General features: G+C 61.0%; 50 protein-coding genes and 1 pseudogene (2 of these 51 cut by a window edge). 34 read left to right on the forward strand and 17 right to left on the reverse strand.

Annotation, left to right across the window (positions count from 1 at the left end; translation table 11 throughout):
• Positions 1-460, forward strand: the 3' portion of a protein-coding gene (locus D9M09_RS26850) for a DUF2938 domain-containing protein (RefSeq protein ID WP_070223321.1). It extends 29 nt beyond the left edge of the window; 460 of the gene's 489 nt are visible here — the last part of the coding sequence; its start codon lies beyond the left edge, outside the window; it ends in the stop codon at positions 458-460.
• 9 nt (positions 461-469) lie between these two features.
• Here the strand turns inward: D9M09_RS26850 and D9M09_RS26855 are convergent, their stop codons facing one another.
• Complete coding sequence (locus tag D9M09_RS26855) at positions 470-2,929, reverse strand: DUF3772 domain-containing protein (protein WP_240453492.1); 2,460 nt, start codon at positions 2,927-2,929, stop codon at positions 470-472.
• 371 nt (positions 2,930-3,300) lie between these two features.
• Between D9M09_RS26855 and D9M09_RS26860 the strand changes: the two genes are divergently transcribed.
• The 4 genes from D9M09_RS26860 to D9M09_RS26875 are packed head-to-tail and all read left to right on the forward strand — an operon-like array spanning position 3,301 to position 9,344.
• The gene (locus D9M09_RS26860) at positions 3,301-4,422 is read left to right on the forward strand and encodes an AAA family ATPase (protein ID WP_121670781.1); all 1,122 of its coding nucleotides are present in this window, start codon (positions 3,301-3,303) and stop codon (positions 4,420-4,422) included.
• Positions 4,422-4,838, forward strand: coding sequence for a hypothetical protein (locus tag D9M09_RS26865; protein ID WP_070288922.1), 417 nt, complete (start codon positions 4,422-4,424; stop codon positions 4,836-4,838). The genes D9M09_RS26860 and D9M09_RS26865 overlap by 1 nt, the downstream gene beginning before the upstream one ends.
• On the forward strand, positions 4,835-6,646 hold the full coding sequence (locus D9M09_RS26870) for a hypothetical protein (RefSeq protein WP_121670782.1): 1,812 nt from the start codon (positions 4,835-4,837) through the stop codon (positions 6,644-6,646). The genes D9M09_RS26865 and D9M09_RS26870 overlap by 4 nt, the downstream gene beginning before the upstream one ends.
• Positions 6,636-9,344 carry a bpX6 domain-containing protein gene (locus D9M09_RS26875; protein ID WP_162995801.1) on the forward strand — a complete coding sequence of 903 codons (2,709 nt, stop codon included), beginning with the start codon at positions 6,636-6,638 and terminating at the stop codon, positions 9,342-9,344. The genes D9M09_RS26870 and D9M09_RS26875 overlap by 11 nt, the downstream gene beginning before the upstream one ends.
• Positions 9,345-9,430: 86 nt before the next feature.
• On the opposite strand, the gene D9M09_RS26880 is transcribed toward D9M09_RS26875, so the two are convergent.
• The 3 genes from D9M09_RS26880 to msuE form a co-directional block, all read right to left on the reverse strand.
• Positions 9,431-10,456: a methionine synthase gene (locus D9M09_RS26880; RefSeq protein ID WP_121670784.1), complete on the reverse strand. Its 1,026-nt coding sequence runs from the start codon at positions 10,454-10,456 to the stop codon at positions 9,431-9,433.
• A gap of 24 nt (positions 10,457-10,480) precedes the next feature.
• The gene (locus D9M09_RS26885; protein WP_070288918.1) at positions 10,481-11,461 is read right to left on the reverse strand and encodes a DUF1852 domain-containing protein; all 981 of its coding nucleotides are present in this window, start codon (positions 11,459-11,461) and stop codon (positions 10,481-10,483) included.
• Between the two features lie 70 nt (positions 11,462-11,531).
• On the reverse strand, positions 11,532-12,113 hold the full coding sequence (gene msuE, locus D9M09_RS26890) for an FMN reductase (protein ID WP_070312704.1): 582 nt from the start codon (positions 12,111-12,113) through the stop codon (positions 11,532-11,534).
• 127 nt (positions 12,114-12,240) lie between these two features.
• On the opposite strand from msuE, the gene D9M09_RS26895 reads away from it, so the two are divergent.
• On the forward strand, positions 12,241-13,140 hold the full coding sequence (locus tag D9M09_RS26895; protein ID WP_070288916.1) for a LysR family transcriptional regulator: 900 nt from the start codon (positions 12,241-12,243) through the stop codon (positions 13,138-13,140).
• 27 nt (positions 13,141-13,167) lie between these two features.
• Here the strand turns inward: D9M09_RS26895 and D9M09_RS26900 are convergent, their stop codons facing one another.
• Positions 13,168-14,286, reverse strand: coding sequence for a serine hydrolase domain-containing protein (locus D9M09_RS26900; RefSeq protein WP_205602310.1), 1,119 nt, complete (start codon positions 14,284-14,286; stop codon positions 13,168-13,170).
• A 179-nt stretch (positions 14,287-14,465) separates the two neighbouring features.
• Positions 14,466-16,295 carry a glutamine--fructose-6-phosphate transaminase (isomerizing) gene (glmS, locus tag D9M09_RS26905; protein WP_070288915.1) on the reverse strand — a complete coding sequence of 610 codons (1,830 nt, stop codon included), beginning with the start codon at positions 16,293-16,295 and terminating at the stop codon, positions 14,466-14,468.
• A gap of 161 nt (positions 16,296-16,456) precedes the next feature.
• Here glmS and D9M09_RS26910 point away from each other — a divergent pair, with 161 nt between their 5' ends.
• Positions 16,457-16,930 carry an Lrp/AsnC family transcriptional regulator gene (locus tag D9M09_RS26910; RefSeq protein WP_070217697.1) on the forward strand — a complete coding sequence of 158 codons (474 nt, stop codon included), beginning with the start codon at positions 16,457-16,459 and terminating at the stop codon, positions 16,928-16,930.
• A gap of 652 nt (positions 16,931-17,582) precedes the next feature.
• Here D9M09_RS26910 and glmU read toward each other — a convergent pair.
• Positions 17,583-18,959 (reverse strand): bifunctional UDP-N-acetylglucosamine diphosphorylase/glucosamine-1-phosphate N-acetyltransferase GlmU, encoded by a 1,377-nt coding sequence (gene glmU / locus D9M09_RS26915; protein ID WP_070288914.1) that lies wholly within the window; start codon positions 18,957-18,959, stop codon positions 17,583-17,585.
• Positions 18,960-18,985: 26 nt separating this feature from the next.
• On the opposite strand from glmU, the gene D9M09_RS26920 reads away from it, so the two are divergent.
• From D9M09_RS26920 to D9M09_RS26940, 5 genes are all read left to right on the forward strand, one after another.
• The gene (locus D9M09_RS26920) at positions 18,986-19,891 is read left to right on the forward strand and encodes a DUF6279 family lipoprotein (protein WP_205602311.1); all 906 of its coding nucleotides are present in this window, start codon (positions 18,986-18,988) and stop codon (positions 19,889-19,891) included.
• 69 nt (positions 19,892-19,960) lie between these two features.
• Entirely contained in the window at positions 19,961-20,620 is a 660-nt protein-coding gene (rsmD, locus tag D9M09_RS26925) for a 16S rRNA (guanine(966)-N(2))-methyltransferase RsmD (RefSeq protein ID WP_121670785.1), read from the forward strand.
• A gap of 112 nt (positions 20,621-20,732) precedes the next feature.
• Complete coding sequence (coaD, locus tag D9M09_RS26930; RefSeq protein WP_034752633.1) at positions 20,733-21,230, forward strand: pantetheine-phosphate adenylyltransferase; 498 nt, start codon at positions 20,733-20,735, stop codon at positions 21,228-21,230.
• Between the two features lie 14 nt (positions 21,231-21,244).
• A complete protein-coding gene (locus tag D9M09_RS26935) occupies positions 21,245-21,511 on the forward strand; it encodes a YfhL family 4Fe-4S dicluster ferredoxin (protein WP_070218911.1) in 267 nt (88 codons plus the stop codon).
• A 108-nt stretch (positions 21,512-21,619) separates the two neighbouring features.
• Complete coding sequence (locus tag D9M09_RS26940; RefSeq protein ID WP_121670786.1) at positions 21,620-22,216, forward strand: chalcone isomerase family protein; 597 nt, start codon at positions 21,620-21,622, stop codon at positions 22,214-22,216.
• 65 nt (positions 22,217-22,281) lie between these two features.
• On the opposite strand, the gene D9M09_RS26945 is transcribed toward D9M09_RS26940, so the two are convergent.
• Entirely contained in the window at positions 22,282-22,587 is a 306-nt protein-coding gene (locus D9M09_RS26945) for a hypothetical protein (protein WP_070218913.1), read from the reverse strand.
• A 206-nt stretch (positions 22,588-22,793) separates the two neighbouring features.
• On the opposite strand from D9M09_RS26945, the gene D9M09_RS26950 reads away from it, so the two are divergent.
• Positions 22,794-23,774, forward strand: coding sequence for a LysR family transcriptional regulator (locus tag D9M09_RS26950; RefSeq protein WP_034783859.1), 981 nt, complete (start codon positions 22,794-22,796; stop codon positions 23,772-23,774).
• 47 nt (positions 23,775-23,821) lie between these two features.
• On the opposite strand, the gene D9M09_RS26955 is transcribed toward D9M09_RS26950, so the two are convergent.
• Positions 23,822-25,381 carry a methyl-accepting chemotaxis protein gene (locus D9M09_RS26955; protein WP_121670787.1) on the reverse strand — a complete coding sequence of 520 codons (1,560 nt, stop codon included), beginning with the start codon at positions 25,379-25,381 and terminating at the stop codon, positions 23,822-23,824.
• 204 nt (positions 25,382-25,585) lie between these two features.
• Positions 25,586-26,041 (reverse strand): Lrp/AsnC ligand binding domain-containing protein, encoded by a 456-nt coding sequence (locus tag D9M09_RS26960; protein ID WP_010393827.1) that lies wholly within the window; start codon positions 26,039-26,041, stop codon positions 25,586-25,588.
• A gap of 207 nt (positions 26,042-26,248) precedes the next feature.
• Here D9M09_RS26960 and putA point away from each other — a divergent pair, with 207 nt between their 5' ends.
• Positions 26,249-29,902 (forward strand): trifunctional transcriptional regulator/proline dehydrogenase/L-glutamate gamma-semialdehyde dehydrogenase, encoded by a 3,654-nt coding sequence (gene putA / locus D9M09_RS26965; protein ID WP_121670788.1) that lies wholly within the window; start codon positions 26,249-26,251, stop codon positions 29,900-29,902.
• Positions 29,903-29,977: 75 nt separating this feature from the next.
• Here the strand turns inward: putA and D9M09_RS26970 are convergent, their stop codons facing one another.
• A complete protein-coding gene (locus D9M09_RS26970; protein ID WP_070312710.1) occupies positions 29,978-30,754 on the reverse strand; it encodes a 5'-methylthioadenosine/adenosylhomocysteine nucleosidase in 777 nt (258 codons plus the stop codon).
• A 1,458-nt stretch (positions 30,755-32,212) separates the two neighbouring features.
• On the opposite strand from D9M09_RS26970, the gene D9M09_RS26975 reads away from it, so the two are divergent.
• The 7 genes from D9M09_RS26975 to D9M09_RS27005 all read left to right on the forward strand — a co-directional run bounded on the left by D9M09_RS26975 (position 32,213) and on the right by D9M09_RS27005 (position 40,953).
• On the forward strand, positions 32,213-33,838 hold the full coding sequence (locus tag D9M09_RS26975; RefSeq protein ID WP_121670789.1) for a GMC family oxidoreductase: 1,626 nt from the start codon (positions 32,213-32,215) through the stop codon (positions 33,836-33,838).
• A gap of 133 nt (positions 33,839-33,971) precedes the next feature.
• Positions 33,972-34,742, forward strand: coding sequence for an ABC transporter ATP-binding protein (locus tag D9M09_RS26980; protein WP_121670790.1), 771 nt, complete (start codon positions 33,972-33,974; stop codon positions 34,740-34,742).
• Complete coding sequence (locus D9M09_RS26985; protein ID WP_121670791.1) at positions 34,742-35,470, forward strand: ABC transporter ATP-binding protein; 729 nt, start codon at positions 34,742-34,744, stop codon at positions 35,468-35,470. Before D9M09_RS26980 ends, D9M09_RS26985 begins: the two co-directional genes overlap by 1 nt.
• Before the next feature lie 70 nt (positions 35,471-35,540).
• On the forward strand, positions 35,541-36,749 hold the full coding sequence (locus tag D9M09_RS26990) for an ABC transporter substrate-binding protein (RefSeq protein ID WP_070218918.1): 1,209 nt from the start codon (positions 35,541-35,543) through the stop codon (positions 36,747-36,749).
• 161 nt (positions 36,750-36,910) lie between these two features.
• Positions 36,911-37,795: a branched-chain amino acid ABC transporter permease gene (locus tag D9M09_RS26995; protein WP_070288905.1), complete on the forward strand. Its 885-nt coding sequence runs from the start codon at positions 36,911-36,913 to the stop codon at positions 37,793-37,795.
• A 31-nt stretch (positions 37,796-37,826) separates the two neighbouring features.
• Complete coding sequence (locus tag D9M09_RS27000) at positions 37,827-38,807, forward strand: branched-chain amino acid ABC transporter permease (RefSeq protein ID WP_121670792.1); 981 nt, start codon at positions 37,827-37,829, stop codon at positions 38,805-38,807.
• Between the two features lie 82 nt (positions 38,808-38,889).
• Positions 38,890-40,953 carry a 3-hydroxybutyrate oligomer hydrolase family protein gene (locus D9M09_RS27005; protein ID WP_430886704.1) on the forward strand — a complete coding sequence of 688 codons (2,064 nt, stop codon included), beginning with the start codon at positions 38,890-38,892 and terminating at the stop codon, positions 40,951-40,953.
• 46 nt (positions 40,954-40,999) lie between these two features.
• Here D9M09_RS27005 and D9M09_RS27010 read toward each other — a convergent pair whose 3' ends face one another.
• The 4 genes and pseudogenes from D9M09_RS27010 to sugE all read right to left on the reverse strand — a co-directional run bounded on the left by D9M09_RS27010 (position 41,000) and on the right by sugE (position 43,770).
• Positions 41,000-41,791, reverse strand: a complete 792-nt coding sequence (locus D9M09_RS27010; protein ID WP_121671258.1) for an EAL domain-containing protein — start codon at positions 41,789-41,791, stop codon at positions 41,000-41,002.
• A 44-nt stretch (positions 41,792-41,835) separates the two neighbouring features.
• Positions 41,836-42,993, reverse strand: a complete 1,158-nt coding sequence (locus D9M09_RS27015) for an iron-containing alcohol dehydrogenase (protein WP_121670794.1) — start codon at positions 42,991-42,993, stop codon at positions 41,836-41,838.
• Between the two features lie 85 nt (positions 42,994-43,078).
• Positions 43,079-43,438, reverse strand: a pseudogene (locus tag D9M09_RS27020) (NADH-quinone oxidoreductase subunit A).
• Between the two features lie 11 nt (positions 43,439-43,449).
• Positions 43,450-43,770: a quaternary ammonium compound efflux SMR transporter SugE gene (gene sugE, locus D9M09_RS27025; RefSeq protein ID WP_070288901.1), complete on the reverse strand. Its 321-nt coding sequence runs from the start codon at positions 43,768-43,770 to the stop codon at positions 43,450-43,452.
• 324 nt (positions 43,771-44,094) lie between these two features.
• Between sugE and mnmG the strand changes: the two genes are divergently transcribed.
• From mnmG to D9M09_RS27090, 13 genes are all read left to right on the forward strand, one after another.
• Entirely contained in the window at positions 44,095-46,044 is a 1,950-nt protein-coding gene (gene mnmG, locus D9M09_RS27030; protein WP_121670795.1) for a tRNA uridine-5-carboxymethylaminomethyl(34) synthesis enzyme MnmG, read from the forward strand.
• Positions 46,041-46,685 carry a 16S rRNA (guanine(527)-N(7))-methyltransferase RsmG gene (gene rsmG, locus D9M09_RS27035; RefSeq protein ID WP_121670796.1) on the forward strand — a complete coding sequence of 215 codons (645 nt, stop codon included), beginning with the start codon at positions 46,041-46,043 and terminating at the stop codon, positions 46,683-46,685. Before mnmG ends, rsmG begins: the two co-directional genes overlap by 4 nt.
• Before the next feature lie 156 nt (positions 46,686-46,841).
• Positions 46,842-47,612, forward strand: a complete 771-nt coding sequence (locus D9M09_RS27040) for a ParA family protein (RefSeq protein WP_046681849.1) — start codon at positions 46,842-46,844, stop codon at positions 47,610-47,612.
• A gap of 64 nt (positions 47,613-47,676) precedes the next feature.
• Positions 47,677-48,561 carry a ParB/RepB/Spo0J family partition protein gene (locus D9M09_RS27045; RefSeq protein ID WP_099408164.1) on the forward strand — a complete coding sequence of 295 codons (885 nt, stop codon included), beginning with the start codon at positions 47,677-47,679 and terminating at the stop codon, positions 48,559-48,561.
• A 270-nt stretch (positions 48,562-48,831) separates the two neighbouring features.
• Positions 48,832-49,200, forward strand: a complete 369-nt coding sequence (locus D9M09_RS27050; RefSeq protein ID WP_034752692.1) for an ATP synthase subunit I — start codon at positions 48,832-48,834, stop codon at positions 49,198-49,200.
• A 51-nt stretch (positions 49,201-49,251) separates the two neighbouring features.
• Positions 49,252-50,061, forward strand: a complete 810-nt coding sequence (atpB, locus tag D9M09_RS27055; RefSeq protein ID WP_046681851.1) for a F0F1 ATP synthase subunit A — start codon at positions 49,252-49,254, stop codon at positions 50,059-50,061.
• Between the two features lie 59 nt (positions 50,062-50,120).
• Positions 50,121-50,399, forward strand: coding sequence for a F0F1 ATP synthase subunit C (gene atpE / locus D9M09_RS27060; RefSeq protein ID WP_034752695.1), 279 nt, complete (start codon positions 50,121-50,123; stop codon positions 50,397-50,399).
• A 43-nt stretch (positions 50,400-50,442) separates the two neighbouring features.
• Entirely contained in the window at positions 50,443-50,913 is a 471-nt protein-coding gene (locus tag D9M09_RS27065) for a F0F1 ATP synthase subunit B (protein WP_034752697.1), read from the forward strand.
• A gap of 2 nt (positions 50,914-50,915) precedes the next feature.
• Positions 50,916-51,461 carry a F0F1 ATP synthase subunit delta gene (locus D9M09_RS27070; RefSeq protein ID WP_034752699.1) on the forward strand — a complete coding sequence of 182 codons (546 nt, stop codon included), beginning with the start codon at positions 50,916-50,918 and terminating at the stop codon, positions 51,459-51,461.
• Between the two features lie 78 nt (positions 51,462-51,539).
• Positions 51,540-53,081, forward strand: a complete 1,542-nt coding sequence (gene atpA, locus D9M09_RS27075; protein WP_034752701.1) for a F0F1 ATP synthase subunit alpha — start codon at positions 51,540-51,542, stop codon at positions 53,079-53,081.
• Positions 53,082-53,143: 62 nt separating this feature from the next.
• On the forward strand, positions 53,144-54,019 hold the full coding sequence (atpG, locus tag D9M09_RS27080) for a F0F1 ATP synthase subunit gamma (RefSeq protein WP_070218929.1): 876 nt from the start codon (positions 53,144-53,146) through the stop codon (positions 54,017-54,019).
• A 29-nt stretch (positions 54,020-54,048) separates the two neighbouring features.
• Positions 54,049-55,449 (forward strand): F0F1 ATP synthase subunit beta, encoded by a 1,401-nt coding sequence (gene atpD, locus D9M09_RS27085; protein WP_034752705.1) that lies wholly within the window; start codon positions 54,049-54,051, stop codon positions 55,447-55,449.
• Positions 55,450-55,511: 62 nt separating this feature from the next.
• The gene (locus D9M09_RS27090) at positions 55,512-55,931 is read left to right on the forward strand and encodes a F0F1 ATP synthase subunit epsilon (RefSeq protein ID WP_065307860.1); all 420 of its coding nucleotides are present in this window, start codon (positions 55,512-55,514) and stop codon (positions 55,929-55,931) included.
• Between the two features lie 61 nt (positions 55,932-55,992).
• Here the strand turns inward: D9M09_RS27090 and rsgA are convergent, their stop codons facing one another.
• Both rsgA and D9M09_RS27100 read right to left on the reverse strand, forming a co-directional pair.
• Positions 55,993-57,057: a ribosome small subunit-dependent GTPase A gene (rsgA, locus tag D9M09_RS27095; protein ID WP_121670797.1), complete on the reverse strand. Its 1,065-nt coding sequence runs from the start codon at positions 57,055-57,057 to the stop codon at positions 55,993-55,995.
• 276 nt (positions 57,058-57,333) lie between these two features.
• Positions 57,334-57,671, reverse strand: partial view of a hypothetical protein gene (locus D9M09_RS27100; protein WP_070218932.1) — the 3' portion only. Its footprint extends 217 nt past the window's final position; the window shows 338 of its 555 coding nt (coding positions 218-555); the start codon falls outside the window, past its right edge; the stop codon is at positions 57,334-57,336.

Raw genomic sequence — 57,671 nt, forward strand, 5'->3', positions numbered from 1 at the left:
GATCGGCGTGGGCGCGACGGCAGTGATGGATGTGTGGGCGGTGGCATTAAAGCGCTTCTGGTGCATACCCTCGCTGAACTTGGCGATGGTGGGACGCTGGCTCGGCCATCTTCCGCGCGGTACCTTCACCCACGTCAACATCGCCCAGGCGGCGCCCGTGCGCGATGAAGCCATCCTGGGCTGGACGGCCCATTACGCCATCGGCGTGCTGTTTGCGGCCGTGCTGCTGGCGCTGGTGGGACGGGAGTGGGTGCAAGGGCCGACGTTCGCGCCGGCCTTGCTGGCGGGCCTGGTGAGCGTGGCCGCGCCGTTTTGCATCTTGCAGCCGGGCATGGGCGCCGGCCTGGCCGCCAGCAAGACGCCGCATCCGGCGGCCGCCCGCCTGCGCAGCCTGATGGCCCACACGGCGTTCGGCATCGGCCTGTACCTGGCGGCCCTGCTGTGGTCGACCGTGCGCTGACTTGTCCGGCTAGCTCGTCAGCGGCGGCACGGGCGCCGGTGCCGGTGCGGCGGCCACCGCTGACATGGCCGGCGCCTCGGGCTGCGCCGGCAAGGTGCTCAGCACCATCGTGCTGGGCTTGGCGATCGCGATGTGCGCATCGTCCAGGCGCTTGAGCAGTTCGAACAGCAGCGCGCTGCGGATGCCCGACGTCAGGCGCGGCGACGAGGCAAAGCCGGTGGCGTTGAACAACAACAGGCCATTGTCGATGCCATCGAGCTGCACGCTGGGCGCCGGCGTATCGAGCACGTCGGGATTGTCGACAAAGACGGACAGGATCAGCGCGCGCGCCTCCTGCGCATCCGTGCCCAGCGGCAGCGGCAGCTTGACTTGCACCAGACCCAGCGGATTGGCCAGCGTGACATTGCGCACCGTCTTGGTAATGAATTCCGAGTTCGGCACGATCACTGTCGAACGGTCGCTCAGCTGAATTTCCGTGGCACGCACATTGATGCGGCGGATATCGCCCTCCACGCCGCCGAGCGAGACCCAGTCGCCCACTTTCACAGGGCGCTCAGCCAGCAGGATCAAGCCGGAAACGAAGTTCTGCACCACCGCCTGCAAGCCGAAACCGATACCCACCGACAAGGCCGACGCCACCCAGGCGATGCGTTCCAGGCCGATGCCGGCGGCCGACAGGGCCAGCGCCACGGCCAGCACGCCGCCGATGTAGCCGAACAGGGTGATGAACGACACTTGCATGCCCGTATCGAGATTGGTGGTCGGCAAATAACTGTTTTGCAGCCAGCGCTTGAACAGGCCCAGCGCGATAAAGCCGACGACCAGCACCAGCAGCGCCTGGATCATGGCGGCCGGGCGGATCGCCACCTCGCCGATGGCCAGGCCATCCTGCAGCTTGCCCACGCGCTGGAACAGCTCGCCCGGACCTTCGCCAAACGGCGCCAGCAGCAGCATCAGCGCCAGCAGCACGACGATGGCGCGGCCGATGCCCGACAGCAGCACGGCCGCCTGGTCGCGCGCCTTGGGCGTGGCCAGCACAGGATGGGCGGCGTCCGGCGGCGGCGGGGTCGAGGCCAGCAGCATGCAGATATCGTCAACCAGTACCGTCAGCAGATAGGTGCTGCACAGCACCACGATGACCCAGGCGATTTGCTTGGCAATAAAACTGCCGAACGCCACATAGCCGACCAGCAAGCTGATGACGCTCGATGCCAGCGCCAGCCACAGCAGCACCGTGACGCAGCGCAGCCACAGCGGCGTGACCAGGGTGGCGGGATCGGCCTCGCGCAACTGTCGCCAGCAGCGCTCGGCGCGCATCAGGCCGTAGGCGATGGTCGTGCTCATCACCAGGGCGACGATGCAGTTGACGGCCACGGCCGTCGACAAACCCGCATTGATGACGATGGTGACCCGTTCCGTGGCCCACACGAGCACGACGATGAAGGAAAACATCGATGGAAAATTGCGCATGCGGTGCGCCAGCGCATCGGGCAGGGGCAGCAAGCGCCACGATACACGGCGTGGCGACAGCAGCGCGTGGCCGAGCCCTGCCGTAAAGCCGGCAAAACAGATGATGCCGATCAAGCTGCTGAGGAAAGTCGAGGTTTTTTCGGACAGACCGCCATCCCAGCGCAGCCCCATGGCCAGCAATTCGGCCACCAGGCCCGGCGTGGCCGCCGCCAGCACCAGCACGGCCAGCGCATGCAGCGAACGGCGCAAACGGCCATGCGGCACGCGCGTGGCCGTGATCACCAACAGATAGCGCGAAGCCCAGACGCTGGCGCCGAACACGGCCACGATGCCGGCCAGCAAGCCACCCCAGGCCGACCACGGCGTGGCGCTTGCCGCGTTCGTCAATTCCCCCTCCAGCGCCCGCAGGCGCTGCAGATTCTGCGGCAATTCCGCATGCAGTTGCTTCCAGAACGAACCGGCCAGTATCGACGCCGTGCGTTCACCCAGGCGCGCCTGCAACTGCGCGCGGCGCACCGTCGACACTTGCTCCGACGCCTGCGTCGCTTCCACGGCCAGCAAGCGCGCCAATTTCACCTGCGCATCGAGCGCGCTGCTGGTGCGATCCAGCTGGCTGCGCTGGGCCGCCACGTCGGGGGCGTCTTTCGTGCCCGCCGCCGGCTTGCCCAGCTCGGCCAGCCGCGCCTGCACGCTCGACAGAGTGGGCACGAGCGCATCGGCCACCTTGTCGGCCTCGGCGCTGGCCGCCAGCGCATCGGCGCGCATCTGCGACAGGGTCGCGTCATCGAGTTCCGCCTCGCCATCGAGCGCCTTCTGGATGGTTGTAATCTGCTTGCGCAAGCCGTCGAGGCGCTGGTCGGCCGTGGCGGCGTCATCGACGGGTTGCGCCCAGGCGGCAGGTGTTGATAAGGAACAAGCCAGCAGCAGGCTCAATAGCAGCGGCAGCAGCCAGCCGCGCCGGCGCGCGGACAAACAGTGGGGGGTACGGAATGAAATCATGTGGTCCTATGGGCCAGGTGAGACAAGTGGTATCAAGACGGCATCGCACCGGCGTGCGCGGCTGTGAAATGCCTCTGCAGGGGGCCGGAAACGACGGGTAGCACGGGAGTTGCTGAACTGTACGGCAAACATCGACAGACTAGCGCACTCCTGCGATCGCTGACGGATATTTTCGTGCGGCAAGAGCAAGCCCGTGCCAGCCAGCGGCCGCAGGGCGCCATTTCCATCCCGTATCATGCCCGTCCGGCGGCCCGCAAAAGCGGCGGCCAAGGACCGCAATGGTCTTGATGTTTACAAAAAAATTTCCACAAGACAATATATCAGCTTCTTGTTAAAATATTAAATTATTCTCTATATCAACGCGAGCACCCATGACATTGCCTGTGAATCAAGCCGCGCAGCATTTACGAGCCGCCATTCGCGAGGCCACCGCAGGCCTGGTCGATCGCGAACAACTGGCCGAACTGATGATCCTGGCGGCCGTGGCAAGGGAACATTTGCTGGTGATTGGTCCCCCCGGCACGGCGAAGAGCGCTGTGGTACGGCGCGTGGCGCAGAGCCTTGGCGGACAGTATTTCGAATATCTGCTGGGCCGTTTCACGGAGCCATCCGAGCTGTTCGGCCCCGTCAACCTGAGCAAACTGCGCGTGGGCCAGGTGGAAACCGATATCGCCGGCATGCTGCCTGAAGCGGAAATCGCCTTCCTCGACGAAGTTTTCCTTGGCTCGACCGCCATCCTCAATACCTTGCTGGGACTGCTGAACGAACGCCAGTTCCGGCGCGGCCATACGCGCATTGAGTGCCCGCTGCGGGTCTGTGTCGGCGCCGCCAACGCGCTACCCGAGGATGAGGGCCTGGCAGCGTTCGCCGACCGCTTCCTGCTACACGTGTTTGTCGAGCCGGTGCCCGACAACCGTCTGGAGGATCTGCTGGCAGGCGGTTGGGCTGCCGGCCAGCACCAGGTGACGGCCATGCTCGACCTGTCCAGCCTCGACGTGCTGAACCAGGCCGTGCCGCAGGTCGACATGGAGGGCGTGCGGCTGGCGCTGGCACAGGCGATCCGCCTGCTGCGCCAGGCCCAGGTACAACTGTCGGACCGCCGCATCGTCAAGGCCCAGCAGCTGATCGCGGCGGCGGCCGTGCTGGCCGGCCGCAAGGCGGCCACCCGCGCCGACCTGTGGCCGCTGCTGTACGTGATACCGACGGCGGCAGGCCAGCTCAGCGCGCGCGAAATCCTGCGCGAACTGCTGGCGGAAGCCAGCCATCCACTGCTGCACGCGGTGGTCGAGCAGGCCGCCCAGCAGCCGATGGCGCGGCTGGCGCGCCTGGCCGAAAGCGCCGACCTGCTATTGGCGAACAGCGGCGCTGGTGATACCCGCCCGCGCATCGAAGCGCTGCTGCGCGAAATCGACGCCAACTTTGATGCCGTGCAACTACCCGAGCAACTGGCGCAGCGCCGCCAGCAGTTGATCGCCGCGGCGAGCACAGTCTGATGCCGGTGATGGCATGGCAAACGCGCGTCACCGCGCTGGCGCCGGCCGGCATGGTGGCGCCAGCGACGCTGGCCCCCGTGCTGCTGGCGCGCCTGCGCACCTGCACTGCCAGCCAGTTGCTGGCCTTGTCGGTGGTGGCGACGCGTGACCTGATGGTGCTGCTGGGCGCGAACGATGCATTGCCATGGGTGGACGGCGCGCGCTACTGCGCCCCGCATCCGCAAGCCCCGAATCTGTGGACGCCCACGCATCTGGAGCCGGCGCTGCCGGCAGACCTGGTGCAAACCAATCTGATCGAACGGGCCGGCAGCAGCCCGGTACTGCTGTGGCCCGCGCCGGAGCTGCTGCTCCCGCTGGCTGCGGCCCAGACACTGACACCATCCTTGCTGGACTGGCTGGCCCAGGAGTTGGCATGACCTCGCTGCCAACCGCACTCGAGCCGTGGGCACCATGGCTCACGCTGTTTCCGCCCGACCTGGCGCCCGCCGTCGGCGCACTGCTGCTGCGCCTGCATCCGCTGGTCGGCAAACTCAGTACCGCCACCCTGGAGCGCGGTGCCGATCCGGCCGGTATCGGCAACATCGTGCGGCGCGGCCAGTACGAGCGCCTGCTGATGACGCAATGGGTGTATGCCGATGCCGAGGCGGATGAATTCCTGCGCCGCGCCGCCAGTGGCGAGCTGCTGTTCAACGGCCCCGAGCCGGCGGTACACCAGCGCTCGCTGCACAGCGTGGTGCTGTTCGACGCGGGGCCATCCCAGCTGGGCGAGCCGCGTCTCGCACATTTGGCGCTGTTCATCCTGCTGGCGCGCCGCGCGCAGCAGGCTGGCGCCCGGTTCAGCTGGGGCATCTGGCAGCTGCCCGGTATCCTGTCCGAAGACACGGAAAAAGAAGGCTTGCGCAAGCTGATCCAGTCGCGCACCCTGCACGCAGCGCCCGCCAACGCGCGCGAGCAGTGGCAAACCAGGCTTGGCGGCGACCTGGCCGACTGCTGGCTGATCGGCGTTGCCGGCGAGGCGCCCAGGCAGGCGCGTGAGCGGGTGGCGATTCGCCGCGCCCTCTGCGGCAACCATCTGAATGTCAGCCTGCGGCAGCGGCATGACTACCGCACGGTGCAACTGGAATTGCCCGACGCGCCGACAGGCGTGCGCCTGCTGCGAAAACCGTTTGCGCCGCGCGCGCCAGCGGGCGTGATCCATCACCACGGCCACCAGCCGTCACGCGCACAGGCGCCGCGCTTCGCCAGCGGCGGCAATCTCGTGTGCGCGCCGCAACTCAATGGCGGCGCCATCGTCTATCACGTGCCCCAGTCGGCGTCCGTCAAACCCGGCAAGCCGCGCATCATCTCCGCGCCGAAGCATGGCGCCATCCTGGCAGCCGGCGTGTTCAAGCCGGCGCTGTCCTGTATTACCTCGGCCGGCGGCACGCTGGGTTTTCACAACTTTCCCGGTCCCCTGTTTTCCAGCAAACCGATCATGTGCGACCGGCCGCCGCTGGAACAATTCCATGCGCCGCCCGGCATGGGACGATGGTTGCAGACGTTCTATCTGCTGGCCAACCACAACGTCAATTGCTACGAACATGTCGTTGTACTCGATACCAAAAGACGGCTGGTTTGCTGGCAGGCGGCTCCGGCGGCATCGCACAAGGTGGCGTCCACGGTTTCCTTCCGGGCTGTGCTCGACAATGTGATCGGCGCTGACCAGCTGGGCGACTCGCTGTATATCGGCTGCGCCGATGGCGACGGCGTGCAGCTGTATCACTGGCATCGCCAGAATGCGACCCCGTACAAGATGCAACGGATCGCGCAACAAGGCAGCAGGCTGCTGCATGGCGCCTTGAAAGGCGAGCACGCCGGGCACAGCGGCAACCTGCTGGCGCTCAAAACCGGCCCGAGCCGCTGGTGGGTCGGCAGCCACGCCATGGGCGAAGCGATGGACATCGACGACAACGCCGCCGTGCTGGGCGTGGCCATCAGCGAAAAACACCCCAAGCCCGGCCTGGTGGTGCTGCATCCGGGCCGCTACCGCATCGAATTGCGGGTCGGCCATCTGCGCTACACGCTGGCCACGTCACCCGAAGCGATACAGCAAGCCAGCATGGATCCTGCCAGCGCGCGCATCGCCTGGATCACGGCCAAGAGCAGCACCCTCGTCGTGCGCCATATCGATGACGAGCAGCCGCTGTTGCAAATTTCCTGCGATCGAGACATTGATGAGTCATAAGATACGCCGCCCCCTGCATGACGGCATGCAGCTGGTGCATGCGCTGTGGTTCGACCTGGCCCTGCTGGGCGAGGCCGAGGTGCGCCGCCGCGTGCTGCGGCACTGGGCGCCGGGCGCGCGACTGCACCGGGTGCACGATGGTTTCCTGCTGTTGCTGGCGACGCCGCGCTACGGCCAGTGCGCCGCGCTGGACGGCTTGCCGCTGTGCGAACAGGCGGGCATCCTCAGCAGCGCGCCACTGGCGGCGGACGAACGGGCGGTCACGCCTCCGTCCGGCATCTGGCTGGTGCGCGCGGCGCAGGCGCAGCTGATCAGCCTTGCGGCGGCGCCGCGTATCGACCCGGCCGCCTGGCTCGATCTGCGCGCAATTCCCCTGCATGCGCCATTGCGCCCGCCGCTAGCCGCTGCGGCTGCGGCCACTGCGGCCTTGCTGGAAACGCTGCCCGTGCGCGACATCTTCGCGGGCGCGCTGGCACCGCCCAGCGACAAACGCGAAGCGTTTCTACGCCAGATGGACGAGGCGCAGCACGGCGCCAAGGCCATGCGGCGCGGCGCCGGCATCGCGCTGGCGGTGACGGGCGTGGCGGCCGTCCTGCTGGGCGCCATACCGCTGGGCTTGATCAAGCTGTTCGGCGGCGGCAAGCAGGCCGCATCCGCGCAGGCGGACAGCGGCCGGCAACAGCGACCGCCATCGGCGCTGCAGCAGCGCCTGGCCGCGCTGGCGACCCGGCTGGCGATCATGACGCGCGCCTCCACGGTGATCGGCTGGCGCCAGGCCGCTTATCTGCGCAAGATGATGCAGCTGCTGGAACAGGGCGACGTGAAAGAAGCCCTGCGCCATGCGATCCCGCTCGACACCCTGTCGCCAGCGCGCCGTCCCGCCTTCGGCACGCCGCGCCCGCGCACCAGCCTGGAAATTTCCGGCCCCGGCCAGGCGAGCAGCTCGATCAGCCTCGGCGGCGAGCTGGAGCAATACTTGCGCGCGACCTACCGCGCCACCTTCGAGCGGCTCGATCGTGAAGGCAAGATCGACGAAGCCACCTACGTGCTGGCGGAACTGCTCAAGTGCGGTAGCGAGGCAGTCGACTATCTGGAGAAAAAGGGCCGCATCAAGCAAGCCGCGCAGCTGGCGGAAACCATGGAGCTGGCGCCGGAAGTCGCCGTGCGCCTGTGGTGCATGGCAGGCGACGTCGAACGGGCGGTGAAGCTGGCCCGGCTCGGCCAGGCGTTTGCCGCGGCGGTCCAGTTGCTGGAACGGCGCAAGAGTCCGCAGGCACCGGAGATGCGCTTGCTATGGGCCGAGGATCTGGCCATGCGCGGCCAGCTGAGCGAAGCGGCGGAAGCCATCTGGCCATTGCCGGAGCAGCAGGACAAGGCGCTGGCATGGCTGCTGGAAGGCGAGCGCACGGGGGGCGTGCTGGGCATGCGTGCCCTCCTCAAAAAGCTGGCCTTGCTGCCAGCCAGCCTGGCCGACAGCGAAGCGGCCGTGCTGCAGCTGCTCGACGACGACAGCGACGAAGGCGCGCAGCAGCGCATGCGCCTGGGCACGGAATTGCTGGCGCTGTCGCTGCATTCGCCCGCCACCCGACGCGTGGCGGCGGAACTCATGCGCCCCTTGCTGGCCGACCGCATGGGCGAACGTATCGCATTCGACAAGAAGGCAATGGCCAAGCTGCTGTCACTGTCCGACGGCGCCGTCCTGCGGGCCGATCTGTCGGCATTGACCCTGCCTGCCATGGTGCCGCCCCAGGAGCTGCGCAAGCGCCGCAAGCCGCTGCGGGTGCATCTGGCCGAACGCGGCCTGTTGACAATCCATGATGCCCGGCGCCTGCCGGACGGCCATTACCTGCTGGCGCTGGGCGAGGGCGGCGTGGTGCGCATCGACCGGCATGGCCGGCAACTGGCGCAGTTCCCAGTGCCGGCGACGCAGCTGGTGATGGCGGCCGGCGGCCAGCGTGCGCTGGCGCTGGTGCAGCGCGACAGCATGTGGCGCGTCAGCCGCATCGACTTGATCGCGCGCAAAGTGTCGGACTGGATCATCCAGCCACTGCGCTTCTGGGCCGACAACTATGACGGCCTGATCTGGAACGCGGTGATCGACAACCGCCTCGTCGCCATCGACAGCAGCAAGGATCAGTTGTCGGTGAGCTGGCAAGTGGCCGACTTGCCAGGGCGGGTGGTCGCCTTCCAGGAAGAGCCTGGCGTACAGACCTTGCTGCTGGCGACGGCAGAAGGCATCCAGCAATGGCGCTATCAATTGCCCGCGCGCCGCCTGCTGCAGCGCGACAGCTTCCCGCATCCACGCGATCCAGTGCTGGCGCTGCTGCCGCATAGCGCGCGCGATGCGCCCACCCTGGTCTGCATCATGGGGGATGACGGGCCTCGCTACCTGCAAGTGCATCACGGCGGCGCCACTGCGCCCTTGACGCTGCCGTTGCAGGCGATTGCCTCGGTTCCCGAGGTGACCCAGGCGGCAGGCTTGCTGATGGTGCGCAGCCACCTCGACGACGACAGCCCCATGGAATGCCTGGTGGCCGATGGCGGAACGGGAACCGTCCTGGCCCAATTGCGGCTGGACGAATGCGATGCGGCACGCGTGCATGTCAATGACGGCCACATCCTGCTGTGCGACGACGCGGGCCGGCTGATCGATATCGACTGCGAAAACAGCCAGGTCCACACCTTGACGCTGGCGTAGACGCGTGCCGGGTCAATCGGATGCCCGAACATATTGGGGAGGCGCGTCGCCCCGGGCGACGCACCGGAACCGTACTTCACCTCCTGCTAGGCGAGTTCTCCGCGGATGATTGCCGCACCGGCGCTGAGCGCATTGAGTTTGCCTCTTGCCACGCCACGCGCCAAGGGCGCCATGCCGCAGTTGGTGCTCGGGTAGAGCTTGTCGGCATCGACAAAGCGCAGCGCCTTGCGCAGGGTGTTGGCCACTTCCTCCGGCGTTTCAATGGTATTGCTGGCCACGTCGATGGCGCCGACCATCACTTTTTTGCCGCGTATGAGTTCAATCAGGTCGATCGGCACGCGCGAGTTATGGCATTCCAGCGAGATGATGTCGATACTCGACTGCTGCAGCTTGGGGAACGATTCCTCATATTGACGCCACTCGGACCCCAGCGTATTTTTCCAGTCCGTATTGGCCTTGATGCCGTAGCCATAGCAAATATGCACGGCCGTTTCGCATTTGAGGCCTTCGATCGCCCGCTCCAGGGTGGCGATGCCCCAATCGTTCACTTCATCGAAGAACACATTGAAAGCGGGTTCGTCAAACTGGATGATGTCGACGCCGGCCGCCTCCAGTTCCCGCGCTTCCTGATTGAGGATCTTGGCGAATTCCCAGGCCAGTTTTTCGCGGCTTTTATAGTGGCTGTCATACAGCGTATCGATCATCGTCATCGGACCTGGCAGCGCCCATTTGATCGGCTGCGTGGTCTGCTGACGTAAAAACCTGGCGTCGTCCACAAACACCGGCTTGGTGCGGCTCACGGCGCCCACGACGGTCGGCACGCTCGCATCGTAGCGGTCACGGATTCGGACGGTCTCGCGTTTGTCAAAATCGACGCCGCTCAGATGCTCGATAAACGTGGTGACAAAATGCTGGCGGGTTTGCTCGCCATCGCTGACGATATCGATGCCTGCCTGCTGCTGTTCCTGCAGCGACAAGCGCAAGGCATCCTGTTTGCCCTCAATCAATTCCTCGTCCTGTAATTTCCACGGAGACCAGAGTTTTTCAGGCTGCGCCAGCCAGGAAGGTTTGGGCAAGCTGCCGGCGGTTGATGTAGGCAATAATTTTTTCATGATCAGCGATTTCGTGTATTTGGATTAATCAGCGAGCGTGGCGGCAGCCCATTGTTCAAGAACATGCTTGTACGGCTTGATGAAGTGCTCTTCCGTATATTTGCCCTGCTTGACAGCCAGCTGGCTGCGCTCTTCCCGGTCATAGACAATTTGCGTCAACGAATAATCCTGATTCTTCAGGCTGGGCTGATAGCATTTCCCCGCCGCGGCATTGGCGTTGTAAATTTCGGGCCGGTAAATCTTTTGAAAGGTTTCCATCGTGCTGATGGTGGCGATCAGTTCAAGATTGCTGTAGTCGGCCAGCAGGTCGCCGATAAAATAGAAAGCCAGTGGCGCGGCGCTGTTTGGCGGCATGAAATAGCGCACCTGCATGCCCATTTTTTCGAAATAGGCATCCGTCGAGGAGAACTCGTTTTGCTGATACTCGACGCCCAGGATGGGGTGCTGGTTTTCCGTGCGCTGATAGGTCTTGCTGCTCGAAGCGCTGAGGCAAATGACCGGCGGCTTGCTGAAACGCTCTTGATAAGCATCGGATCTGACAAAGTGCTTGAACAGCTTGCCATGAAAATCGCCGAAATCATCGGGTGCACTGAATGCGGATTGATTATTGTTGTGCTCTGGCAGCACCACGCTGAAGTCGTAATCGCGCACGTAAGAGGAGAAGTTATTCCCCGCAATGCCGTCGATGCGTTGTCCGGTTTTTTTATCCAGGATATTCGGCTTCAATATCTCGATCAACGGGATATTGCCGCCTTTGACATCGATATTCAGCTCGACGGAAATGATTTCGAGCTCGACCGAGTAGCGGTCAGCGTTCGGGTTGTCCCAGTGCGCCAGGCTGTTGAAGCGGCTGTCGATCATTTTCAGGGTGTTGCGCAAGTTCTCCTGGCGGCTCTTTCCCCTGGCCAGATTGGCAAAGTTGGTCGTCAGGCGCGTAGTGTCCGATGGGTGATAGTTTTCATCGAAAACAATGCTTTTAATGCTGAATACAAAGTCGTTGCTCATGGTGATCTGCTGTCCTGAATTCTGCGAAAAGATGAATGTGTTGCTTGCTTGGTACCCGCGGTGATGCGTCTCAGGCTGCGGCCAGCTCTTGCGTCGTGGCAGGTCTCGCATGGCGCGTCAATGCGATCACGGGCAAGGCCCGTTGCACCGCCAGTGCGGCCCGCTGGAGCAGCGCCTCGTCCTGCAGACGGTAGTCGAGGAAATCCTTGTCGGTCGCATAGATGCCCAGCGGCAAGGTGCGTGCCTGGAAAAAACTGAACAGCGGCCGCAACTGGTGGTCGATCATCAGGGCATGGCGCTCGCTGCCGCCGGTGGCCGCCAGCAAAACGGGCTTGTCGATCAAGGCATCCTGGTGAATGAAGTCGAAGAAGTGCTTGAACAGTCCCGTGTAGGCGCCGCGATAGACCGGGGTTGCCACCACCACGATGTCCGCTTGCTCGACCGCCGCAAGTTCCCGCTCCACCGTCTCGGGCAGCTGCGAGCGCCAGACGGCGCCGGCCAGCTGCGGTGCCAGCTGGCCCAGTTCGACCAGGTGTTGTTCGCACAGCACTTCGTCGGCGATCAGGTCCATCAGGTGCTCGGCCAGGGCTGCCGCCTTGGAAGGGCGTTGCAGCCCGCCGGAAACGGCGACTATACGCAATGGACGTGTCATGGTTGCTTTCATAGGGATGGATGCGCGAAGGCGAAGAACGCCGGCAACAGGGAAGTGGATGATAGCGGGGGAAATCGATGAAGTATAATGGTCATATTTCATACATCCATGAATATGGCTCATTCCAATGCTTGAACGCATCCACCTCAGCATCGTCCAGCAGGTCGAAAAACAAGGCTCGTTGACGGCCGCCGCAGGCGTGCTGCACCTGACCCAGTCGGCCTTGAGCCACAGCATGAAGAAGCTGGAACAGCAGCTAGGCACCGACGTCTGGCTGCGCGAAGGGAGAAATTTGCGCCTGACGCAGGCCGGCCAGTATCTGCTGGCGGTGGCGAACCGGGTGCTGCCGCAACTGGACCTGGCCGAAGAACGCCTGGGCCAGTTCGCGCAGGGCGAGCGCGGTGCGTTGCGCATCGGCATGGAATGCCACCCCTGCTACCAATGGCTGCTCAAAGTGGTGTCGCCGTATCTGACCGCCTGGCCCGACGTGGATGTGGACGTCAAGCAGAAGTTCCAGTTCGGCGGCATCGGCGCGCTGTTCGGCTACGAGATCGACCTGCTGGTCACGCCCGACCCGCTGTACAAGCCGGGGCTGGCCTTCGAACCCGTGTTCGACTACGAGCAGGTGCTCGTCGTGGCCAAGGGCCATGCACTCGCTTCAGCGGCATATGTGCAGCCCCGGCAACTGACGCAGGAAGTGCTCATCAGCTACCCCGTCGACATCGAGCGCCTGGATATTTACAATCAATTCCTCTTGCCGGCCGGTGTCACGCCCAAGCGCCACAAAGCCATCGAAACGACCGACATCATGCTGCAGATGGTGGCCAGCGGCCGCGGCGTAGCCGCCCTGCCGCGCTGGCTGGTCGAGGAATACGCGGCCAAGATGGACGTGGTGCCGGTGCGCCTGGGCGCGCGCGGCATCGCCAAGCAGATCTTCCTGGGCGCACGCGAGACGGACACCGCCATCGACTACGTGCGCGCCTTCATCGCACTGGCGCGCCAGCCTGTCGTTGCGCCGGGAAGCTAAGCACGCGCGCGTGTTCACTGGGGCCGGCTACCGCGCGCCTTCCATGGCTTCCACGGTGTCGAACATATGCGCCAGCGCGCTTTCCATGGCGCCGGCCGTAGCGTCGCCGCTCTGATTGGTGATGATGAAGACGCCAAGCTGATATTTGGGAACGACGTAGGCGTAGCTTTGCGCACGGGGCACGCCGCCATGGTGGACATAATGCGTGCCCAGCTGGCGATTGCTGCCGATGTTCCAGAAATAGCCGATGCTGAAGTCGTCCTGAAAGCGCGCCAAAGGCTTGTGCGATTCAACGACGGCAGGATGGGCGCTCAATTGCAGGCGCAGGTATTTCGCCATGTCCGGCATCGTCGACTTCAGGTTGCCTGCCGCCCCCCAGGGCAGTTGCGGCATCGGCGTGGTGACGACGGGATTGTCGCTGTGGTAGCCCGGCGCCAGCCGGCCGGCATCCGCGGCGGTGATGCTCAGCCTGGTATCCTGCATGCCCGCTTCGCGCGCGAGCCATTGCGTGAGCAGGACGTCATAGGGCATGCCATAGATTGTTTCGAGCGTGTGCGCCACGAGTTCGGTACCGGCGCTGGAATAGGCGTAGTCCTTGCCGAGCGGCCCCTTGATGCTGACGGTGTGCAAGTCCTGCCAGAATTGCCGTTGTCCGTAGTTGGCATAGGCGGCATTGAGCTTTGCCGGCGTGGCATGTGCCGTGAAATCCTTCAGGACCGTGTTCACCTGCAAGGGCAGCATGCCCGGCATATTGCTCGTGTGCGTGACCAAATGGCGCAAGCGTATGGGCTGCCCCTGCGACTGCAGGTTCGGGTAGGCGGCCGGCAGGTACGTTTGTATGGGATCGTCGAGCGCCGCCTTTCCGTCGAGCACGGCATTCGCCAGCAGCAGGCCGGCAAAAGTCTTGCTGACCGAGCCGATTTCATACAGCGTCGTATCGTTCGGCGGATTGGCTTTGCCGGTCTCCAGCTCGCCTTGATGCAGCATGAATTGCTTGCCGCGATACACGACAGCAATCGAGGTCGCGTGCAGCAATGTCGACTGCAGCAGGGTGGTCGCGGTCTGGCGCATGGCCGCAGGAATATCGTGCGCAGGTGCCGTGGCTGCGGGCTTGCAAGCTGCCAGCACGAGTGTCATTCCAGTCATGATTGCGGCGAGTTTGGTCATCATGCGCACCATCGAAGGGGGACGGGCATTCTCGCACAATGGCTTCGGCGGCGGCAGAAAAAAGTCACGCGCATGGTTTTTCCAGACTAAAAGAAAACGCCACCCGGAGGTGGCGTTTTCTTTCTATTCCCGGCGGCCCGGGGCGGCCCCCGCCAGGCTTACTCCACCGTCACCGACTTGGCCAGATTCCTTGGCTTGTCCACATCCGTGCCGCGCGCCAGCGCCGTGTGGTAGGCCAGCAATTGCAGCGCGACCACGTGCAGGATAGGCGACAGGTCGCCGTAGTGCTCGGGCAGGCGGATCACGTGCAGACCTTCGCCGGAGCTGATGCGCGAGTCGACGTCGGCAAAGACGTACAACTGGCCGCCGCGGGCACGTACTTCCTGCATGTTCGATTTGAGCTTTTCGATCAGGGCGTCGTTGGGCGCGATGGTAACGACGGGCATTTCATTCGTCACCAGGGCCAGCGGGCCGTGCTTCAGTTCACCTGCCGGATACGCTTCGGCGTGGATGTACGAGATTTCCTTCAGTTTCAAGGCGCCTTCCAGGGCGATCGGGTAGTGCATGCCGCGGCCCAGGAAGAGGGCGTTTTCCTTGCGCGCGAATTCTTCGGACCAGGCGATGATCTGCGGCTCGAGCGCCAGCACGGACGCGATGGCGACGGGCAGGTGGCGCATGGCTTTCAGGTGCGCCGCTTCCTGCTCTTCGGAGAGGTGGCCATTGACTTGCGCCAGGCACAGCGTCAGCAGGAACAGGCCGGCCAGCTGCGTCGTAAACGCCTTGGTCGACGCCACGCCCACTTCCACGCCGGCGCGCGTGATGTAGGCCAGCGCGCATTCGCGCACCATGGCGCTGGTGGCCACGTTGCAGATGGTCAGGGTGTGCTGCATGCCCAGGCTGCGCGCATGTTTCAGGGCGGCCAGGGTGTCGGCCGTTTCGCCGCTTTGCGAAATGGTCACGACCAGGGTGTTCGGATGCGGCACGCTGTCGCGGTAGCGGTATTCGCTGGCCACTTCCACGCTGACGGGCACCTTGGCGATCGACTCGATCCAGTACTTGGCCGTCATGCCCGCATACGAGCTGGTGCCGCAGGCGAGGATCAGCACGCGGTCGATCTGCTTGAAGATTTTATACGCGTCGTCGCCGAACAGTTCCGGCATGATGCCCGTCACGCCTTCGAGCGTGTCGCCGATGGCGCGCGGCTGCTCGAAGATTTCCTTCTGCATGTAGTGGCGGTACGGGCCCAGCTCGGCCGCGCCCGTGTGGGCGTGCACGGTTTTCACTTCGCGCTCGACGGGCTTGCCGTCGACGTCGACGATCCAGCAGCGCGACAATTGCAGGTCGACCACGTCGCCTTCTTCCAGGTAGATGATCTGGTCCGTCGTGCCGGCCAGCGCCATGGCGTCCGACGCGACGAAGTTTTCACCGTTGCCCAGGCCGACGATCAGGGGCGAGCCCTGGCGCGCGGCGACCACGCGGTGCGGCTCGTCGCGGCAGAAGACAGCGATCGCATACGCGCCGTCGAGGCGTTTCACGGCCTGCTGCACGGTCTCGAACAGGTCGCCGTTATACATGTGCTCGACCAGGTGGGCGATCACTTCCGTGTCCGTCTGGCTCTGGAAGACGTAACCGAGGGCCGTCAGTTCGGCGCGCAGTTCGTCATGGTTTTCGATGATGCCGTTATGCACCAGTGCCACGCGGGCGTTCTCTTCCGTCGGGGAAAAGTGCGGGTGGGCATTGAACGAGACCGGGGCGCCATGCGTGGCCCAGCGCGTGTGGGCGATGCCCGTAAAACCGCTCAAGCCTTCTTCGGCGATCTGCTTTTCCAGCTCGGCCACACGCGCGGTGGAACGCGAACGCTGCAGCCGGCCATCCGCATGCAGGGCGATGCCGCAGGAATCGTAGCCGCGGTATTCCAGGCGCTTCAAGCCTTCGACCAGGATGGGAGTGATATTACGTTGCGCTACCGCGCCGACGATGCCGCACATGGAAACCTCTGTCTAAAATTTAATCAATGCACGCATGCTAATGCAGAGTGCGTGAAATATGCTTTCTAAATCCTTATATTTTTGACCGAATATTTCATGACTATTTCATGGTGAAATATTATTTCATTTATACTCGATATATTTTCCAATTCATCAAAATTATGAGCGAGCACAATATTACCCTCGATGAAATCGATCGTCGCATCCTGAATGCCCTGCAAATTGATGCGTCGCAAACCAACAGCGAGCTGGCGCAAGCCGTACACGTCTCGGCGCCCACATGTTTGCGGCGGGTCAAGCATTTGCGGGAAAGCGGCGTCATCGAGCGGCAAGTGGCCATCGTCGCGCCGCAGCTGGTGGGCGCGCGCCTGACGGCCATCGTGGAAATCACGCTCGACGTGCAGGCAGCGGAACGCATGGCCGAATTCGAGCAACTCGTGGCGGACGAGCCCGCCGTGCTGCAATGCTACCGCGTCTCGCCCGGGCCCGACTTCGTGCTGATGGTGCAGGTGGCCGACATGCCCGCCTACCACGCGCTGGCGCACCGCCTGTTTGCCGCGCACGCGAATGTGCGCAACGTAAAAAGCTATTTTTCCACGTTTCGCAGCAAGTTCGAGACCCGCATCGCGGTATAAATCCGGCTGGAAGAGAAGTTATCCCCGCTTATCCCAGCCTTTCTGCCCGCTTATGCACAAGTTTATCCACAGTATGAACATCACGGATTTCCACGGCTGCCGCCATCCAGCCGCGCATGAGGCCTTTCAATAAATAGACATCAGTTCCCGGACAAAACTTATCCCGGCTTATCCAGCGTTTGCCCACGCTTTAATCACAGGCTTTTGCACAGCTTTACCCACAGTCTGGCTTTACAAATTTGTCTTAAATATCCTTGCAATACAATGACTTATAAGTTATTCATGACTTATTATTCAATTACGCACAAGCTTATCCACAATCCAGAAAAGCAAAAATCTGAGGCTACTTTCATAGCCTGCGAGATTAGCTTTCCTCCTCAGGCGCCAAACTTCGCCAGATAACTTATCCCGTCTTTTCCACAGGTTTTTCACCATTTATACGCAGCTTATACCGGGCTTATCCATCGCTTGTCCGCCTGCTTGTTCACATGTTTATCCACACACCAAAATACAGCAGAAATACTTGATGGAAATAAGGCCCCGACTTATCCCAGGTTACCAGCCAGCTTTCCACAGGATTATCCACAGGCGAAAAAAAACGCCGCCAACCCGGACAGGCTGGCGGCGTCATGCCGGGTGAGGGCGATGTCGCTTACTTGGGGATTTTCACGGGACGCGTCCAGCCGTCGATGGTCACCTGCCGCGCGCGCGACACCGTCAGCTTGCCGGCCGGGGCATCCTTCGACAAGGTCGTGCCGGCGCCCAGGGTGGCGCCCTTGCCGACGGTGACGGGCGCGATCAGCTGGCTGTCGCTGCCAATGAAGGCGTCGTCTTCAATCACCGTGCGGAACTTGTTCACGCCATCGTAGTTGCAGGTGATCGTGCCGGCGCCGATGTTGACCTTCGAGCCGATGGTGGCGTCGCCGATGTAGGCCAAATGGTTGGCCTTGCTGTGCGCGGCGACCTGGCTGTTTTTCACTTCGACGAAGTTGCCGATGTGCACGTCTTCCGCCAGAACCGTGCCCGGGCGCAGGCGCGCGTAAGGGCCGATGATGGAAGCGGCGCCGACGACGGCGTCCTCGAGATGACAGAAGGGCTTGATGTGCGCGCCAGCGGCCACGGTGGCATTGATGATGACGTTGTTGGCGCCCACGCGCACGCCGTCGCCCAGTTCCACGCGGCCTTCGAACACGCAGCCGACGTCGATGGTGACATCGCGGCCGCAAATGAGTTCGCCGCGCACATCGATGCGGGCCGGGTCCAGCAAGGTCACGCCGCGCTCGAGCAAGGCTTGCGCGATATTGTTCTGGTGGATGCGTTCCAGTTGGGCCAGTTGCACCTTGCTGTTGACGCCCGCCACTTCCCACACGGCCGCCGGGTGGGCCGAGGTGACGGCCACGCCGTCGGCGACGGCCTGGGCAACGATATCGGTCAGATAGTATTCCCCTTGCGCATTGTCGTTCGACAAGGCCGACAGCCACTGCTTCAGCTGCACGGTGGGCGCGACCATGATGCCGCTGTTGATCTCACGGATGGCGCGCTCGTCTGGCGTGGCATCTTTTTCCTCGACGATGCGCACGATGGCGCCGTGCTCGCGCACGATGCGGCCCAGGCCGAAGGGATCGTCCTGTTCCACGGTCAAAATGGCCAGCTTGTCCTTGCCGGCCGCCTGCACCAGTTGCTGCAGGGAAGCGGCGCTGGTCAGCGGCACGTCGCCGTACAGGATCAGGGTGGGCACGCTGTCATCCAGCAACGCCACCGCTTGCTGCACGGCATGACCGGTGCCCAGCTGCTGCGTTTGTTCCGCCGCGTCGATCGCCAGGTCCTGCTTGGTCTTGTAGCCGTCCAGCAACTTCAGCACCGCTGCGCCCCCATGGCCGTAAATCACGCATAATCGGGACGGCGCCAGGACGCGCGCCGTGTCGATGACGTGCGACAACAGCGGCTTGCCCGCCAACGGGTGCAATACCTTGGGCAGTGCCGACTGCATGCGTTTGCCCATACCGGCAGCGAGAATGACAACGTTCATAGACCGTAATTTTATAAGTTAAGAATATGAAAAAGTTTAACACGCAGGCCCCGTCTTCCACGTCCTTCCAGCGGTTTACTTATGCCGTGCTGGCCATCATGCTCGTCGTCATGGCCGGCTGCAGCGGCTTGCGCCTGGCCTACAACAACGGCGATACCGTGCTGTACTGGTGGCTGAATGCATATGTCGACCTCGACCGCGACCAAAAGGGCTGGGTGCGCGAAGACATCGACAAGCTGTTCGACTGGCACCGCAAGACGCAATTGAAGGATTACGTGGAAATCTTGCGCACGGGCCAGAAACAGCTGCAAGGCAATATCACGCAGGCAGACCTGATGGCCGACTACGGCGAGATCAAGCAGCGCACCCAGGCGCTGCTGCTGAAGGCGGCGCCCGACCTGGCCGACCTGGCGCGCTCGCTCAAGCCCGAGCAGATCGCGCAGATGGAAAAGAAGTTCAAGTCGAACAATGACGATTACCGCAAGAAATACCTGAGCGGCGACCAGGACAAGCGCCAAAAACTGCGTTACAAGAAAGCCATGGAGCAATTCGAACTGTGGTTCGGCAGCTTCAGCAGCGAGCAGGAAGCCATCATCCGCAAGGCGTCCGACGCGCGTCCGCTGAACAATGAGATCTGGCTCGACGAACGCATGCGGCGCCAGCAGAATGTGTTGACCCTGGTCAAAAAAGTCCAACAGGAAAAACTCGGCAAGGAAGCGACCGCGGCCTTGATCACGACCCTGATCAAGGACAGTTTCGAGCGCCTGGAACACTCGGAACGCAAGGCCTTTTTTGACGCCTACGAAAGCAGCACGGCACAGATGATCTTGACGGTGATCAAGATCGCCACACCGGCGCAAAAAGCCCATGCCGTCAAGCGCATGCAGGGCTGGATCGACGATTTCAATTCCCTGGCCACGCAAGCCAAATAGGCAGCCAGCGCCAGCAGGGGGGATGGGGCCATATGCTATAGTGGCCGCCATCGAATTGAAGAAATCCCCATGCAAAAAAAAATTAAAAAACCCGCCAAAGTCCCCGTCCACCACGCGCCGCCACCGAACCAGGTGCGCATCATCGGCGGCCAGTGGAAGCGCTCCGTGCTGCCTGTTTTGCAGGCACTGGGCTTGCGCCCGACGCCGGACCGCGTGCGCGAAACCGTATTCAACTGGATCAACCACTTGCGCGACGGCGACTGGGCCAACGCCCAGGTGCTGGACCTGTTTGCCGGCAGCGGCGCACTGGGCTTCGAGGCGGCCAGCCGCGGTGCGGCGTCCGTCACCATGGTCGATACGCATACGCCCGTGATCCGCCAGCTGGAAGAAAACAAGACGAAATTGCGCGCCGACAATGTCCAGCTGCTGCGCGGCGACGCCCTGCTGACGGCGCAAGGCCTGGCAGCGCGCGGCCAGCGTTACGACCTGATCTTCCTCGATCCGCCTTACCAGCAGGATTTCCTGGCGAAAGTGTTGCCGATGTGCGCCAACCTGCTCAAGGAAGGCGGCATCGTGTACGCGGAATCGGGCTTGCCGCTGGTCTTCGATGAAGCCAGCGCACTGGAAAAGCCCGAGTGGATGGCGCCATGGGAAGTCATCCGCGCCGACAAGGCGGGCACCGTTTATTATCATTTACTAACTTACAACAAAGTGCCGGCAACTGCCTGAATCTGCCTATAAATGAGGCAAAAAGGCTCCCTGGCCCGAGGCGCAGCACCAAGGTGGTCACCAATTTCAGGCATAATGCGCGTCTATATTGGTGCATCATCAGGGAGCCGCAATGGTTGTAGCCGTTTATCCAGGAACATTCGATCCGCTCACGCGCGGTCATGAAGATTTGGTGCGCCGCGCATCGGGTCTGTTTGACAAGCTGATCGTCGGTGTGGCCGACAGCAAGAACAAGCAGCCGTTTTTCTCGCTCGACGAACGCCTGGAAATCGCCAACGAAGTGCTCGGTCACTATCCGAATGTGCAAGTGGAAAGCTTTTCCGGCCTGCTCAAGGATTTCGTGCGCAAGCATGAAGCGCGGGTCATCGTGCGCGGCTTGCGCGCCGTCTCCGACTTCGAATACGAATTCCAGATGGCGGGCATGAACCGCTACCTGCTGCCCGATGTCGAAACCATGTTCCTGACGCCATCCGACCAGTACCAGTTCATTTCGGGCACCATCGTGCGCGAAATCGCGGCGCTGGGCGGCGACGTCTCCAAGTTTGTCTTCCCCTCGGTGAACCGCTGGCTGCAAAACAAGATTGCCGCCAACGCTGCCTCATCGCAATAAGTAAGAGTGAAATCATGGCATTACTGATCACCGACGAATGCATCAATTGCGACATTTGCGAGCCCGAGTGCCCGAATGACGCGATCTACATGGGCGCGGAAATCTACGAAATCGATCCCAACAAGTGCACCGAATGCGTGGGCCACTTTGACGAGCCGCAATGCCAGCAAGTGTGCCCCGTCAGCTGCATCCCCTTCAATCCCGCCTGGCGCGAAAGCCCGGAGCAATTGATGGCCAAGTACGAACGCCTGCAGGCGGAACTGCCTGCCGCCAAACCCTAAGCATTTCTTCCTCGCCACTTCTGCGTGGCGCCAGCTTCTGCCAACTGTTCTACACTGTGTGCTTGTGCGGACTTATCCACAGCACATGTTTCTCTACGGAGGCAGAAGATGCAAATACGCACATCCCGTTTGGGCCGCTCCCTGGCCGCCGCCTGCCTGTGTGCCGCCCTGGCGCAACCTACGCTGGCCGTCGAAGTGGGCGGCGTCAGGCTGGACGACACGGTGCAGCTGGCCAGCCGCGAATTAAAACTCAACGGCGCCGGCGTGCGCTACAAGGTCATCTTCAAGGTCTACACGATTGCGCTGTACCTGCCGGAAAAGAAAACCCAGCTGGCCGACATCCTGGCGCTGCCCGGGCCGCGCCGCCTGGAAATCGTCATGCTGCGCGACATCACTTCCGACGAGCTGGGACAAGCGTTCATGCAGGGCTTGAAGCGCAGTTCCGACCAGGCCGACCGCACGCGCCTGCTGAGCCAGACGATGCAGTTCGGCGCCATGTTCGAAACGGTGCCCGGGCTGAAAAAGGGCGACATCCTCACCGTGGACTGGCTGCCGGAAGAGGGGACCTTGTGCAAGCTGAACGGCAAACAGGTGGGCGACATGGTGCCGGACCTGGCTTTTTACAATGCGCTGCTGAAAATCTGGATCGGCGCCCATCCGGCCGACACGGTGTTACGCGCGCATTTGCTGGGCGACGTGGCGTAATCGGCTGGCGGCGGGCGTAAAAAAAGCCGGCGCAGGCCGGCTTATCATTTGCAACAGTTGATCGCTCAGGCGCGCGTCGACAGGGCGCGCAATTCGGCGGCGTTGCTTGGCGACACGCCATCCATCTTGCCCAAGGTACGTTGCAAGGCTTGCGCTTCGCGCATCTGCTGGCGCGCCAGGCGCTCTTCGCGGCTCAGCTTGGGACGCACCACCAGCACCATGGCGCGGGCGATGCCCACCAGCAATGGCTTGAACAGCAGGGCGAAGGCGCCCACGGCAACGATCACCAGCACGAGTTGCAGGGCGTTCAGCAGGGAAATCTCCAGCACGGGTGCGGATACTGCGTACAGGGCGGAGGCGAAGGTAGACATACTGTTCCAGTGCATTATAGAATTTGCCAGTACTATAGTGCAGTGCAACATATAAATCTAATTCCATTTCTTGATACCAATTATATGAATCGTGAATGGAAAACTGTAATATTTTTTAACGAGTGAAAATATTCGTGCCCGGCGCGGTTTACACTCCTAAGTAATCAATTTTAAGTAATCAATTCAACTTTTATCTTGGGCTTTCCATGAGTTTTCTGACGCTGGATCTGAACTTGCTGCGTGTTTTCGACGCCGTCATGACGGAACAAAACCTGACGCGCGCAGCGGGCCACCTGGCGATGACGCAGCCGGCGGTATCGAACGCCATCAAACGGCTGCGCGAGAGCCTCGGTGACGAATTGCTGATCCGCACGGCGTATGGCGTGAAACCCACGCCCCGCGCCGAAGCGCTGTGGCCGTCCGTACGCTCGGCCCTGGCCAGCCTGGAAGCGGCCGTCACGCCGGAAACCTTCGACGTGTCGAAGACGCACGCCACCTTCCGCATGGCCATGGCCGACGCGACGGCCGCGTTCTGGCTGCCTTCATTGATGCGCTCGATCGAACGCGAAGCGCCAGGCGTCAACGTGCGCATGATGCCGCTGACGACGCGCGAACCGCGCCCGATGCTGCTGCGCGGCGATATCGACCTGGCCGTGGGCTTCTTTCCGGGCGTGGCGGCGCAATTGTCGAGCGAGACGGGTTCGCCCATCCGCCACGAGCGCCTGTATTCCGGCAAGTATGTATGCGTGATGCGGCGCGGCCATCCGCTGGCCGACAAGGAATTGACCCTGGATAACTATTGCGCGGCCAACCATTTACTGGTGAGCTTTTCCGGCCGCGCGCATGGCTTGATCGACGAGGCGCTGTCGCAGATCCACCGCGAACGGCGCATTTTGTTGACGGTCAACCAGTTCTTCACGGCCGGGCGCGTCGTCGCCAATTCCGACCTGATCACGGTCTTGCCGCGCCATCTGATCGCCTCGACGGGCATGACGGAGTCCCTGCTGTACAAGGATTTGCCGTTGACCTTGCCGGCCGTCCACCTGGACATGCTGTGGCACGAACGCGACGCCCGCAGCCCCGCCCACAAGTGGCTGCGCAACCACCTGGAAAGCATGAACACGCCCACCCTGCGCACGGCCACGGCGGCCGGCGGCGGCGTGGCACCGAAGCCGCACGTCGAGTAAGTGACTGCCAGCAAAAAAAACGCCTGATGAAACATCAGGCGTTTTTTTTATGCGTGAGTGCTGGATCTATAGCCAATTCTAAAACCGCCCCAGTGCTTGCCCTCGACGTGAATCGGCACGGATAAATCGTGCATGACTTCGCCCGTATCGCGCTTATAGGTCTGCAACAGGAAGGGCTTGGTATTGCTGCCGCAGCGCTTGCCCGTACGGTCGCTGAAGATGCGCTTGGTGCGGTTATTCACGATATCGGTGGCGTAGTCGCCCGTCAGCGGCTGGGAAAACTTCTTGTTATGCGTTGGAAAATAGCCATTGTTGTCGACGGCGCCCGCATAGGCCAGATGGGGTAACGCCGCCAGCACGCCTTCCTGCAGGTCGGGCAGCACCTTGTCCGTAAAGGCATCGAACTTGGTGTTGTGCTTGGGCGGATTGGTGTTCGGGATGGGGCGGTAGTGGCGGTCGAACAGGGCTTCGCGCGTGATGCGCCCCGAGGCGATCGCCTGCTCGAACAGTTTGCCTACCTCGCGCGCGGCGCGCTGGGCCGCCTCGCGGATCTCGTCGTGCGGCGTGGCCACGCTCGATTCGCCCAGCGCGCCGGCGATCACTTCGGCCCGCTCGGCCAAGGCCATGGCCGACTGTGTGGCGCGCGGCAATTCGGCATTCGTCGACAACATGCTGTCGCGGATTTGCAGGATGGCGTCGGCGATCAGCTGCGTCGTGTCGACGTGCTCGCGCGAGGCGCGGGCGATTTGCCCGATCTCGTCTTCCGACTCGCCCGACGATTCCTCGATATGGCTGAGCGAGGCATGCACGCTTTCCACATTGCGCGCCGCTTCCGTGACACCGGTCGCCAGCGAACTCATGCCACGTGCGGCTTTTTCCGCCTGTTCATTGATTTCGCGCACCATCACGCTGATTTCATCGGAGGCTTCCTTGGTGCGCTGCGCCAATTGCCGCACTTCGCCGGCCACCACGGCAAAACCGCGCCCGTGTTCGCCGGCGCGCGCCGCTTCGATGGCAGCGTTCAGCGCCAGCAAGTTGGTGCGCGCGGAAATATCGGAAATGGCTTCCGTAAAGCCGGTGATGCGTTTGGATTTTTCCTGCAAGCTCAGCATGTTGCTGGAGGCGCCTTGCGCTTCCTCGCGTGCATGATTGATGCGGCGCAAGCCCTGGTCCACTTCGGCGCGCGCCGCCACGCTTTCCACACGCACACCGGCGGCCACCTTGGCGGCCCGTTCCGCATTGGCGGCGATCTTTTCCGTCATCGCGGCATTTTGCACGGAGCTGTCGGCAATGTCGCTGGCCGTGCGCACGTCGAGTTCCACCTTCTGTTTGACGGAATCGACAAAATACGAGGTTTCCGCCGCGCCGATCATGATGGCGTCGATGGCGTTGCCCACGGTGCCGGCGAACTCGTGCAAGCCCGGTTCACCGCGCACACGGCTGACGAACGCCAGCAGCGCGGCGCCGATGGCGGCGGCCACGCAAGCGATCAGATACGGATGGTCGCCGCCCGAGAGCAGCAACAGATAGGCCAGGCAACAGGCGATGGCCATGGCCAGGATCGTGAATACAAAGAAACGCACCAGCTGATGCTGCAACTGCTTCATTTGTCCCCCGCTGCGCGAACCCGTCACGTCCCGTTGAAGGGACGTGCTGTAACCGTATGCGGGTGGGCACGATTGCCCGCCTTGCACCCTGAACGTCACGTCTATGCGGCGTTTCAGGCGGCTACCGGATAGCAGAATTGTGGTTCTACCCTACAACATTTGTTCCGATAGCTCAATCAGAAAAGTGGGGCGGCTACACCAGGGTCACTTAATTGGCAATTTGGTGGTGTTTTTGACCTCTTCCATGACGGCATAAGTGTGGGTTTCCCGCACACCTTTTTGCAGCAAGGTCTTGCCCAGGAATTCGCGGTAGGCGGCCATGTCCTTGACGCGCGCCTTGACCAGGTAATCGAAGCCGCCGGCCACCATATGACATTCCAGTACCTCTGGAATGATTTGTACGCTATGCTTGAAGGCGTCGAACACTTCCGGTGTCGTGCGATCGAGCACCACTTCGATGAACACCAGCAGCGACACGTCGAGCAACTGCGGGTTCAACTGGGCCGTATAGCCCATGATGTAACCGGATTCGTGCAACTTGCGCACGCGCTCCAGGCAGGCGGCCGGCGACAGGTTCACGCGCGCGGCCAGCTCCACATTGCTGATGCGTCCATCGCTCTGCAATTCCATCAAGATTTTCTTACTGATCTTGTCCAGCATTCCTATCACCCCCAAATTAATATTATTTGGTTAAATTGTCGCATCAAAAACTATCTATTGCTAGTCCCCTGTATTACCAGAATTAATCCATAAGAATCCCCTTTACAATCGAATCATCTTAACGTCCGACTTTCTGTATTTTTTTGCACCAAAAAAGAGCAAGAATTACGTCAGTTTTCGTCCCCTTTTTCCTTGTAAAGAGCACTTATGCACCCTGCAGGCCCCTCGGCTTTTACCCCGATTCCTTTTGCTGCGTTCCAGGCAGAAATCCTGCCCGAAGCGACACCCCAGCGCGCCGCCATCACTGCCGCCTATAGGCGCGATGAGGTTTCCGCGGTGCAGTGGCTGTTGCAACAAGTGCGCCCCAGCAGTACCGAAACGATCGCCGAAGGACAAGCGCTGGCGCATCGTCTGGTCTCGAACGTGCGCCAAAAACGCACACGCGCGTCCGGTGTCGATGCACTGATGCACGAGTTCTCGCTGTCGTCGGAAGAGGGTGTTGCATTGATGTGTCTGGCTGAAGCGCTGTTGCGTATACCCGACAGTCAAACGGCCGACCGTTTGATCGCCGACAAAATCAGCAAGGGCGACTGGAAGAAGCACCTGGGCGAATCGCCGTCGCTGTTCGTCAATGCGGCCACCTGGGGCTTGCTGATTACGGGCAAACTGGTCAGTACCAGCAGCGAATCGGGCCTCGGTTCTGCCATGACCAAGCTCATCGCCAAAGGCGGCGAACCGCTGATCCGCAAGGGCGTCGACCTGGCCATGCGCATGCTGGGCAACCAGTTCGTCACGGGGCAAACCATCGAGGAAGCGTTGAAGAACAGCCGCGAGAATGAAACGCGCGGCTACCGCTACTCGTACGACATGCTGGGCGAGGCAGCCCTGACGCAAGCCGACGCGGCCAACTACTACGCCTCGTACGAAACGGCGATCCACGCGATCGGCAAGGCGTCGAACGGGCGCGGCATCCGCAACGGCCCCGGCATTTCCGTGAAACTGTCGGCCCTGCACGCGCGCTACAGCCGCGCCCAGCGCGCCCGCGTCATGGAAGAATTGCTGCCGAAGGTCAAAGCGCTGCTGTTGCTGGCAAAACAGTACAACATCGGCTTCAACATCGATGCGGAAGAGACGGACCGCCTGGAACTGTCGCTCGACCTGATGGAAGCACTGGCCTTCGATGCGGACCTGGCCGGCTTCGACGGCATCGGCTACGTGGTGCAGGCGTATCAGAAGCGCTGCCCGTTCGCCATCGATTTCCTGATCGACCTGGCGCACCGCAGCGGCCGCAAGTTCATGGTGCGCCTGGTCAAGGGCGCGTACTGGGATGCGGAAGTCAAGCGCGCGCAAGTCGACGGCCAGGAAGGCTATCCCGTCTACACGCGCAAGGTCTACACGGACGTCTCTTACCTCGTGTGTGCGCAAAAACTGCTGGCTGCCAGCAGCCTGATCTACCCGCAGTTTGCCACGCACAACGCGCAAACCCTGTCGACCATTTATACCTGGGCAAAACGCGACGGTATTACCGACTATGAATTCCAGTGCCTGCACGGCATGGGCGAAACCCTGTACGACCAGGTCGTCGGCCCCGACAACCTGGACAAGCCGTGCCGCATCTACGCCCCCGTCGGCTCGCATGAAACCCTGCTGGCCTACCTGGTGCGCCGCCTGCTGGAAAACGGCGCCAACTCATCGTTCGTCAACCAGATCGTCGACGAAAGCGTGGCCATCGATAGTCTGATCCGCGATCCGCTGGAACAGGCACGCCTGCAGGGCGGCTTGCCGCACCCGTCGATTCCGCTGCCGCTGGACATGTTTGGCAGCGAGCGCAGGAACTCGGCCGGCCTGGACCTGTCGAATGAAGACACCTTGCGCACCCTGGCCACCGGCCTGGCGCAGCAGCAGACATGGCAGGCGGCGCCGCTGATCGATGGCGCCGTCAGCCTGAATACGCCGATGCAAGTCATCCACAATCCGGCCCAGCACGACGATGTCGTGGGCAAGGTCATGGAAGCCGGTCCGGCCGACGTGGAAACGGCGCTGGCCAGCGCCAGCGCGTATGCCATGGATTGGCAAACGACGGAACCGTCGGTCCGCGCGCAAGCGTTGCTGCGCGCCGCCGACCTGTTCGAGGAACACCATATCGAGCTGATGGCCCTGGCCGTGCGCGAAGCGGGCAAGTCGCTGCCGAACGCGGTCGCGGAAATCCGCGAAGCCGTCGACTTCCTGCGCTACTACGCGGCGCAGGTGGAACATGCGCCGAACACCCTGGCGCTCGGTCCCGTCACCTGCATCAGCCCGTGGAACTTCCCGCTGGCCATCTTTACGGGCCAACTGGCCGCCGCTCTGGCAGCGGGCAACGTAGTGCTGGCCAAGCCGGCCGAGCAAACGCCGCTGATCGCCCACCGCGCCGTGCAATTGCTGCATGCGGCCGGCGTGCCGCGCGGTGCGCTGCAATTCTTGCCCGGCAGTGGAGAAGTGGTCGGTGCCGGCCTGTGCAATGACGCGCGCGTGAAAGGCGTGATTTTCACGGGCTCGACGGAAGTGGCGCAATTGATCAACCGCAACCTGGCCGCGCGCGCCGTGGCCGAAGGCATCGACATTCCCCTGATCGCCGAAACGGGCGGCCAGAACGCGCTGATCGTCGATTCGTCCGCCTTGCCGGAACAGGTAGTGCAGGACGTGATGTCGTCCGCTTTTGACAGCGCCGGCCAGCGCTGCTCGGCCTTGCGCGTGCTGTTCCTGCAAACGGAAATCGCCGACAAGACCATCCATATGCTGAAAGGTGCGATGCAGGAATTGCGCGTTGGCAATCCTGACCGCCTGGCGACCGATATCGGTCCCGTCATCGATGCGGAAGCGCAAGGTAACTTGCTGGCGCATATCAACAAGATGAAAACCATGGCCATCGACCATTATTCGCTCGATTTGCCGACCGTCAAAGGCACGTTTGTTGCCCCGACCGTGCTGGAAATTAAGTCGCTGGCGCAATTGACGCAGGAAGTCTTCGGCCCCGTGCTGCACGTGATCCGCTACAAGCGGGCCGAACTGCCGCAACTGGTGCAATCGATCAACGACAGCGGTTATGGCTTGACCCTGGGCATTCATACGCGCATCGACGAAACCATCGCTTTCATCACCCAGCGCGCGCACGTGGGCAATATTTATGTCAACCGTAACATCGTTGGCGCCGTCGTCGGCGTGCAACCGTTCGGCGGCGAAGGCAAATCGGGCACCGGTCCGAAGGCGGGCGGTCCCCTGTACCTGAAACGCCTGCAGCGCAATGCGCCGGCCGGCGCGCAGCACCAGCGCCAGGCGCCGCCCGCGCTCGACGCGCTGACCGTGTGGGCGAAGATGCATGGCCACGACAAGGTGCAGCAACTGGCGCAGGAATACGCACGCACCACCTTGCTGGGCAGCACCACCGTCTTGCCAGGCCCGACGGGCGAGCGCAATACCCTGAGCTTTGCGGCACGGGGCACGATTCTGTGCGCGGCGGCCACGTCCGGCACCTTGATGAACCAGCTGGCGGCCGTCCTGGCCACCGGCAACCAGGCCCTGGTGCTGGCGCAAGCGCCGGAGCTGATCCCGGGTGATTTGCCGGCCGCGCTGAAGGACCGCATCCAGATCGTCAGCAGCCTCGAGTCGGTCAAGCAGGATTTCCAGATCGCCATGATCGAGCCTAGCCTCGATGGCCAGCTCAAACCGCTGCTGGCGGCACGGGAAGGGGCCCTGGTGGCCACCATCGCCACCACGCAGGACGGTGCCATCCCCCTGTGGCGCCTGGTCGCTGAGCGGGCGCTGTGCGTGAATACGACGGCGGCCGGTGGTAACGCGAGTCTAATGATGTTAAGTGTCTAAATTTTAAGCAGGTAGTTAACAAGGAAGGGCAGAACCAGTGGTTCTGCCCTTTTTTTATGCACGCTAGCTGAAACATCAGCCAGCCAGGCGCTGGCATAGCTGCTGAATCACCGCAAACGCATACGGCGAAGCGACGGATTGCACGAAACGCATGAAGTCGACGGCCGCCTCCTCATTCGCGTTGTCGGAAATGGTGCGCATGACCGTAAACGGCACGCCGAGTTCAAAACACACTTGCGCCACGGCGGCGCCTTCCATTTCGACGGCCAGCAAGTCAGGGATATCCGCTTTCAGCTGGTTGATATGCGCGGCGCTGCCGATGAACTGGTCGCCGCTGGCGATCAGGCCGCGGTGTACTTTGGCGTGCTGCAAGCCAAATGCCGCGATATCGGCCGCCTTGAGCACGCTGGAAACATCGTCACGCAGGAAATCTTCCGCGGCAGCTGCCAGTTGCGTGCTCAGTTCCAGGTCCGTGGCGAAGCGCTGCAGTCCCGTCAGCGGCACTTCGAAGCGGGGAAACAAAGGTCGGGCGTCCATATCATGCTGCAGCAGCGATTCGGCCACCACGATGTCGCCCACTTTCACGTGTTTATCCCCACTGCCGGCCACGCCGGTGAAGACGATGTGGGTAACTCCGTACTTTTCCACAAGGATAGAAGCTGTCATGGCAGCGGCAACCTTGCCCAGACGCGACAGGACGCACACAGCGTCGATATTCCACAGGTTCCCCAGGGTGTAGTCACGCATGCCGTGCGAACGCCTCTGGGGGCCTTGCATGGCTTCTACCAGCCCCTGCTGTTCTTCGTGCAAGGCACTGATGATGCCTAAACGCATTTTTTTGTGTGAATTCATGCTGTTTTTACAGGTTTTTGAGATTGCAAAACGGTTTACAGGGTGAAAACAGCCGTTTCGGTGACTTTTCCACCGTGCGCGTTTGTCTCTGTGTTTTAAATAAAGATGTATACATAAAAATAGTAGTGATAGTAAACGGCCATTTTTTTGTGGATAAGTCGGTATACCATCGAAAAATCATCAACTTAGCGCACAAAAAAGTAGGCGCACAAGCATTGTATCCAGCGAGGACTTGTTTGGGATAAAAATTGGCTTGTGGACAAAGATCGACTTTTCCCACATCTCATCCTGTGGATATGCAGGCACTTATCCACACCGGCAAGCAAAAATCGCGTTTTTTCTTGCTGCAGTGACATGTTTGACGGGATTTGTGTGTACTGACTCCTGTCTGGCAATTGAAGCTGAGCGATCATGAACGCTGTTCTTTCACGAACATCGGCTTCCAGGTGATTCCTGGAAGACGGTTTGGCAGTGGGTAGCACTGTTGCCGTTGGCTTTTTTTTTGACGGTTTTTGCATGCTTTTTGGAAATATCCCCGGACTTCCGCTTTTTTTGTCGTTTTACAATAGAGCTATATATAAAAATAGTAGTAATAGTAAACGCGTTTTTTTCTGTGGATAAGTCACTTTTTTTCAACAGGATCAACCGTTTACGCGCAAAATAAAGCGTGCATAATCGCTGTATCCCGCGAGGAGCAAAATTGTATAAAATGCGGGCCTGCGCAAAAGTTCGTGTTTACTCACAAGTCATCCTGTGGATATCAAGTGACTTATCCACAATCGTCTCAAATACCCCCTCTTTTCGACATCGCACCGTCTCTCGGCCGAATACCTGGCCAGGACGGTTGACGTTTCCATTTTGCAAAACGGTTTGGCAGTGCAGTGCGCGTGATGCCGGCCGTGCCGGTTTTCGTCGCTCAGTTGTTGGCGCGATTTTTTTTTGTCAGTCAAAGCAGCTCGCCGTTTTTTTTTTTGAAGACAGGTTTGTGAACCTTCCCGAAGGAAAAGGGCAGACAAAGCGCGCGTTGTCCGGTTTACCTTAACAAGATCGTATACAAGAATAGTAATAGTAGTTAACGGCGACATCTTCTGTGGATAAGTCCTGATTTATCCTTGTAAACAATCGCTTGGCGTACGGATAAACGCTGAGTAAGGGTTGTATCTGCCGGGGATGGTTTTGGGATAAAAAAAAGGCGTCCAAAAAAATTTTCGTTTACTCACATATCGTACCTGTGGATATCCATACGGTTATCCACAGCTTGGCGGCCTTGTTTTTGAGCTTATCGTGACGCTCGCCCATATCGCTGGCCACGATTAATGTCGCCCTGGCCCGGCACTGGTGGTAATCTCAAGGCGGCTCAGCAGCCATGCATGCATGAAGAAAGACAGACTCTGGTAGCGGAACGCGGTGGGGAGACACGCCGCGCGACAGCTTGATGGCATACCGAAAGGAGCTTCATTGGAATCGGCAGGCGAATACGACTACATCATCGTGGGCGGCGGCACGGCAGGTTGCGTGCTGGCCAACCGGCTCACGCGCGACAAGGATGCCAACGTTTTGCTCGTGGAAGCGGGCGGCAAGGACGATTACGTGTGGATCCACATCCCCGTCGGCTATCTGCATTGCATCGGCAATCCCCGCACGGACTGGCTGTATTCCACGCAGGCGGACGCGGGACTGGGCGGGCGCAGCCTGATCTATCCGCGCGGCAAAGTCCTGGGCGGCAGCTCGTCCATCAACGGCATGATCTACATGCGGGGCCAGGCCGGCGATTACGATCACTGGGCCGACCTGACGGACGACGCCTCCTGGCGCTGGGACAAGGTCTTGCCGCTATTTAAACAAAGCGAGGATTATTACGGCGGCGCCTCGGAAAACCATGGCGTCGGTGGCGAGTGGCGCGTGGAAAAACAGCGCCTGTCGTGGGATATTTTGAATGCGTTCCGCGACGCGGCGCAGCAGGTGGGCATCCCGAAAACCAGCGATTTCAATGGCGGCGACAATAGCGGCAGCGCATATTTCGACGTCAATCAACGCCGCGGCATCCGCTGGAATACCTCGAAAGCATTCTTGAAACCGGCCGCGCGCCGCCCGAACCTGACCATCATGACGGGCTGCCACGTGGAACGTCTATTGATTGAAGCTTCGGAGTCGGGGCTCCGTTGCACGGGCATCGTGTTCACGGGCGGCGGCACGCAGTGGCAGGCGACGGCCAAACGGGAAACCTTGCTGACGGCGGGTGCCATCGGTTCGCCCCAATTGCTGCAATTGTCCGGCATCGGCCCGGCCGCCTTGCTGCGCGAACACGGCATCACGCCCGTGCTGGACTCGCCTGGCGTGGGCGGCAATTTGCAAGACCATCTGCAGCTGCGCATGGTGTACAAGGTGCAGGGCGTCAAGACCTTGAATGTGATGGCCAGCAATATCGTCGGAAAAATGCAGATCGGCTTGCAATATGCGTTGTTCCAGAGCGGGCCCATGTCGATGGCGCCATCGCAGCTGGGCGCGTTCGCCAAGTCCGATCCGCGGCAAGCCACGCCGAACCTGCAATACCACGTGCAACCCTTGTCCTTGGACAAATTCGGCGAACCCTTGCACGCGTTTCCCGCGTTTACGGCCAGCGTCTGTAATCTGCGCCCGACTTCGCGCGGCCATGTGCACATCGCCAGCGCCGACAGCTATGCGGCGCCGAAGATCGTGCCCAATTACCTGAGTACCGAGCAGGACCGCGCCGTGGCGGCCGACGCCTTGCGCCTGACGCGGGCCATCGCCGCCGCGCCGGCCCTGAAAAAATTCGCTCCCGAAGAATACAAGCCGGGCGTGCAATTCCAGAGCCAGGAGGAGTTGGCGCAGGCGGCCAGCCAGATCGGCACCACCATCTTCCACCCGGTGGGCACCTGCCGCATGGGTCTGGCCAGCGAGGCCTCTAGCGTGGTCGACAGCTCCTTGCGCGTGATCGGCGTAGATGGTTTACGTGTCGTCGATGCCTCGATCATGCCGTACATTACTTCTGGTAACACGAACTCGCCCACCGTGATGATCGCGGAAAAAGCGGCGCAAATGATACACGCGGCCTGGAAATAGCGGGGCAAGCGTGCGAGTTTGCGCCATTCGGGCTGGCGAAAAATCCCCGTAGTTATACTGTATTGTGCGTTAAATTTAAGTTGTGTATTATAAAAATGACTAAGTAGTACAAAAAGTACAACTAGGAGACACGATGTCAAACGTAATCTTGGAAACAAGAAATTTGACCAAGGAATTCAAGGGTTTCACCGCTGTGAGCGAGGTGAACCTGAAGGTAGAGCGGGGCCATATCCACGCCTTGATCGGTCCTAACGGCGCCGGCAAGACCACGTGTTTCAACTTGCTCACCAAATTCCTGGTCCCCACATCCGGAGAGATCCTGTTCAATGGGAAAGATATCACGGCCGCCAAACCGGCCCAGATCGCGCGTATGGGCGTGATCCGTTCCTTCCAGATTTCCGCCGTCTTCCCCCATCTGTCCGTGCTGCAGAATGTGCGCATCGGCTTGCAGCGCCAGCTCGGTACCTCGTTCCATTTCTGGCAAAGCGAACGCGCTTTGAACCAGCTCAACGACCGTGCCATGGCCTTGCTGGCCGAAGTCGACCTGACGGAGTTTGCCGACACCATCACGGTCGACATGCCCTACGGGCGCAAGCGGGCGCTGGAAATCGCCACCACTCTGGCGATGGAGCCGGAAATGATGCTGCTCGATGAACCGACGCAAGGCATGGGCCACGAAGACGTGCACCGCGTCACCGAGCTGATCAAAAAGGTGTCGGCCGGCCGCACGATTTTGATGGTGGAACACAATATGAGCGTGGTCTCTGGCATCTGCGACAAGATTTCCGTCCTGCAGCGCGGCGCCATGCTGGCCGAAGGCAGTTACGCGGAAGTGTCGCGCAATCCGCAAGTGATGGAAGCCTACATGGGCACCACCCACGCCGAACTGGAAGGGGCGCATTGATGGGGACACAAGTGAATGGCGGCGCACCCGCGCTGGAAATTTCGCAACTGCACACCTGGTATGGCGAATCGCACATCCTGCACGACGTCAACCTGAAAGTGGAGCAGGGCGAAGTGGTGACTTTGCTGGGTCGCAACGGCGCCGGCCGCACGACCACCTTGCGCGCCATTATGGGGCTGACGGGCGCACGCACGGGCTCCATCAAAGTCAATGGCAGCGAAGCGATAGGTTTGGCCACGCACAAAATCGCCCACCTGGGCATCGGGTATTGTCCCGAAGAGCGCGGCATTTTCTCGTCGCTGTCGACCGAGGAAAACCTGCTGCTGCCGCCGACCCTGGCCAGCGGCGAGAAGGGCATGTCGGTGGAGGAAATCTACGCCATGTTCCCGAACTTGCAGGAGCGCCGCCACAGCCAGGGCACGCGATTGTCGGGCGGGGAACAGCAGATGCTGGCCGTGGCGCGCATCCTGCGCACGGGCGCGCGATTGCTGCTGCTCGATGAAATTTCCGAAGGCCTGGCACCCGTCATCGTGCAGGGCCTGGCGCGCATGATTACCACCCTGAAGGCAAAGGGCTACACCATCGTCATGGTGGAACAGAATTTCCGGTTTGCCGCGCCGCTGGCGGACCGGTTTTATGTGATGGAGCACGGTCAGATCGTCGAGACTTTTGCTGCATCCGAACTGGAAGCCAAGATGCCGGTATTGACCGAGCTGCTTGGCGTGTAATGCCCATGTAGTTCCGTATCGTCGTCGAGCAATCGTTTAAATAGCAAACAATAATCCCAACGGAGACACTATGAAACGTAACGCTATCGCCATTGCCACCGCCACTCTTTGCGCCCTGGGCTTTTCCGCCGCCGCGCACGCCCAGGTATCGGGCGATACCATCAAGATCGGTTTTATTTCCGACATGTCAGGCGTGTATTCCGACGTCGACGGCCTCGGTGGCGCGGAAGCCATCAAGATGGCGATCGCCGATGCCGGCGTGGTACTGGCCGGCAAAAAGGTGGAATTCATTTCCGCCGACCATCAAAACAAGGCCGACATCGCCGCCTCGAAGGCACGCGAATGGTTCGACCAGCAGGGCGTCGACATGCTGATTGGCGGCACCAATTCTGGCGCCAGCCTGGCCATGGCCAAGGTCGCGGCTGAAAAGAAAAAAATCTTCATTGCCATCGGTGCCGGCTCCTCGCGCCTGACGAATGAAGAGTGCACGCCGTACACCGTGCATTACGCCTACGACACAGTGGCGCTGGCGCGCGGCACGGGCGGCACCATCGTCAAGCAGGGCGGCAAGAACTGGTATTTCATGACGGCCGACTATGCGTTTGGCCATTCGCTGGAAAAAGACACGGCCGAGGTCGTCAAGGCGGCCGGCGGCAAGGTGCTGGGCAGCGTCAAGCATCCGCTGGGCGCCTCGGATTTCTCGTCCTTCCTGCTGCAGGCGCAAGCGGCCAAACCGCAGATCCTCGGTCTGGCCAATGCGGGCGGCGACGCCATCAACAGCATCAAGGCGGCCAACGAGTTCGGCCTGACGAAATCGATGAAACTGGCCGGCTTGCTGATCTTCATCAACGACATCCATTCGCTGGGCCTGAACCTCACGCAGGGCATGTACCTGACCGATGGCTGGTACTGGGACTTGAATCCTGAAACGCGCGCCTGGTCGAAACGCTATTTCGCCAAGATGAAGAAGGAGCCGTCGATGCTGCAGGCGGCCGACTATTCGGCCGCGGCGAACTACCTGAAAGCCGTCAAGGCCGTCGGCACGGATGATACGGACAAGGTCATGGCCTACCTGAAAAAGACCAAGATCAACGACATGTTTACCCAGAATGGCGAAGTACGCCCCGATGGCCGCATGGTGCACGATATGTATTTGATGGAAGTCAAAAAGCCATCCGAGTCGAAATACCCATGGGATTACTACAAGGTGGTCGCCACCGTGCCCGGTGCACAGGCGTACGTGACCAAGGCCGAATCGAAGTGTTCGCTGTGGAAGTAACGCTGTAGCAACATCCACGGAGTGCCCGCCGCCGCGCGGGCGCTCCGTCCTGCATGCGCTTCGCTCGCAGGGTTCGCCTTGCGCCGCCGCACCCGTTTGCGGTGGCGCGTTTCCCTTGATACCACACCGCTACCCGGCGGTGCTTTTTATACTGTGATGCCATGGAAATTTTCGGCGTTCCATTACAAGCGATGATGAGCCAGCTGCTGCTGGGTCTCGTCAACGGCTCGTTCTATGCCATGTTGTCCCTCGGTCTGGCCGTCATCTTCGGCTTGCTCAACGTTATTAATTTCTCGCACGGCGCCATGTACATGATGGGCGCCTTCCTGGCCTGGATGGGCCTCAGCTATTTCGACATCAATTACTGGGCCATGCTGGTCATCGCCCCGATCCTCGTCGGCCTGGTCGGCATCCTGATCGAAAAAACCATGCTGCGCTGGCTGTACAAACTCGACCACCTGTATGGCTTGCTGCTGACGTTCGGCATCACCCTGATCATGGAGGGCGTGTTTCGCTCGTTCTATGGCGTCTCGGGTCAGCCGTATGCCGTGCCCGAGGCGCTGGCCGGCGCGACGGACCTCGGCTTCATGATCTTGCCGAACTACCGCGCCTGGGTGGTGATCGCCTCGCTCTCCGTCTGCCTGGCCACCTGGTTCGTCATCGAGAAAACCAAGCTCGGCGCCTACCTGCGGGCCGGCACGGAAAACCCGAAACTGGTGGAGGCGTTCGGCATCAACGTGCCGCTGATGGTGACCTTGACCTTCGGCTTCGGCGTGGCGCTGGCCGGTTTCGCCGGCGTGCTGGCGGCGCCGATCATCCAGGTTTCGCCGCTGATGGGCTCGAACCTGATCATCGTCGTGTTTGCCGTGGTGGTGATCGGCGGCATGGGTTCCATCATGGGTTCCATCCTGACGGGCCTGGGCCTGGGCGTGATCGAGGGCCTGACCCGCGTGTTCTACCCGGAAGGCTCGGCCACCGTGGTGTTCGTGGTGATGGTTATCGTGCTGCTGCTGCGTCCCGCCGGCCTGTTCGGCAAAGAAAAGTAATCCTCATCAGTCATGTATTGGAGCTACCACGATGAATAAGAATGTAGGCTACGCCATTGCCCTGCTGCTGGCGTTGGCGGCCCCGTTTTACGGCTACCCCGTCTTCCTGATGAAGTTGCTGTGCTTTGCCCTGTTTGCCTGCGCGTTCAACTTGTTGATCGGCTACACGGGTTTGCTGTCGTTCGGCCACGCGGCCTTCTTCGGCGGCGCCGGCTATGTCACCGGTTATGCGCTGCGCACCTGGGGCTGGCCGACGGAACTGGGCTTGCTGGCCGGCGTCGCCACGGGCGCCTTGCTGGGCCTGGTGATCGGCGGCCTGGCGATCCGCCGCCAGGGCATCTACTTTACGATGATCACCCTGGCGCTGGCGCAGATGGTGTACTTCCTGGCCTTGCGCCTGCCGTTCACGGGCGGCGAGGACGGCTTGCAGGGTGTTCCACGTGGAACCTTGCTGGGCACGATAGACCTGGCCAACGATACGGTGCTGTACTACGTCGTGCTGGCCATTTTTGTCGCCGGCTTCGCCCTGATCGTGCGCACCATCCATTCGCCGTTCGGACAAGTGCTCAAGGCCATCAAGGAAAACGAACCACGCGCCATCTCGCTCGGCTACGACGTCAACAAGTACAAGCTGATGGCCATCGTGCTGTCGGCGTCGCTGGCCGCGCTGGCCGGCGCCACCAAGACGCTGGTGCTGGGCTTTGAGACCTTGACCGACGTGTACTGGGGCATGTCGGGCCTGGTCGTGCTGATGACCCTGGTGGGCGGCATGGGCACCTTGTCCGGTCCCATCCTCGGCGCCGTATTGATCATCGCGCTGGAAAACAAGCTGGGCGATGTCGGCACCTACCTGGCCACGCACACGGGCATCGAGTGGTTCGGCACCCTGGGTGAATCGGTGGGCATGGTCACGGGCGTGATCTTCGTCATCTGCGTGCTGCTGTTCCGGCGCGGCATCGTCGGCGAAGCCATCGCGCGCTTCGGCGGCAGAAGTGCCAAAGCCGCTGTCTGATTTTCAAGCAACGCCGGACGGATCGTCCGGCGTTTTTCATTGTGCGTCCACTGTTACTTCAACGGAGAGAACCACCATGCAAATGACGATCACGCGCGCGGGCACTGTTGGCACGAGCCTGTGCACCCTGCTGGCGTTGGCAGCCTGCGGCAGCAACCATGCGCCGGAAGAGCTGAACCAAATGCCCGGCTACCTGGGCACCATCACGCGCGCCGACTACGACGGCAAGACGAACGATCTGCTGACGGCAGGGCTGGGCAAGACGGGGCTGGCGGGCGCCACCCCCGCGTATGCGAATGCGGAACAGCCGACGCCGCTCGAGCTGCGCCGCAATGCGATCTATGCCAATTACCGCGCCGTGCTCGACATCGCCGCCAACAGCGGCTACGGCACCCTGTACGGGCCGAACGTGGATGCGGCCGGCAACGTGGGCAGCGGCGAGGGCCTGGTGGCGGGCAGCGAATACCTCGCCTATGCCGACGATGGCACGGGCAAGAAGAATGTCACCTTGATGGTGCAGGTGCCGGCGAGCTTCGACCCGGACCGCGCCTGCATCGTCACGGGCACGTCCAGCGGCTCGCGCGGCATTTACGGCGCCATCGGCAGCTCGGGCGAATGGGGCCTGAAAAAAGGCTGCGCCGTGGCGTATGCCGACAAGGGTTCCGGCACGGGCCTGTATGTGTTCGAGGACGACAGCGTCAACCTGCAGAACGGCGTGCGCGCGGGCAGGGTCGCCGCCGGCAAGAACGCGCTCTTCGCGCCCGACTTGAGCGACGCGGACCGGCTGGCCTGGTCTGGCGCCTATCCGAACCGCATCGCCTTCAAGCATGCGCACTCGCAGCAAAACCCGGAGAAGGACTGGGGCAAGGTCACCTTGCAGGCGGTCGAGATGGCGTTTTACGTCTTGAATGAACGCTACGGCGTGCTGGCCCGCGACGGCAGTTCGCGCATCGTGCGCTTGACGCCGAAGAACACCATCACGATCGCCTCAAGCATTTCCAACGGCGCTGGCTCGGCCTTGCTGGCGGCGGAACAGGATACGAAAGGCTTGATCAGCGGCGTGGCGGCCAGCGAACCGCAAATCCAGCCGGCGGCATCTAACGCCTACAGCGTGCGCCAGGGCGGGGCGGTGGTGGCCAATCCGGGCCGCGCGCTGTTCGACTACGCCACCTATGCGGCCCTGTATCAGCCTTGCATCGCTTCCGTGGCCGGCAATGCGGGACGCTGCACGGCGCTGGTTGCCAAGGGCTTATTGAACGGCGCCGACCTGGCGGCGCAGCAGGCGGACGCGAAGCAGCGCTTGCGCGCGTATGGCTGGTTGGTCGATTCCGATCCGCTGCAGGCTTCGCACGCGGGTACGAACATCCTCGTGGCCGTCACGTATGCGTATGCCTACGGGAAATTTTCCGTGACCGATAAAGTCTGCGGTTTCACGTTTGCGCAGACGGATGGCAGCGGCAATCCGATCGCGTTCACGTCGGCGCAAAAGGCGGCCAGCTTTGCCGCGCAAAACGGCATCCTCGGCAATGTCGTGTACGAGAACAGCGTGGGCGGCGCCAAAGTCTACACGGCCGGCGTGTCGCCATCGACCAGCCTGGCGGACCAGTCGCTCGACGGCTTCCTGTGCCTGCGCAGCCTGGCGACGGGGCGCGACGCCGTCAGCGGCGCCAACTTGCAGGGCACCCTGGGCGGGCAGAGCGTGCGCGTGCGGGCTGGCATGGCCGAAGTCGCGGCCAGCGGAAAGTTGCAGGGCAAGCCGGCCATCATCGTGCACGGCCGCAGCGACACCTTGATTCCCGTCAATCATGCTTCGCGCGCCTATCTTGGCCTGAACGCCGCCGTGGAAGGGGCCGCCAGCCGGCTACGCTATATCGAGGTGACCAATGCCAACCATTTCGATTCCTTCAGCAGCGCCTTGCCGACCCTGATCGTACCGCTGCACGTGTACCTGAACCGGGCGCTCGACGCCATGTATGCGCACTTGAACGCCAAGCAAGCCTTGCCGCCATCGCAGGTGGTGCGCACGGTGACGCGCGCCGATGCGTCGACACTGATCACGAATGTCAACGTGCCGGCGATCGCCACGGCGCCGGCGCCCGCCAATGCCGTCAGCGTGACGGGCACGCAGGTGGATATTCCGAACTAGGCTGTATCGCTTGTGAAACCTGCGGCCACGTTTCACGTGGCCGTTTTTATTCCCAGGCCGACTCGGCGATCTGGCCCAGTCCCTGGAAGACGGGCTTGGAAAACCAGTAGCCCTGCATCAGTGAAATGCCGCAGCTGGCCAGGAAGTCGCGCTCGGCGCGTGTCTCGATGCCTTCGGCCAGCACGCGGATACCAAGCTCATGGCACAGGCTGGCGATGGCGCGCACGATCGCCTGGCGCGGCGCCTGCGTATCGATGCCGCGCACCAGGTCCATGTCGATCTTGATGATGTCGGGCTGGTATTCGGCCAGCAGGTTCAAGCCCGCATAGCCGGCACCGAAATCATCGATGGCCGTCTGGAAACCGAAGCGCCGGTAGGCGCGGAAAATCTCGACCAGGTGGGGACGGTCTTGCACCCGTTCGCCTTCCGTCACTTCAAAGATGATTTTATCGGTGGGGAAGCTGTGCAGCCTGGCCGCTTCCAGGGTGCTGCGGATGCACACTTCCGGGCGGTAGACGGCGTTGGGCAAAAAATTGATCGACAGGAAGCCCTGCATGCCGAGGCGCGCTGCGCCGGCCACGGCCTTGACGCGGCACGCCTGATCGAAGCGGTAGCGGTTGGCGTCGTTGACTTGCGCCAGCACGCTGGCCGCGCTTTCGCCGTTCGGGCCGCGCACCAGCGCCTCGTGCGCATAAATGCTGCGCGTGGCCAGGTCGACGATGGGCTGATAGGCATACTCGAAGGCAAACGGCAGCGGCGCGCTGTCATGGCAGCCGGCACAGGCACCGTACGGAAAGTGGGTGCTGTCGGGATGAATGGGGATGTCGGGAGGCGTCATGGCGTCAGTGTAGCTGGGCGGGTTGGCAGATTCCGTCTGCTGGTTCACAGTGCGGCCGCATAGATGGCGCGCGCATCGGCGCGCATGAGGGGACGGGGATTGTTGCCCAGCAAGCGCGTTTGCAGCATGGCTTCATCGGCCAGGCGGTCCAGGTCGCCGGACGTGATGCCCACTTCGCGCAAGGTGCGCGCGATACCGGTAGCTACGGCAATGTCCTGCATGGCGTCGATCAGGGCCTCGGCCCGCGCTTCCTCGCTGCCCGTGATGCCGGGTTGCAATACGGTCGCCAGTTGCGCATACAGGGGCGCCGCATGGGATAGATTAAAACGCAGCACGTGCGGCAACACCAGCGCGTTCGACAGGCCATGCGGCACGTGGAACAGGCCGCCGATGGGATAGGCGAGCGCATGTACGGCAGCCACGGGTGCGTTGGCAAACGCCTGGCCGGCCAGCATGGCGCCCAGCAGCATGGCTTGCCGCGCCGGCAAGTTGCTGCCATCGCGGCAGGCTGCGAGCAAGTTGCTGGAGAGCAGCGACAGCGCCTGGGTGGCCAGCATGTCGGACAAGGAATTTTTCAGCAGGCGGCTGGTGTACGCTTCGATCGCATGCACCATGGCATCGATGCCGGTGGCGGCCGTCACTGCGGGCGGCAAACCCAGGGTCAGGCTGGCGTCGAGGATGGCCAGGTCCGCATACAGTTGCGGCGCGACCACGCCCATCTTGCTGGTGGCGCCCGTGGTGACGATGGCGATGTGGGTGACTTCCGAGCCCGTGCCGGCCGTCGTCGGCAATTGCACCAGCGGCAGGCGCTGACCGTGCACATTGCCGATGCCGTACAGCTGGGCCAGTTCCTGGTGACCGGGCGCCAGCACGGCGATCAGCTTGGCCACGTCCAGTGAGCTGCCGCCTCCAAGGCCGATAATCAGTTCCACGTGAAACATCTGGGCCTGGGCCACGCCAGCCAGCACGACGGCTTCGGGCGGATCGGCTTGTACATCGGAAAAGACATGCGCCTCGATGCCCGCCGCTTGCAAGCTGCGCAACGGTGCATCGGCCAGACCCGTGCGCAAAAAGCCCGCGTCGGTGACGAGCAGGGCGCGGCGCACGGCGGGGAAGTGGTGGGCGATATGGGCGCCCAGTTGGGCAGCGGCGCCCGGTTCAACGATCAGATGCGGCACGGTACGGAACTGGAAGGCGGACATGCGTGCTCCTGACAGTAAGGACAGAAGTCCAGCATACTCCGCTTTCCTGCCACGTGCCTGTTTCACGTGGAACCAAATGCGGCGCTTACTCCCACTCGAGCGCGCCGCGTTTCCATTCATAGGCCAGGCCAATGGCCAGCACGCCCAGAAAGCCCATGACGGCTCAGAAGCCGACCAGGCCCAATGCGTTGACGTTGGCCGCCCACGGCATCAGGAAGATCACCTCGATATCGAACAGGATGAACAGGATGGCGACCAGGTAGAAGCGGATGTCGAACTTCATGCGCGCATCGCCGAACGCCTCGAAGCCGCATTCGTACGGTGACAGTTTTCGCGCATCGGGCTTGTGCGGCCCCAGTACGCGTCCCAGCAGCATGGGCACGATGCCGACCAGGATGCCGATCAGAATGAACAGCAGGACGGGAAAATAGTGTTCGAGGAGCATGGGGATTCCTCTCAGTGGCTCGATGACAGTTTCATCAGTACGATGCCGCACACGATGAGGACGGCGGCGAACACGCGCATGGTATTGACTTGCTCGCCCAGAAAGACGATGCCAACGATAAAGGCGCCGACGGCACCGATGCCCGTCCAGATGGTGTAAGCCGTGCCCAGGGGCAGGGTGCGCATGGCCAGCGACAGCAAGCCGAAGCTGGCGATCATCATGACCACAGTAATCACGGAGGGAGTGAGTCTGGTGAAACCCTCGGAGAGTTTCATCGAGTATGCCCACACGACTTCAAACATGCCGGCAATTATTAACAGTATCCAGGCCATGGCGGCTCCTATACAGAGCGGGCCGTCCCGGTGTGTTCCCATGATGGGGGAGGCCGTCCTCCTGGATGATCGTCGCGCTGGCCACTGGCGTGAGCACGGGGCGAACGATGCGGCAATTGTAGCAAACATTGCCGGACCCCGCAGCGCGGCGCGGGCCTGTCCTGGCGCCTGGGCGTGTTCCACGTGAAACAAAAATCGCTGTCGACTTGCCCTCGCTGAGTAAAAATTAAGCAAAAATTGGCCCGTGGAAGGTTGCGTTCGCAAAAAGACTCTATAATCGGAGCTCTCTTCCCGCATTTTTACTTGCACTGTTACCTATTTATCATGTTATTTCCTACAGAATTCGACGTCATCGTTGTCGGTGGTGGTCACGCCGGTACCGAGGCGGCCCTCGCTTCCGCCCGCATGGGGCAGAAGACGCTATTGCTCACGCATAATATTGAGACACTGGGCCAGATGTCGTGCAACCCCTCCATCGGTGGCATCGGCAAGGGCCACCTGGTCAAGGAGGTCGATGCCATGGGCGGCGCGATGGCGATTGCCACCGACGAGTCCGGCATCCAGTTCCGCATCCTGAATTCCTCGAAAGGCCCGGCAGTCCGCGCCACGCGCGCCCAGGCCGACCGTATTTTGTACAAGGCCGCCATCCGCACGCGCCTGGAAAACCAGAGCAACCTGTGGCTGTTCCAGCAAGCGGTCGATGACTTGATCGTCGAAGGCGACCGGGTCGTCGGCGCCGTGACGCAGATCGGCCTGAAGTTCCTCGCGCGCGCCGTCGTGCTGACGGCCGGCACTTTCCTCGACGGCAAGATCCACGTGGGCTTGAATAACTATTCGGCCGGCCGCGCCGGCGACCCGCCCGCCATCTCGCTGTCGGCCCGCCTGAAAGAGCTGAAACTGCCGCAAGGGCGCCTGAAAACGGGCACGCCGCCGCGCATCGATGGCCGCACGATTGACTTTTCCGTGATGCAAGAACAGGCGGGCGACCTCGATCCCGTGCCCGTGTTTTCCGTCATGGGCAACACGGCCATGCATCCGCGCCAGGTGCCGTGCTGGGTCACGCACACGAATAGCCAGACGCATGACATCATCCGCGCCGGCCTGGACCGCAGCCCCATGTACACGGGCGTCATCGAAGGCGTGGGCCCGCGTTACTGCCCCTCGATCGAAGACAAGATCCACCGTTTCTCGGGCAAGGAATCGCACCAGATCTTCCTCGAGCCGGAAGGTTTGACGACGCACGAGTTCTATCCGAACGGTATCTCCACCAGCCTGCCGTTCGACGTGCAGATCGCCCTGGTACAGTCGATGAAGGGCATGGAAAACGCCCATATCCTGCGCCCCGGCTATGCCATCGAATACGATTATTTCGACCCGCGCGGCTTGAAGGCGTCGCTGGAAACGAAGGCCGTCGCGGGCCTGTTCTTCGCCGGCCAGATCAACGGCACCACGGGCTACGAGGAAGCGGCCGCGCAAGGCATGCTGGCGGGCCTGAATGCGGCCTTGCTGACGCAGGACAAGGAAGCCTGGGTACCGGGCCGCTCCGAGGCCTATCTGGGCGTGCTGGTCGACGATCTGATCACCCAGGGCGTGCAGGAACCGTACCGCATGTTCACCAGCCGCGCCGAGTACCGTTTGAGCCTGCGCGAAGACAATGCCGACATGCGCCTGACGGAAATCGGGCGCGCGCTGGGCTGCGTGGGCGACACCCAATGGCAAGCGTTCGAGACCAAGCGCGAAGCGGTGGCGCGCGAGCTCGAGCGCCTGCGTTCCACGTGGGTCAATCCGCGCATCCTGGCGGCCGCCGAATCGGAACGCATCGTCGGCCAGGCCATCGAGCGCGAGTACTCGCTGGCGGACCTGCTGTGCCGCCCGAACGTGGCCTACGACACCCTGATGAGCATGACGGGCATGGAAGGCCAGGTCCTGGCCGGCCCCGGCGTGGAAGACCCCGCCGTGCGCGAGCAGGTGGAAATCCAGCTCAAATATGCGGGCTACATCGAGCGCCAGAGCAAGGAAATCGAGCGCCATGAACACTATGAAAACCTGGCCTTGCCGGAAGGTTTCAATTACCTCGATATCGGCGCGCTGTCCGTCGAAGTGCGGCAAAAACTCGACAAGCAGCGCCCTGAAACCCTGGGCCAGGCATCGCGCATATCGGGCGTGACGCCGGCGGCGATTTCGCTGCTGCTGGTGCATCTGAAAAAGCGCGGTTTTGGCGCAGGGCAAGCCGAAATACAGACCACCACTTTAAAGGACGAGGTTGTTGAATGAAGCAGTTTGACCGGGCCGCATTGGCCCCCATTTTGAATGAAGGCATCGCCGCGCTGGGGCTGGACCTGAGCGCGGATCAGACGGAAAAACTGCTCGATTACCTGGCCTTGCTGGCCAAATGGAACAGCGTGTACAACCTGACGTCGGTGCGCGATCCGATGCAGATGCTGACCTTGCACGTGCTCGATTCGCTGGCCGCCGTGCCGGCGTTCGCGGATGCAAAGCATGTGCTCGACGTGGGCGCCGGCGGCGGCTTGCCGGGCATGGTCCTGGCCATCGCGCGGCCCGATGTGAAGGTGTCGATGATCGACACGGTGCATAAAAAGACGGCTTTTCTGACGCAAGTGAAGGCGGAACTGGGCCTGGCCAACGTCACCGTGTACACGAAACGGGTGGAACAGCTGGAAGTGGCGCAAAAATTCGACGTGATCACCTCGCGCGCCTTTGCCGACCTGTCCGACTTCGTCAACTGGTCGCACCACGTGCTGGCCGAGGGCGGGCAATTCATCGCCTTGAAAGGGGTGGCGCCGCCAGACGAGCGCGAGCGACTGCCGGCAGACTGGAAAGTGACGGAATTACGAGCGATCCAGGTGCCAAGGCTAAATGCAGAGCGTCATCTGGTCTTTATAGCAAGAATTTAAAAGTCGAAATAAATGATATAAACAGTTTATACGGTATAAATAATATAAACCGTATAAACAATTTATATCGTATAAATAAAATAAACAGTATAAATCGTTTCGGCCAGATGCCGGGGCGCACGATGAAGTTTGCATCTCTTTACAACTAGAAGATACATGGCCAAAATTTTTTGTGTAGCAAATCAAAAGGGTGGTGTTGGTAAAACCACAACGAGCGTCAACCTCTCCGCCGGTCTGGCCAAGTTGAACCAGCGCGTGCTGCTGGTCGACCTCGACCCGCAGGGCAATGCGACCATGGGCGCCGGCATTAACAAGGCCGGCCTGAAGGCGTCGACCTATGAAGTCATGCTGGGCGAGTCCGATGTCAAGACGGCACGCCAGCGTTCGGAAGCGGGGCGCTTCGATGTCTTGCCGTCGAACCGCGAGCTGGCCGGCGCCGAAGTGGAGATGGTCGAACTCGACAACCGCGAACGCCGCCTGAAGGATGCGCTGGCCGAAGTCGACAGTGAATATGACTTCATCCTGGTGGATTGCCCGCCGGCATTGTCGATGCTGACCTTGAATGGCCTGTGCGCCGCGCATGGCGTGATCATCCCGATGCAGTGCGAGTACTACGCGCTGGAAGGCTTGTCCGACCTGGTCAACACCATCAAGAAGGTGCATGCGAACCTGAACCCGGATTTGAAGATCATCGGCTTGCTGCGCGTGATGTTCGATCCGCGCATGACATTATCGCAACAAGTGTCGGCGCAGCTGGAACAGCACTTCGGCGACAAGGTCTTCAATACCATCATCCCGCGCAACGTGCGCCTGGCCGAAGCGCCGTCGTACGGCTTGCCCGGCGTGACCTTCGACCCCAGCTCGAAAGGTGCCCAGGCGTATATCGCCTTCGGCGCCGAGATGGTCGAGCGCATCAAACATATGTAAACAAGAGGCGGGCGCCTGCACGGTTTGATGTAAGCGCTTACTCTGAAAACACGATTAGGACAGCATGGCTACGAAAAAATTAAAAGGACTGGGTCGCGGACTCGACGCCCTGTTGGGCGGCGGCGGCGATTTTGCCAGTCCGGACACGACACAACCGTCGAACTTGCCCGTATCACAAATGCAAGCCGGCAAGTACCAGCCGCGCACGCGCATGGACGAGGGGGCCTTGAATGAACTGGCCGCTTCGATCAAGGCGCAAGGGCTGATGCAGCCGATCCTGGTGCGCCCGATCGGGCAGGACACCCTGAGCGGACTTGTCAAATATGAAATTATCGCAGGCGAGCGCCGTTTCCGCGCCTCGCAGCTGGCCGGCCTGACGGAAGTGCCGGTGCTGGTGCGCGACGTGGACGACCTGGCCGCCGCCGCGATGGCGCTGATCGAGAACATCCAGCGCGAAGACCTCAATCCTTTGGAAGAGGCGCAGGGCATCCACCGCCTGATCGCCGACTTCAGTTTTACGCATGAGCAAGCGGCCACTGCGCTGGGACGCTCGCGCAGCGCCGTGTCGAACCTGTTGCGTTTGATGAACCTGGCCAACCCCGTGCAAACCATGCTGATGGCCGGCGATATCGACATGGGCCATGCGCGCGCGCTGCTGGCCGTCGATGCGGCCAGCCAGATCACCCTGGCGAACCAGGTCGTGGCCAAGCGCCTGTCGGTGCGCGAAACGGAAAAGCTCGTCACCCGCACGCTCGAGGAAGCGGCCAACCCGGTTGAGCCGCGGCAAAAGGAAAAGTCCGGCGACATCGCGCGCCTGGAAGAAGAGCTGTCCGATGCGCTGGCCACGCCCGTGGTGTTCAAGATGGGCAACAAAGGCCGTGGCCAATTGGTCATCGATTTTGCCGATCTTGACGTGCTCGATGGCTTGTTGACACGTTTGCGTGGTTAAATAGCAAGCTGCAAAGACAGGGGCCATGCGGGTGTGGCCGATCCGGCCATGCTTTCCAGATGCACCACGTGATTCCTTGATAACACGGCTGGAAGCGGCCAGACAAGCGACTTTGCCATATAGTGGTGCAAATGGCGGCGAATAGTCGGTAAAGCGTCAGTTTCACGCAGCAATTGCCCTGCTGCGGTGCACCAACGTTTGACTCTATAGATCAAAGCCAACTATAATCCCGTGTCTTTGCGTGTGTAGATTTTTCTGGGAACTTGGCAATTGAGTGATTCACAACAAAGTATTGCCAAGCCAGTCTACAAAGTAGTTGCATTGCAGCTAGCAATCGCTATCAGTTTTGCCACGGTTACCCTGTTTTTTGGTGGCAGTGTCAGAGGCTGGTCCGCCGCATACGGCGGCGCTATCGCAGTCATCGGTAGCCTGGTGTATGCCCTGTTGGTGGTTCGCGGTTCTAGCGACGCCAACAAGGCATTCCGGGCGCATTTGCGCGCAGAAGTGGTGAAAATATTTATCACAGCGGTGCTGTTTATATTGGCACTGGTGTTGTTTCAGTCGGCCGCCTGGTTATGGCTGATCTTGGGTTTCGCGGTGGCAACCTTAGCATACTGGTTTTCATTGCTCGCTGTTTAATCATTGGTTTTGGGGCCTGTTGAGCTCTGAAACGACAAATCTAAATTCATTATGACCACAGAACACGCTATTGAAGCGGGCCATGCTGCCCCGGCCAACGCCACAGAATACATCAGTCACCATCTGGCCCACCTGAGAAGTGCCGACGGCATGATCAATCTGGATACGTTCTGGATTTCGGCCATTCTGGGCTTTGTTTTCCTGGCTGTTTTCTATATGGCGTCGCGCCGCGCGACGGCTGGTGTCCCTGGCAAGTTGCAAAACTTCGTCGAAATGGTCATGGAAATCGTCAATGACACTATTAATGGGGCCTTCCACGCGAAAAGCAAGGTCATCGCGCCGCTGGCCATCACTATTTTTGTGTGGGTCTGGTTGTTGAACGCGATGGACTTCCTGCCGGTTGACCTGTTGCCGAAGATCCTGAGCTGGTTTGGCGTGCATAAACTGCGCGCCGTGCCGACCGCCGACGTCAACCACACCTTCGCCATGTCGCTGTCCGTCGTGCTGTGCGTGATCGCCTTCTCGATCAAGGCCAAGGGCCTGGGCGGCTGGATCAAGGAACTGTTCACGGCACCGTTCCATGCGAGCGGCCTGATCGGCACGATCGCCCTGGCACCTGTCAATTTCTTGCTGCAAATGGTTGAGCTGGTTGCAAAACTGATCTCCCTGTCGCTGCGACTGTTCGGCAATATGTATGCCGGCGAACTGATTTTCATCTTGATCGCGTTGTTGCCTTGGTGGGCACAGTGGGCGTTGGGTGGTCCATGGGCAATTTTCCATATCTTGATTGTAACTTTGCAAGCTTTTGTGTTTATGGCGTTGACGGTTGTGTATCTGAGCCTTGCGGTTGAGAAACATTAATCATTAACTTTATATTTTGTTTTTTTAGTATCTTTCGTTTTTAAATTTAGGAGAATTTTATGCAAGCTCTGATCGCACAAGTACAAAGCATGACCGTTCTGGCAGCAGCAATCATCATCGGCCTGGCCGCAATCGGCACCGCTCTGGGCTTCGCTATCTTGGGTGGCAAATTCCTGGAAGCTTCGGCACGTCAACCAGAACTGATGCCACAACTGCAAACCAAACTGTTCGTTATCGCTGGTCTGCTGGATGCTATCTCGATGATCGGCGTTGGTGTTGCTCTGCTGTACACGTTCGCTAACCCGTTCCTGTCCGCTCTGACGGCTGTTGCTCAGTAATTCGCTCCAACCCTAGGAGAAACTTTTAGTTAGGAGCAAAGGTATGGACATCAATATGTCGCTCATCGGCCAGATGATCACCTTCGCGGTGTTGGTCTGGTTCTCGATGAAGTTCGTATTTCCAGCGCTGAACAACGCGCTGGATGAGCGTGCCAAACGAATCGCGGATGGATTGGCTGCGGCCGATCAAGGTCAGGCTTCGATGGCAGTCGCTGAAAAGCGTGCGCAAGAGGCATTGAACAGTGCACGTGAAGAAGCGTCGCAACGCGTTGCGGACGCTGAAAAGCGCGCGCAGCTGGTTGCTGAAGAGATCAAGCAAAATGCACAAGCTGAAGCTGCGCGTATCATTGCGCAAGCCCAGTCGGACGCCGAACAGCAACTGTCGAAAGCACGCGAACAATTGCGCGCTCAGGTGGCTGACCTGGCTGTCAAGGGTGCCGAGCAGATCCTGAAGCGTGAAGTCAACGCTACGGCTCACGCCGAAATGTTGCAGCGTCTTGCTGTCGAGCTGTAATCATGGCAGAACTCGCAACCGTCGCCCGTCCCTACGCGGAAGCTTTGTTCCGCGTAGCCCAAGCTGGTAAGGAGTCAAGCAACCTCGCGGCGTGGTCCGAGCTGGTGTCCGAACTGGCACAGATCGGTAGCCACCCCGAGGTACAGGCGTACGCGCGCAATCCGAAGGTTTCGGAAAGCGACGTCGCCGCCACCATCCTGTCGTTGTTGAAATCGCCGCTCAATGAGGAAGTGAAAAACTTCGTCACGATGTTGATCGAAAATGGCCGCATCAGCCTGCTGCCGGAAATCGGCGCGCAATTCCATGCCTTGAAAAATGGCCTGGAAGGTGCGGCTGACGCCGAGATCACGAGCGCTTTCGATCTGAGCGAAGGCCAAACGGCCGAGCTGGTCGCAACGCTGGAAAAGAAATTCAGTCGTAAGCTCAACCCTGCCGTCACAGTGGATCCATCGCTGCTCGGCGGCGTGCGCGTGGTTGTTGGCGACCAAGTGCTCGATACCTCGGTGCGCGCCAAGCTGCAGCAACTGCACGCTGCACTGGTGTCGTAAGACACGCGCTTCGGCAGGCCAGCTTAGACAGACCCTTACCCCTCGCGCAAGCTGAGAGAAACACTTTTAGGAGTTAGTATGCAACTCAACCCATCTGAAATCAGCGAGTTGATCAAGAGCCGGATCCAAGGTCTTGACGGCGGCGCTGAAGTGCGTAATCAAGGCACGGTTATTTCCGTCGCCGACGGTATCTGCCGCATCCACGGTTTGTCGGACGTGATGCAAGGCGAGATGCTGGAATTCCCAGGCAACACGTTTGGCCTGGCAATGAATCTGGAACGTGACTCCGTCGGTTCCGTGATTCTGGGTGCCTACGAGCACATCTCCGAAGGCGACACGGTGAAATGCACCGGCCGCATTCTGGAAGTGCCAGTCGGTCCTGAGCTGCTCGGCCGCGTTGTCAACGCGCTGGGCCAGCCGATCGACGGCAAAGGCGCCATCGAGACCAAACTGACGGCCGCGATTGAAAAAATCGCTCCGGGCGTGATCGCCCGTGAATCCGTTTCGCAACCAATGCAAACCGGCCTGAAGTCGATCGATGCGATGGTTCCAGTTGGCCGCGGCCAGCGCGAACTGATCATCGGCGACCGTCAAACCGGCAAGTCGGCCGTGGCGATTGATGCGATCATCAATCAAAAAGGCCAGGGCATGAAATGTATCTACGTCGCGATTGGCCAAAAAGCCTCGTCGATCAAGAACATCGTGCGCTCGCTGGAACAGCACGGCGCGATGGAATACACCATCGTTGTCGCCGCTTCCGCTTCGGAATCGGCCGCCATGCAATACATCTCGCCGTACTCCGGTTGCGCCATGGGCGAATACTTCCGTGACCGCGGTGAAGATGCACTGATCGTCTACGATGATCTGTCCAAACAAGCTGTTGCATACCGTCAAATCTCGCTGCTGCTGCGCCGTCCACCAGGTCGCGAAGCGTACCCAGGCGACGTGTTCTACCTGCACAGCCGCCTGCTGGAACGCGCAGCACGCGTGAACGCCGACTACGTCGAGAAGTTCACCGACGGCGCCGTCAAAGGCAAGACCGGTTCCCTGACGGCACTGCCGATCATTGAAACGCAAGCTGGCGACGTGTCCGCATTCGTTCCAACCAACGTGATTTCGATTACCGACGGTCAGATCTTCTTGGAAACCTCGCTGTTCAACGCCGGTATCCGTCCTGCGATTAACGCCGGTATTTCCGTATCGCGCGTCGGTGGCGCCGCCCAGACCAAGGTCATCAAAAACCTGTCCGGCGGTATCCGTACCGACTTGGCGCAGTACCGTGAACTGGCCGCGTTTGCGCAGTTCGCTTCGGACCTGGATGAATCGACCCGCAAGCAGCTGGACCGCGGTGCCCGCGTAACGGAATTGCTCAAGCAAGCCCAGTACTCGCCACTGTCGATCTCGCTGATGGCCGTATCGCTGTTCTCGGTGAACAAAGGCTTCATGGACGACGTGCCAGTCAAGCAAGTGCTTTCGTTCGAAGCTGGTGTCCACGCTTACATGAAGACCAAGCAAGCTGCTCTGCTGGCCAAGATCGAAGAAACCAAGCAACTCGACAAAGACAGCGAAGCAACTCTGTCGGCGGCCATTGCTGATTTCAAGAAATCCGGCGCATATTAAGCGGCCAGGCGGCGCCCACCTCGAGTGAGGCGCCGCCCTACGCGCAGAAGGAGTAAGGACTCATGGCATCAAGCAAAGAGATACGAGGCAAGATCAAGAGCGTAGAGAATACGAAGAAGATCACCAAGGCGATGGAAATGGTCGCCGCGTCCAAAATGCGCAAGGCGCAAGACCGGATGCGGGCCGCTCGTCCCTACAGTGACAAGATTCGGAATATCGCCGCCAATCTGGCGAACGCCAATCCGGAATACACGCACCCGTTCCTGGCAGTTGCCCAGGGTACGCAAGCGAAGGCAGTGGGTTTCATCGTTGTCACGACCGACAAAGGTCTGTGCGGCGGCATGAACACCAACATCCTGCGCCAGGTGACGTCGAAGTCGCGCGAGCTGGAAGCAGCTGGCAACCGGATTGAAGCAGTTGCCATCGGTAACAAGGGTTTGGGTTTTTTGAATCGCATCGGCGTCAAGATCGTCGCCTCTGCCATTCAAACCGGTGATACGCCGCACCTGGATAAATTGATCGGACCTGTCAAGGTCATGCTCGAAGAATTCCAGGCTGGCAAGCTCGACGCAGTGTACCTGTGCTACACCAAATTCATCAACACGATGAAGCAGGAACCAGTGGTCGAACAGTTGCTGCCGTTGACGGCTGACAAAATGGTCGCCGACAAGAGCGCACACTCGTGGGATTACATCTACGAGCCGGATGCACAAAGCATCATCGACGAATTGCTGGAGCGCTATGTAGAAGCGCTGGTGTACCAGGCAGTCGCGGAGAATCTGGCGTCCGAGCAATCGGCACGGATGGTCGCGATGAAAGCTGCAAGCGACAACGCGGGTAGTGTGATCGGCGAATTGAAGCTGATCTACAACAAGACCCGCCAAGCTGCGATTACCAAAGAACTCTCCGAAATCGTCGCCGGTGCGGCTGCGGTTTAAACGAATTTAACTATATTGAAGGAACGAACATGGCTGATGGCAAAATCGTTCAGTGTATCGGCGCTGTGGTGGACGTTGAGTTTCCCCGCAACGCGATGCCTAAGGTATTTGATGCCTTGAAGATGGCAGGCTCGGAACTGACCCTGGAAGTACAACAGCAGTTGGGCGACGGCATTGTCCGTACCATTGCACTCGGCTCGTCCGATGGCCTGCGTCGCGGCATGATGATCCAGAACACCGGCAAACCTATCATGGTGCCAGTCGGTAAAGCAACCCTGGGTCGCATCATGGACGTGCTGGGCAACCCGATCGACGAATGCGGCCCCGTGTCGCACGAGCAGATCGCGTCGATCCACCGCACCGCTCCTGCATACGACGAACTGTCGCCATCGCAAGAACTGCTGGAAACCGGCATCAAGGTGATCGACCTGGTGTGCCCGTTTGCAAAAGGCGGTAAAGTCGGTCTGTTCGGCGGCGCTGGCGTAGGCAAGACCGTGAACATGATGGAACTGATTAACAACATCGCCAAGGCGCACAGCGGCGTGTCCGTGTTCGCCGGCGTCGGTGAGCGTACCCGTGAAGGTAACGACTTCTACCACGAGATGGCTGACGCGAAAGTGGTCGATCTGGAAAACCCAGAGAACTCCAAGGTCGCGATGGTCTACGGTCAGATGAATGAACCGCCAGGTAACCGTCTGCGCGTCGCGCTGACCGGCCTGACGATCGCTGAATCGTTCCGTGATGAAGGCAAAGACGTTCTGTTCTTCGTCGACAACATCTACCGCTTTACGCTGGCTGGTACCGAAGTATCGGCACTGCTGGGCCGTATGCCGTCGGCTGTGGGTTACCAACCGACCCTGGCGGAAGAAATGGGCCGTCTGCAAGAGCGTATTACGTCGACCAAGACCGGTTCGATCACCTCGATCCAGGCCGTCTACGTTCCAGCCGATGATTACACCGATCCGTCGCCTGCTACCACGTTTGCTCACTTGGATTCGACCGTTGCGCTGTCGCGTGACATCGCTTCCCTGGGTATCTACCCAGCCGTGGACCCACTGGATTCGACCTCGCGTCAGCTGGATCCGTTGATCGTTGGTCAAGAGCACTATGACACCGCGCGTGCCGTGCAAACGACCCTGCAACGCTACAAGGAATTGCGCGACATTATCGCGATTCTGGGTATGGACGAGCTGGCACCGGAAGACAAACTGCTGGTTGCCCGTGCACGTAAGATGCAGCGTTTCCTGTCGCAGCCTTTCCACGTCGCTGAAGTCTTTACCGGCGCGCCTGGTAAATACGTTTCGCTCAAAGACACGATCAAGGGCTTCAAAATGATCGCTTCGGGCGAACTCGATCACCTGCCGGAACAAGCGTTCTACATGGTCGGCACGATCGAAGAAGCAATCGAAAAAGCCAAGAAACTTAACTAAGTTAAGTCTGGGCCTAACCCCGCCCGTTAGACGGCGGGGTTCTTCAACCCGATAGGACACACATGGCACACACAATTCACGTTGACGTGGTTTCCGCTGAAGAACTGATTTTTTCAGGCGAAGCAGAATTCGTCGCGTTGCCGGGTGAACAGGGCGAGCTGGGTATCTACCCACGCCACACGCCTTTGATTACCCGCATCCGTCCGGGCGCGGTCCGCATCAAGGTAGTCGGCCAGGCTGAAGAAGAGTTCGTCTTCGTTGCCGGCGGCCTGCTGGAAGTGCAACCGGATACCGTGACCGTCCTGGCCGATACCGCGATCCGCGGTCACGACCTCGACGAAGCGAAAGCGCTGGAAGCGAAGAAGTTGGCGGAAGAAAATATCCACAACAAGGATTCGGGCATCGACTACGCGCAAGCGCAAGCCGAGCTGGCCAGCGCGATTGCGCAGCTGGCAGCGATCCAGAAGCTGCGCAAGCATTAATTTGCTCGCACGCAGTAATACAAAAAGGCAGCCTGCGGGCTGCCTTTTTTTTCAGCAGAAATTAGCGGCGCTTGTCCTTCCCCCTTTCCAGCCCCGCCTTCAAGATCGTCTTCCACTTGGCGCGCGCGGCAATGCGCTCGAGCGGCGTCTCCTCGCTGCGGCGCGCGTCGCGCAGCAGCTTGTGATAGTTGCGCAGGCGGTCCCCGTCGACGGCGCCACGCACCTGGCAACCGGGTTCGCTGGCATGCTGGCAATCGCGGAACTGGCACGTTGCGGCAAGCGCCGCGATGTCGTCGAACGTGGCCGCCAGGCTCTGCGCATCGGCGTCGGCGCGCCAGCTGCGCAAGCCCGGCGTGTCGATGATGCAGGCGCCATCCGCACACAGGTGCAGCGAGCGGGCCGTTGTCGTGTGCCGGCCGCGGCCGTCGCCGTGGCGCACGCCGTTGGTCGCTTGATCCGCCGCGCACAAGGTATTGGTCAGGCTGGACTTTCCCGCGCCCGATGAGCCGAGCAGTACCAGGGTCTGGCCGGCACCCAGCCAGGGTTCCAGGATGGCCACGTCATACGCGTGGCGCGTATCGACGGCAAACAGCGGCACGTGCTGCGGCAGGCGCTGCCTGAGCTGGGCCAGTTTTCCCGGCACGTCGTCGGCCACGTCGGCCTTGCTCAGCACCACCACGGGGCTGACCTGGGCCGCCAGCACGATGGTCAGGTAACGCTCCAGGCGGCGCGGATTAAAATCCTCATCGAGTCCCATCACCAGCAGGGCCGTGTCGACATTGCTGGCCAGCACCTGGCGCCGGCCGTCATTGCCGCGCCGCGCGATCTGCGTGACTGGGGATAAGTGCGCCGTTATCCACAGCGTGCCCTGACCATCGGGTTCGGCGGCGATCCAGTCGCCGACAGCAAGGATGGTGTCGTGTTCCAGCAGCGCGTGCAGCAGGCGTGGCAGGATCTGCGCCGGCTGTTCCAGGCTGCCGTCGTGCACGCCGATGCTGTCGCGGTGCACGGCGCTCACGCGCATCAGCTGCGCGGTGGTGGAAGATACGTTGAGTTGGGTGGCCGCGCCGGCGATAGCCTGCTGCAGCCCGATAAGGCGTAGTTGCGCAAAATCGAATGCGATCATGGTAGCGTGATTCCAAATTCTGTCGTCCGCATGCGGACGTGTAGCCTGCGCGTGCAGGCACCGCCAGTCGTTATGACTGGCACGAAAGAAGGGAAGTCGGCTACGCGATCACGCGTATGGGGAATGGCGAGCTAAAAAATGCTTAGCAGGGGAAAACAGTGATCAGGCAGCCGACAGCACGGCAGTATCCGAATGGCGCATGTTGTCTACTCCTGTTGTGTGATGGAAAACGCCAGTGTGCCAGCGGCATGCGCCGCCGTCAATGGATGGTGTGGCTCAGCTGCACATGCCGTATGCCTGGCGTTCGGGGAAATAGCGGTACGTAAACGTGCGTACCGGGTAGCGCTTGCCGCCGACGAGCATGTCGGGCATGGACAGATCAAAGCGCTGCGGCAGCTGGCGCGGCAGTTGCAGGCGCAAGCGCCACTGGGTTTCCTTGCTGTTGCCGACGGCGGCAAACATGATGGGCAGCTGCTCGATGACGTCGACGATCTCCGCCTTCTGGTTCATGCCGCGCTGGTAAATGGTGAGTATCTTGGCTTCCGCGAAAGGCGGCTTTTTCGGTTCTTCCAGCAGGAAGGACAGGCGCGTAAAACTGGCTTGGGTGCCGACGG

The organism is Janthinobacterium agaricidamnosum (assembly GCF_003667705.1).
Taxonomy (GTDB): domain Bacteria; phylum Pseudomonadota; class Gammaproteobacteria; order Burkholderiales; family Burkholderiaceae_D; genus Janthinobacterium.

Bases quoted from the DNA above. Each gene is read 5' to 3' on its own strand.
- rsgA (WP_121670797.1), bottom strand. From the start codon at position 57,057: ATGATCGCATTCGATTTTGCGCAACTACGCCTTATCGGGCTGCAGCAG.
- D9M09_RS26920 (WP_205602311.1), top strand. From the start codon at position 18,986: ATGAAAAAGTTTAACACGCAGGCCCCGTCTTCCACGTCCTTCCAGCGG.
- D9M09_RS26945 (WP_070218913.1), bottom strand. From the start codon at position 22,587: ATGTCTACCTTCGCCTCCGCCCTGTACGCAGTATCCGCACCCGTGCTG.
- glmU (WP_070288914.1), bottom strand. From the start codon at position 18,959: ATGAACGTTGTCATTCTCGCTGCCGGTATGGGCAAACGCATGCAGTCG.
- D9M09_RS26855 (WP_240453492.1), bottom strand. From the start codon at position 2,929: ATGATTTCATTCCGTACCCCCCACTGTTTGTCCGCGCGCCGGCGCGGC.
- D9M09_RS26985 (WP_121670791.1), top strand. From the start codon at position 34,742: ATGGGGACACAAGTGAATGGCGGCGCACCCGCGCTGGAAATTTCGCAA.
- D9M09_RS26940 (WP_121670786.1), top strand. From the start codon at position 21,620: ATGCAAATACGCACATCCCGTTTGGGCCGCTCCCTGGCCGCCGCCTGC.
- D9M09_RS27065 (WP_034752697.1), top strand. From the start codon at position 50,443: ATGGACATCAATATGTCGCTCATCGGCCAGATGATCACCTTCGCGGTG.
- D9M09_RS26955 (WP_121670787.1), bottom strand. From the start codon at position 25,381: ATGAAGCAGTTGCAGCATCAGCTGGTGCGTTTCTTTGTATTCACGATC.
- D9M09_RS27040 (WP_046681849.1), top strand. From the start codon at position 46,842: ATGGCCAAAATTTTTTGTGTAGCAAATCAAAAGGGTGGTGTTGGTAAA.
- D9M09_RS26870 (WP_121670782.1), top strand. From the start codon at position 4,835: ATGACCTCGCTGCCAACCGCACTCGAGCCGTGGGCACCATGGCTCACG.
- D9M09_RS26865 (WP_070288922.1), top strand. From the start codon at position 4,422: ATGCCGGTGATGGCATGGCAAACGCGCGTCACCGCGCTGGCGCCGGCC.
- rsmG (WP_121670796.1), top strand. From the start codon at position 46,041: ATGAAGCAGTTTGACCGGGCCGCATTGGCCCCCATTTTGAATGAAGGC.
- mnmG (WP_121670795.1), top strand. From the start codon at position 44,095: ATGTTATTTCCTACAGAATTCGACGTCATCGTTGTCGGTGGTGGTCAC.
- D9M09_RS26990 (WP_070218918.1), top strand. From the start codon at position 35,541: ATGAAACGTAACGCTATCGCCATTGCCACCGCCACTCTTTGCGCCCTG.
- D9M09_RS26880 (WP_121670784.1), bottom strand. From the start codon at position 10,456: ATGAAAAAATTATTGCCTACATCAACCGCCGGCAGCTTGCCCAAACCT.
- atpA (WP_034752701.1), top strand. From the start codon at position 51,540: ATGCAACTCAACCCATCTGAAATCAGCGAGTTGATCAAGAGCCGGATC.
- D9M09_RS27070 (WP_034752699.1), top strand. From the start codon at position 50,916: ATGGCAGAACTCGCAACCGTCGCCCGTCCCTACGCGGAAGCTTTGTTC.
- D9M09_RS26970 (WP_070312710.1), bottom strand. From the start codon at position 30,754: ATGAATTCACACAAAAAAATGCGTTTAGGCATCATCAGTGCCTTGCAC.
- D9M09_RS27090 (WP_065307860.1), top strand. From the start codon at position 55,512: ATGGCACACACAATTCACGTTGACGTGGTTTCCGCTGAAGAACTGATT.
- atpD (WP_034752705.1), top strand. From the start codon at position 54,049: ATGGCTGATGGCAAAATCGTTCAGTGTATCGGCGCTGTGGTGGACGTT.
- sugE (WP_070288901.1), bottom strand. From the start codon at position 43,770: ATGGCCTGGATACTGTTAATAATTGCCGGCATGTTTGAAGTCGTGTGG.
- atpE (WP_034752695.1), top strand. From the start codon at position 50,121: ATGCAAGCTCTGATCGCACAAGTACAAAGCATGACCGTTCTGGCAGCA.
- glmS (WP_070288915.1), bottom strand. From the start codon at position 16,295: ATGTGCGGCATCGTCGGCGCGGTAGCGCAACGTAATATCACTCCCATC.
- D9M09_RS26935 (WP_070218911.1), top strand. From the start codon at position 21,245: ATGGCATTACTGATCACCGACGAATGCATCAATTGCGACATTTGCGAG.
- D9M09_RS26910 (WP_070217697.1), top strand. From the start codon at position 16,457: ATGAGCGAGCACAATATTACCCTCGATGAAATCGATCGTCGCATCCTG.
- atpG (WP_070218929.1), top strand. From the start codon at position 53,144: ATGGCATCAAGCAAAGAGATACGAGGCAAGATCAAGAGCGTAGAGAAT.
- D9M09_RS26895 (WP_070288916.1), top strand. From the start codon at position 12,241: ATGCTTGAACGCATCCACCTCAGCATCGTCCAGCAGGTCGAAAAACAA.
- D9M09_RS27000 (WP_121670792.1), top strand. From the start codon at position 37,827: ATGAATAAGAATGTAGGCTACGCCATTGCCCTGCTGCTGGCGTTGGCG.
- D9M09_RS26960 (WP_010393827.1), bottom strand. From the start codon at position 26,041: ATGCTGGACAAGATCAGTAAGAAAATCTTGATGGAATTGCAGAGCGAT.
- rsmD (WP_121670785.1), top strand. From the start codon at position 19,961: ATGCAAAAAAAAATTAAAAAACCCGCCAAAGTCCCCGTCCACCACGCG.
- D9M09_RS26950 (WP_034783859.1), top strand. From the start codon at position 22,794: ATGAGTTTTCTGACGCTGGATCTGAACTTGCTGCGTGTTTTCGACGCC.
- putA (WP_121670788.1), top strand. From the start codon at position 26,249: ATGCACCCTGCAGGCCCCTCGGCTTTTACCCCGATTCCTTTTGCTGCG.
- D9M09_RS27045 (WP_099408164.1), top strand. From the start codon at position 47,677: ATGGCTACGAAAAAATTAAAAGGACTGGGTCGCGGACTCGACGCCCTG.
- atpB (WP_046681851.1), top strand. From the start codon at position 49,252: ATGACCACAGAACACGCTATTGAAGCGGGCCATGCTGCCCCGGCCAAC.
- D9M09_RS27015 (WP_121670794.1), bottom strand. From the start codon at position 42,993: ATGTCCGCCTTCCAGTTCCGTACCGTGCCGCATCTGATCGTTGAACCG.
- msuE (WP_070312704.1), bottom strand. From the start codon at position 12,113: ATGACACGTCCATTGCGTATAGTCGCCGTTTCCGGCGGGCTGCAACGC.
- D9M09_RS26860 (WP_121670781.1), top strand. From the start codon at position 3,301: ATGACATTGCCTGTGAATCAAGCCGCGCAGCATTTACGAGCCGCCATT.
- coaD (WP_034752633.1), top strand. From the start codon at position 20,733: ATGGTTGTAGCCGTTTATCCAGGAACATTCGATCCGCTCACGCGCGGT.
- D9M09_RS27010 (WP_121671258.1), bottom strand. From the start codon at position 41,791: ATGACGCCTCCCGACATCCCCATTCATCCCGACAGCACCCACTTTCCG.
- D9M09_RS26900 (WP_205602310.1), bottom strand. From the start codon at position 14,286: ATGACTGGAATGACACTCGTGCTGGCAGCTTGCAAGCCCGCAGCCACG.
- D9M09_RS26980 (WP_121670790.1), top strand. From the start codon at position 33,972: ATGTCAAACGTAATCTTGGAAACAAGAAATTTGACCAAGGAATTCAAG.
- D9M09_RS26995 (WP_070288905.1), top strand. From the start codon at position 36,911: ATGGAAATTTTCGGCGTTCCATTACAAGCGATGATGAGCCAGCTGCTG.
- D9M09_RS26875 (WP_162995801.1), top strand. From the start codon at position 6,636: ATGAGTCATAAGATACGCCGCCCCCTGCATGACGGCATGCAGCTGGTG.
- D9M09_RS27005 (WP_430886704.1), top strand. From the start codon at position 38,890: ATGACGATCACGCGCGCGGGCACTGTTGGCACGAGCCTGTGCACCCTG.
- D9M09_RS26885 (WP_070288918.1), bottom strand. From the start codon at position 11,461: ATGAGCAACGACTTTGTATTCAGCATTAAAAGCATTGTTTTCGATGAA.